Source organism: Candidatus Nitrosotalea sinensis (genome assembly GCF_900143675.1).
GTDB lineage: Archaea > Thermoproteota > Nitrososphaeria > Nitrososphaerales > Nitrosopumilaceae > Nitrosotalea > Nitrosotalea sinensis.
In genome coordinates this window covers 565,351-622,123 of the sequence record NZ_FRFC01000003.1, presented here as the reverse complement: position 1 = coordinate 622,123, position 56,773 = coordinate 565,351, and the positions used below count along the sequence as shown (strand labels likewise).

The 56,773-nt window shown below is 38.8% G+C and carries 67 protein-coding genes and 2 rRNA genes (1 of these 69 cut by a window edge); 28 read left to right on the top strand and 41 right to left on the bottom strand.

Annotated elements, in window-relative coordinates:
* A protein-coding gene (locus tag NSIN_RS05240; RefSeq protein WP_101009722.1) for a PAS domain-containing sensor histidine kinase crosses the window boundary here: on the bottom strand, nt 1–1,537 show its 5' portion. 470 nt of this gene lie to the left of the window's left edge; the window shows 1,537 of its 2,007 coding nt (coding positions 1–1,537); its start codon is at nt 1,535–1,537; its stop codon lies beyond the left edge, outside the window.
* Between the two features lie 308 nt (nt 1,538–1,845).
* Between NSIN_RS05240 and NSIN_RS05235 the strand changes: the two genes are divergently transcribed.
* Nucleotides 1,846–3,372, top strand: a complete 1,527-nt coding sequence (locus tag NSIN_RS05235) for an ArnT family glycosyltransferase (protein WP_101009720.1) — start codon at nt 1,846–1,848, stop codon at nt 3,370–3,372.
* Here NSIN_RS05235 and NSIN_RS05230 read toward each other — a convergent pair.
* Complete coding sequence (locus tag NSIN_RS05230; protein WP_101009718.1) at nt 3,369–3,632, bottom strand: hypothetical protein; 264 nt, start codon at nt 3,630–3,632, stop codon at nt 3,369–3,371. The two genes, NSIN_RS05235 and NSIN_RS05230, sit on opposite strands and share 4 nt — an antisense overlap.
* A 90-nt stretch (nt 3,633–3,722) precedes the next feature.
* On the opposite strand from NSIN_RS05230, the gene NSIN_RS05225 reads away from it, so the two are divergent.
* Complete coding sequence (locus NSIN_RS05225) at nt 3,723–4,121, top strand: hypothetical protein (RefSeq protein WP_101009716.1); 399 nt, start codon at nt 3,723–3,725, stop codon at nt 4,119–4,121.
* On the opposite strand, the gene NSIN_RS05220 is transcribed toward NSIN_RS05225, so the two are convergent.
* From NSIN_RS05220 to NSIN_RS05210, 3 genes are all read right to left on the bottom strand, one after another.
* The gene (locus NSIN_RS05220; RefSeq protein WP_101009714.1) at nt 4,122–4,478 is read right to left on the bottom strand and encodes a hypothetical protein; all 357 of its coding nucleotides are present in this window, start codon (nt 4,476–4,478) and stop codon (nt 4,122–4,124) included. It lies immediately after the preceding gene.
* Nucleotides 4,475–4,870, bottom strand: coding sequence for a tetratricopeptide repeat protein (locus NSIN_RS05215; RefSeq protein ID WP_101009712.1), 396 nt, complete (start codon nt 4,868–4,870; stop codon nt 4,475–4,477). The genes NSIN_RS05220 and NSIN_RS05215 overlap by 4 nt, the downstream gene beginning before the upstream one ends.
* Nucleotides 4,871–4,993: 123 nt before the next feature.
* Entirely contained in the window at nt 4,994–5,380 is a 387-nt protein-coding gene (locus NSIN_RS05210) for a hypothetical protein (protein WP_101009710.1), read from the bottom strand.
* 105 nt (nt 5,381–5,485) lie between these two features.
* On the opposite strand from NSIN_RS05210, the gene NSIN_RS05205 reads away from it, so the two are divergent.
* Complete coding sequence (locus NSIN_RS05205; RefSeq protein ID WP_245871909.1) at nt 5,486–6,463, top strand: dienelactone hydrolase family protein; 978 nt, start codon at nt 5,486–5,488, stop codon at nt 6,461–6,463.
* On the opposite strand, the gene NSIN_RS05200 is transcribed toward NSIN_RS05205, so the two are convergent.
* Complete coding sequence (locus tag NSIN_RS05200) at nt 6,456–6,689, bottom strand: hypothetical protein (RefSeq protein WP_101010095.1); 234 nt, start codon at nt 6,687–6,689, stop codon at nt 6,456–6,458. The genes NSIN_RS05205 and NSIN_RS05200 overlap by 8 nt on opposite strands.
* A 19-nt stretch (nt 6,690–6,708) precedes the next feature.
* Nucleotides 6,709–7,245, bottom strand: coding sequence for a hypothetical protein (locus NSIN_RS05195; RefSeq protein ID WP_101009708.1), 537 nt, complete (start codon nt 7,243–7,245; stop codon nt 6,709–6,711).
* Between the two features lie 116 nt (nt 7,246–7,361).
* Between NSIN_RS05195 and NSIN_RS05190 the strand changes: the two genes are divergently transcribed.
* The gene (locus tag NSIN_RS05190; protein WP_101009706.1) at nt 7,362–7,718 is read left to right on the top strand and encodes a hypothetical protein; all 357 of its coding nucleotides are present in this window, start codon (nt 7,362–7,364) and stop codon (nt 7,716–7,718) included.
* Here the strand turns inward: NSIN_RS05190 and NSIN_RS05185 are convergent.
* Nucleotides 7,715–8,071 carry a hypothetical protein gene (locus NSIN_RS05185; RefSeq protein ID WP_101009704.1) on the bottom strand — a complete coding sequence of 119 codons (357 nt, stop codon included), beginning with the start codon at nt 8,069–8,071 and terminating at the stop codon, nt 7,715–7,717. The two genes, NSIN_RS05190 and NSIN_RS05185, sit on opposite strands and share 4 nt — an antisense overlap.
* 290 nt (nt 8,072–8,361) lie before the next feature.
* Between NSIN_RS05185 and NSIN_RS05180 the strand changes: the two genes are divergently transcribed.
* Nucleotides 8,362–8,583, top strand: coding sequence for a hypothetical protein (locus tag NSIN_RS05180; protein ID WP_101009702.1), 222 nt, complete (start codon nt 8,362–8,364; stop codon nt 8,581–8,583).
* A 98-nt stretch (nt 8,584–8,681) separates the two neighbouring features.
* Complete coding sequence (locus NSIN_RS05175) at nt 8,682–9,227, top strand: hypothetical protein (protein WP_101009700.1); 546 nt, start codon at nt 8,682–8,684, stop codon at nt 9,225–9,227.
* Between the two features lie 51 nt (nt 9,228–9,278).
* Here the strand turns inward: NSIN_RS05175 and NSIN_RS05170 are convergent, their stop codons facing one another.
* The 3 genes from NSIN_RS05170 to NSIN_RS05160 are packed head-to-tail and all read right to left on the bottom strand — an operon-like array spanning nt 9,279 to nt 12,082.
* On the bottom strand, nt 9,279–9,791 hold the full coding sequence (locus NSIN_RS05170) for a hypothetical protein (protein ID WP_133124065.1): 513 nt from the start codon (nt 9,789–9,791) through the stop codon (nt 9,279–9,281).
* A 60-nt stretch (nt 9,792–9,851) separates the two neighbouring features.
* Nucleotides 9,852–10,154 (bottom strand): hypothetical protein, encoded by a 303-nt coding sequence (locus NSIN_RS05165; protein ID WP_101009696.1) that lies wholly within the window; start codon nt 10,152–10,154, stop codon nt 9,852–9,854.
* Nucleotides 10,155–10,195: 41 nt separating this feature from the next.
* A complete protein-coding gene (locus tag NSIN_RS05160) occupies nt 10,196–12,082 on the bottom strand; it encodes a DUF192 domain-containing protein (RefSeq protein ID WP_101009695.1) in 1,887 nt (628 codons plus the stop codon).
* Nucleotides 12,083–12,198: 116 nt separating this feature from the next.
* Here NSIN_RS05160 and NSIN_RS05155 point away from each other — a divergent pair, with 116 nt between their 5' ends.
* Genes NSIN_RS05155 through NSIN_RS05145 form a run of 3 tightly spaced genes read left to right on the top strand, consistent with a single transcriptional unit; the run spans nt 12,199 to nt 14,857 of the window.
* Complete coding sequence (locus NSIN_RS05155; protein WP_101009694.1) at nt 12,199–12,738, top strand: hypothetical protein; 540 nt, start codon at nt 12,199–12,201, stop codon at nt 12,736–12,738.
* Between the two features lie 24 nt (nt 12,739–12,762).
* Nucleotides 12,763–13,839 carry an SPFH domain-containing protein gene (locus NSIN_RS05150; protein WP_101009693.1) on the top strand — a complete coding sequence of 359 codons (1,077 nt, stop codon included), beginning with the start codon at nt 12,763–12,765 and terminating at the stop codon, nt 13,837–13,839.
* A 7-nt stretch (nt 13,840–13,846) separates the two neighbouring features.
* Entirely contained in the window at nt 13,847–14,857 is a 1,011-nt protein-coding gene (locus tag NSIN_RS05145; protein WP_101009692.1) for a zinc ribbon domain-containing protein, read from the top strand.
* Between the two features lie 15 nt (nt 14,858–14,872).
* Here NSIN_RS05145 and NSIN_RS05140 read toward each other — a convergent pair whose 3' ends face one another.
* Entirely contained in the window at nt 14,873–15,196 is a 324-nt protein-coding gene (locus NSIN_RS05140; RefSeq protein WP_165775250.1) for a winged helix-turn-helix domain-containing protein, read from the bottom strand.
* A 184-nt stretch (nt 15,197–15,380) separates the two neighbouring features.
* Between NSIN_RS05140 and NSIN_RS05135 the strand changes: the two genes are divergently transcribed.
* Nucleotides 15,381–16,601: a cation:proton antiporter domain-containing protein gene (locus NSIN_RS05135; protein WP_101009690.1), complete on the top strand. Its 1,221-nt coding sequence runs from the start codon at nt 15,381–15,383 to the stop codon at nt 16,599–16,601.
* Between the two features lie 41 nt (nt 16,602–16,642).
* Here the strand turns inward: NSIN_RS05135 and NSIN_RS05130 are convergent, their stop codons facing one another.
* Entirely contained in the window at nt 16,643–17,638 is a 996-nt protein-coding gene (locus NSIN_RS05130; protein ID WP_101009689.1) for a hypothetical protein, read from the bottom strand.
* 178 nt (nt 17,639–17,816) lie between these two features.
* Between NSIN_RS05130 and NSIN_RS05125 the strand changes: the two genes are divergently transcribed.
* Nucleotides 17,817–18,353, top strand: coding sequence for a hypothetical protein (locus NSIN_RS05125; RefSeq protein ID WP_101009688.1), 537 nt, complete (start codon nt 17,817–17,819; stop codon nt 18,351–18,353).
* Nucleotides 18,354–18,425: 72 nt separating this feature from the next.
* A complete protein-coding gene (locus tag NSIN_RS05120; protein WP_101009687.1) occupies nt 18,426–18,767 on the top strand; it encodes a hypothetical protein in 342 nt (113 codons plus the stop codon).
* A 2-nt stretch (nt 18,768–18,769) separates the two neighbouring features.
* Here the strand turns inward: NSIN_RS05120 and NSIN_RS05115 are convergent, their stop codons facing one another.
* The 10 genes from NSIN_RS05115 to NSIN_RS05075 all read right to left on the bottom strand — a co-directional run bounded on the left by NSIN_RS05115 (nt 18,770) and on the right by NSIN_RS05075 (nt 25,578).
* Complete coding sequence (locus tag NSIN_RS05115) at nt 18,770–19,555, bottom strand: DUF72 domain-containing protein (protein WP_101009686.1); 786 nt, start codon at nt 19,553–19,555, stop codon at nt 18,770–18,772.
* Between the two features lie 7 nt (nt 19,556–19,562).
* A complete protein-coding gene (locus NSIN_RS05110) occupies nt 19,563–21,002 on the bottom strand; it encodes an MFS transporter (protein WP_245871908.1) in 1,440 nt (479 codons plus the stop codon).
* Between the two features lie 90 nt (nt 21,003–21,092).
* Complete coding sequence (locus tag NSIN_RS05105) at nt 21,093–21,374, bottom strand: hypothetical protein (RefSeq protein ID WP_101009685.1); 282 nt, start codon at nt 21,372–21,374, stop codon at nt 21,093–21,095.
* 160 nt (nt 21,375–21,534) lie between these two features.
* Nucleotides 21,535–21,675: a hypothetical protein gene (locus NSIN_RS09460; protein ID WP_165775249.1), complete on the bottom strand. Its 141-nt coding sequence runs from the start codon at nt 21,673–21,675 to the stop codon at nt 21,535–21,537.
* 178 nt (nt 21,676–21,853) lie between these two features.
* A complete protein-coding gene (locus NSIN_RS05100; protein WP_101009684.1) occupies nt 21,854–23,197 on the bottom strand; it encodes a cupredoxin domain-containing protein in 1,344 nt (447 codons plus the stop codon).
* A 120-nt stretch (nt 23,198–23,317) separates the two neighbouring features.
* A complete protein-coding gene (locus NSIN_RS05095) occupies nt 23,318–23,671 on the bottom strand; it encodes a hypothetical protein (protein WP_101009683.1) in 354 nt (117 codons plus the stop codon).
* Between the two features lie 18 nt (nt 23,672–23,689).
* Complete coding sequence (locus tag NSIN_RS05090) at nt 23,690–24,016, bottom strand: hypothetical protein (protein ID WP_101009682.1); 327 nt, start codon at nt 24,014–24,016, stop codon at nt 23,690–23,692.
* Nucleotides 24,013–24,291 (bottom strand): hypothetical protein, encoded by a 279-nt coding sequence (locus NSIN_RS05085; protein ID WP_101009681.1) that lies wholly within the window; start codon nt 24,289–24,291, stop codon nt 24,013–24,015. The genes NSIN_RS05090 and NSIN_RS05085 overlap by 4 nt, the downstream gene beginning before the upstream one ends.
* A 264-nt stretch (nt 24,292–24,555) precedes the next feature.
* Nucleotides 24,556–24,855, bottom strand: a complete 300-nt coding sequence (locus tag NSIN_RS05080; RefSeq protein WP_101009680.1) for a hypothetical protein — start codon at nt 24,853–24,855, stop codon at nt 24,556–24,558.
* A gap of 519 nt (nt 24,856–25,374) precedes the next feature.
* A complete protein-coding gene (locus NSIN_RS05075) occupies nt 25,375–25,578 on the bottom strand; it encodes a hypothetical protein (RefSeq protein WP_101010091.1) in 204 nt (67 codons plus the stop codon).
* A gap of 92 nt (nt 25,579–25,670) precedes the next feature.
* Here NSIN_RS05075 and NSIN_RS05070 point away from each other — a divergent pair, with 92 nt between their 5' ends.
* Together NSIN_RS05070 and NSIN_RS05065 are read left to right on the top strand one after the other, a co-directional pair.
* Nucleotides 25,671–25,994, top strand: coding sequence for a DUF7508 domain-containing protein (locus NSIN_RS05070; protein ID WP_133124064.1), 324 nt, complete (start codon nt 25,671–25,673; stop codon nt 25,992–25,994).
* Nucleotides 25,995–26,129: 135 nt separating this feature from the next.
* Complete coding sequence (locus tag NSIN_RS05065) at nt 26,130–26,483, top strand: hypothetical protein (RefSeq protein ID WP_133124063.1); 354 nt, start codon at nt 26,130–26,132, stop codon at nt 26,481–26,483.
* Nucleotides 26,484–26,750: 267 nt separating this feature from the next.
* Here NSIN_RS05065 and NSIN_RS05060 read toward each other — a convergent pair whose 3' ends face one another.
* The gene (locus NSIN_RS05060; protein ID WP_101009677.1) at nt 26,751–27,044 is read right to left on the bottom strand and encodes a hypothetical protein; all 294 of its coding nucleotides are present in this window, start codon (nt 27,042–27,044) and stop codon (nt 26,751–26,753) included.
* 68 nt (nt 27,045–27,112) lie between these two features.
* On the opposite strand from NSIN_RS05060, the gene NSIN_RS09455 reads away from it, so the two are divergent.
* Nucleotides 27,113–27,286 carry a hypothetical protein gene (locus NSIN_RS09455; protein WP_165775248.1) on the top strand — a complete coding sequence of 58 codons (174 nt, stop codon included), beginning with the start codon at nt 27,113–27,115 and terminating at the stop codon, nt 27,284–27,286.
* Between the two features lie 25 nt (nt 27,287–27,311).
* Here the strand turns inward: NSIN_RS09455 and NSIN_RS05055 are convergent, their stop codons facing one another.
* Together NSIN_RS05055 and NSIN_RS05050 are read right to left on the bottom strand one after the other, a co-directional pair.
* A complete protein-coding gene (locus NSIN_RS05055; RefSeq protein ID WP_101009676.1) occupies nt 27,312–27,905 on the bottom strand; it encodes a hypothetical protein in 594 nt (197 codons plus the stop codon).
* A gap of 224 nt (nt 27,906–28,129) precedes the next feature.
* Nucleotides 28,130–29,716: a cupredoxin domain-containing protein gene (locus tag NSIN_RS05050; protein ID WP_165775247.1), complete on the bottom strand. Its 1,587-nt coding sequence runs from the start codon at nt 29,714–29,716 to the stop codon at nt 28,130–28,132.
* Between the two features lie 167 nt (nt 29,717–29,883).
* Here NSIN_RS05050 and NSIN_RS05045 point away from each other — a divergent pair, with 167 nt between their 5' ends.
* Together NSIN_RS05045 and NSIN_RS05040 are read left to right on the top strand one after the other, a co-directional pair.
* Nucleotides 29,884–30,483 (top strand): hypothetical protein, encoded by a 600-nt coding sequence (locus NSIN_RS05045; RefSeq protein WP_101009674.1) that lies wholly within the window; start codon nt 29,884–29,886, stop codon nt 30,481–30,483.
* Between the two features lie 44 nt (nt 30,484–30,527).
* Nucleotides 30,528–31,019, top strand: a complete 492-nt coding sequence (locus NSIN_RS05040) for a hypothetical protein (protein WP_101009673.1) — start codon at nt 30,528–30,530, stop codon at nt 31,017–31,019.
* A gap of 626 nt (nt 31,020–31,645) precedes the next feature.
* Here the strand turns inward: NSIN_RS05040 and NSIN_RS05035 are convergent.
* From NSIN_RS05035 to NSIN_RS05025, 3 genes are all read right to left on the bottom strand, one after another.
* A complete protein-coding gene (locus tag NSIN_RS05035) occupies nt 31,646–31,879 on the bottom strand; it encodes a hypothetical protein (protein WP_101009671.1) in 234 nt (77 codons plus the stop codon).
* Nucleotides 31,880–31,970: 91 nt separating this feature from the next.
* Nucleotides 31,971–32,441, bottom strand: coding sequence for a VOC family protein (locus NSIN_RS05030; RefSeq protein ID WP_101009670.1), 471 nt, complete (start codon nt 32,439–32,441; stop codon nt 31,971–31,973).
* Nucleotides 32,442–32,512: 71 nt separating this feature from the next.
* Entirely contained in the window at nt 32,513–32,947 is a 435-nt protein-coding gene (locus NSIN_RS05025; RefSeq protein WP_133124062.1) for a cupin domain-containing protein, read from the bottom strand.
* Nucleotides 32,948–33,197: 250 nt separating this feature from the next.
* On the opposite strand from NSIN_RS05025, the gene NSIN_RS05020 reads away from it, so the two are divergent.
* The 3 genes from NSIN_RS05020 to NSIN_RS05010 are packed head-to-tail and all read left to right on the top strand — an operon-like array spanning nt 33,198 to nt 36,701.
* Nucleotides 33,198–33,560: a response regulator gene (locus NSIN_RS05020; protein WP_101009668.1), complete on the top strand. Its 363-nt coding sequence runs from the start codon at nt 33,198–33,200 to the stop codon at nt 33,558–33,560.
* An 8-nt stretch (nt 33,561–33,568) separates the two neighbouring features.
* Nucleotides 33,569–34,948, top strand: a complete 1,380-nt coding sequence (locus NSIN_RS05015) for a histidine kinase dimerization/phospho-acceptor domain-containing protein (protein ID WP_101009667.1) — start codon at nt 33,569–33,571, stop codon at nt 34,946–34,948.
* A 28-nt stretch (nt 34,949–34,976) separates the two neighbouring features.
* On the top strand, nt 34,977–36,701 hold the full coding sequence (locus NSIN_RS05010) for a sensor histidine kinase (RefSeq protein ID WP_101009666.1): 1,725 nt from the start codon (nt 34,977–34,979) through the stop codon (nt 36,699–36,701).
* 26 nt (nt 36,702–36,727) lie between these two features.
* Here the strand turns inward: NSIN_RS05010 and NSIN_RS05005 are convergent, their stop codons facing one another.
* Nucleotides 36,728–37,360, bottom strand: coding sequence for an FMN-dependent NADH-azoreductase (locus tag NSIN_RS05005; RefSeq protein WP_101009665.1), 633 nt, complete (start codon nt 37,358–37,360; stop codon nt 36,728–36,730).
* A complete protein-coding gene (locus NSIN_RS05000) occupies nt 37,357–38,100 on the bottom strand; it encodes a pirin family protein (protein ID WP_101009664.1) in 744 nt (247 codons plus the stop codon). Before NSIN_RS05000 ends, NSIN_RS05005 begins: the two co-directional genes overlap by 4 nt.
* Nucleotides 38,101–38,246: 146 nt before the next feature.
* Here NSIN_RS05000 and NSIN_RS04995 point away from each other — a divergent pair, with 146 nt between their 5' ends.
* The gene (locus tag NSIN_RS04995) at nt 38,247–39,050 is read left to right on the top strand and encodes a helix-turn-helix transcriptional regulator (protein ID WP_101009663.1); all 804 of its coding nucleotides are present in this window, start codon (nt 38,247–38,249) and stop codon (nt 39,048–39,050) included.
* A 10-nt stretch (nt 39,051–39,060) separates the two neighbouring features.
* On the opposite strand, the gene NSIN_RS04990 is transcribed toward NSIN_RS04995, so the two are convergent.
* The 3 genes from NSIN_RS04990 to NSIN_RS04980 form a co-directional block, all read right to left on the bottom strand.
* Nucleotides 39,061–39,255: a hypothetical protein gene (locus tag NSIN_RS04990; protein WP_101009662.1), complete on the bottom strand. Its 195-nt coding sequence runs from the start codon at nt 39,253–39,255 to the stop codon at nt 39,061–39,063.
* A 727-nt stretch (nt 39,256–39,982) separates the two neighbouring features.
* Nucleotides 39,983–42,980 (bottom strand): 23S ribosomal RNA (locus NSIN_RS04985).
* Nucleotides 42,981–43,136: 156 nt separating this feature from the next.
* Nucleotides 43,137–44,606, bottom strand: a 16S ribosomal RNA gene (locus NSIN_RS04980).
* The 16S and 23S rRNA genes sit together here, the layout of an rRNA operon.
* 299 nt (nt 44,607–44,905) lie before the next feature.
* Between NSIN_RS04980 and NSIN_RS04975 the strand changes: the two genes are divergently transcribed.
* Together NSIN_RS04975 and NSIN_RS04970 are read left to right on the top strand one after the other, a co-directional pair.
* Nucleotides 44,906–46,213: an aspartate aminotransferase family protein gene (locus tag NSIN_RS04975; protein ID WP_394340808.1), complete on the top strand. Its 1,308-nt coding sequence runs from the start codon at nt 44,906–44,908 to the stop codon at nt 46,211–46,213.
* A gap of 99 nt (nt 46,214–46,312) precedes the next feature.
* The gene (locus NSIN_RS04970; protein WP_101009661.1) at nt 46,313–46,807 is read left to right on the top strand and encodes a hypothetical protein; all 495 of its coding nucleotides are present in this window, start codon (nt 46,313–46,315) and stop codon (nt 46,805–46,807) included.
* 36 nt (nt 46,808–46,843) lie between these two features.
* On the opposite strand, the gene NSIN_RS04965 is transcribed toward NSIN_RS04970, so the two are convergent.
* Nucleotides 46,844–47,557, bottom strand: coding sequence for a PAC2 family protein (locus NSIN_RS04965; RefSeq protein WP_101009660.1), 714 nt, complete (start codon nt 47,555–47,557; stop codon nt 46,844–46,846).
* A gap of 107 nt (nt 47,558–47,664) precedes the next feature.
* Between NSIN_RS04965 and NSIN_RS04955 the strand changes: the two genes are divergently transcribed.
* Entirely contained in the window at nt 47,665–48,342 is a 678-nt protein-coding gene (locus tag NSIN_RS04955) for a hypothetical protein (RefSeq protein ID WP_101009659.1), read from the top strand.
* A 9-nt stretch (nt 48,343–48,351) separates the two neighbouring features.
* Here NSIN_RS04955 and NSIN_RS04950 read toward each other — a convergent pair whose 3' ends face one another.
* The gene (locus NSIN_RS04950; protein WP_101009658.1) at nt 48,352–50,550 is read right to left on the bottom strand and encodes a CDC48 family AAA ATPase; all 2,199 of its coding nucleotides are present in this window, start codon (nt 50,548–50,550) and stop codon (nt 48,352–48,354) included.
* Between the two features lie 65 nt (nt 50,551–50,615).
* Here NSIN_RS04950 and NSIN_RS04945 point away from each other — a divergent pair, with 65 nt between their 5' ends.
* Nucleotides 50,616–50,921, top strand: coding sequence for a hypothetical protein (locus tag NSIN_RS04945; protein ID WP_245871907.1), 306 nt, complete (start codon nt 50,616–50,618; stop codon nt 50,919–50,921).
* A 156-nt stretch (nt 50,922–51,077) separates the two neighbouring features.
* Here the strand turns inward: NSIN_RS04945 and NSIN_RS04940 are convergent, their stop codons facing one another.
* The 3 genes from NSIN_RS04940 to NSIN_RS04935 are packed head-to-tail and all read right to left on the bottom strand — an operon-like array spanning nt 51,078 to nt 52,408.
* The gene (locus NSIN_RS04940; protein ID WP_101009656.1) at nt 51,078–51,722 is read right to left on the bottom strand and encodes a DUF2203 family protein; all 645 of its coding nucleotides are present in this window, start codon (nt 51,720–51,722) and stop codon (nt 51,078–51,080) included.
* A gap of 30 nt (nt 51,723–51,752) precedes the next feature.
* Nucleotides 51,753–51,923 carry a hypothetical protein gene (locus tag NSIN_RS09450; protein WP_165775246.1) on the bottom strand — a complete coding sequence of 57 codons (171 nt, stop codon included), beginning with the start codon at nt 51,921–51,923 and terminating at the stop codon, nt 51,753–51,755.
* Between the two features lie 38 nt (nt 51,924–51,961).
* Complete coding sequence (locus NSIN_RS04935; RefSeq protein ID WP_165775245.1) at nt 51,962–52,408, bottom strand: MarR family winged helix-turn-helix transcriptional regulator; 447 nt, start codon at nt 52,406–52,408, stop codon at nt 51,962–51,964.
* A 94-nt stretch (nt 52,409–52,502) separates the two neighbouring features.
* Here NSIN_RS04935 and NSIN_RS04930 point away from each other — a divergent pair, with 94 nt between their 5' ends.
* The 3 genes from NSIN_RS04930 to NSIN_RS04920 all read left to right on the top strand — a co-directional run bounded on the left by NSIN_RS04930 (nt 52,503) and on the right by NSIN_RS04920 (nt 54,506).
* Nucleotides 52,503–52,799: a winged helix-turn-helix domain-containing protein gene (locus tag NSIN_RS04930; RefSeq protein WP_101009654.1), complete on the top strand. Its 297-nt coding sequence runs from the start codon at nt 52,503–52,505 to the stop codon at nt 52,797–52,799.
* A gap of 76 nt (nt 52,800–52,875) precedes the next feature.
* Nucleotides 52,876–53,625, top strand: coding sequence for a hypothetical protein (locus tag NSIN_RS04925; RefSeq protein WP_101009653.1), 750 nt, complete (start codon nt 52,876–52,878; stop codon nt 53,623–53,625).
* 149 nt (nt 53,626–53,774) lie between these two features.
* Nucleotides 53,775–54,506, top strand: coding sequence for a pentapeptide repeat-containing protein (locus tag NSIN_RS04920; protein WP_101009652.1), 732 nt, complete (start codon nt 53,775–53,777; stop codon nt 54,504–54,506).
* A 36-nt stretch (nt 54,507–54,542) separates the two neighbouring features.
* Here the strand turns inward: NSIN_RS04920 and NSIN_RS04915 are convergent, their stop codons facing one another.
* Nucleotides 54,543–55,763: a S53 family peptidase gene (locus NSIN_RS04915; protein ID WP_449289576.1), complete on the bottom strand. Its 1,221-nt coding sequence runs from the start codon at nt 55,761–55,763 to the stop codon at nt 54,543–54,545.
* 84 nt (nt 55,764–55,847) lie between these two features.
* Nucleotides 55,848–56,489 (bottom strand): hypothetical protein, encoded by a 642-nt coding sequence (locus tag NSIN_RS04910; protein ID WP_101009650.1) that lies wholly within the window; start codon nt 56,487–56,489, stop codon nt 55,848–55,850.
* Nucleotides 56,490–56,773: the final 284 nt, after the last annotated feature.

Below are 56,773 nucleotides of genomic sequence, written 5' to 3'. Positions count from 1 at the left end.
TAAGCTGTCCAAGATCAATTTTTTGCACATCCAGCATGTCAGATATAAGATTAGTCAGATATTGTGAATTTGTTCTTATTAGGCGCAATTTTTTCTTCTGTTCTTCTGTGAGAGTCCCAAAAGATTCGGTAAGAAGCAGATCAACGTATCCAATTATTGGCACTAGAGGAGTTTTTAGTTCATGTGTCATCATTGTAATAAATTCTTCTTTGGATTTTTCAACTTGGCATAATTTTTCATATTGTTCCTTTATATGAGATTGGTTCTCCTCAATTGTTTTTCTGGCTTCATAGAGTTCAGTGATGTCTTTTATCACAGTATTACTTCCGAGTATCTTATCCCCATGACAAAAGGTGGTGGCACTCAAGAGACATGGAAAAATTGTGCCATTTTTTCTTTTAAACCAGATTTCTTTATTCTTGATATCAATGCCTTTTTTCCATGAGTTGAAAATGTCCACAAGTTGCGGGATACTTTGTTCTGCAGAATGTTCGAATATAGATTTGCCAAGTATGTCATTTTTTTCATGACCCAAGTTTGATGCATAAGAGTCATTGCAATCAACAATTAACCCATTCACATCAATCGTACGCATCATGTCAGGCGAAGTATCATACAGGCTGCGGAATTTTTGTTCAGCAACACTTAGGAGTTCATGCGTCTTTTTTAGTTCACTATATTGCTCGTTTATTTTTTCTTGGTCTTGTTCCATTTTCATCTTTGCATCATGAATATCTGTAATATCTCGAAGTGATACGGTTCTACCAATTACATTCCCATTTTCATCATACAGACTGGTTCCAGAGATGAGTGTTGGAAAAATAGTTCCATCTTTGCGTTTAAGCCATATTTCCAAATTAGATATTTTTCCAGTTTTCTTCCATTCTTCAATACCATCTGATAATGTATTACAGCTCTTTTCAGAAATATGATCAGATATGGATTTTCCAATAATTTCTTCTTTAGCATAACCAAGATTTTGTGCATACGATTCGTTACAATCCAGTATTACGCCATCGAGGTTAATTGTTCGTAAAAGATCAGGGGCATGTTCATACAGGTTTCTATATTTTTTTTCTAATGCCAAAAGATCATCATGTGCGCTTTTTAGATCAGCATATCTTTTGTCTGCTTGTTCTTCAGCAATATGTGCCCTTTGGAGTGTTTGTTTCAGTATGGAAATATCTCGGATTGTTATGATATAGCTACGTTTACTTGAGAACTCATTTGGTATGAGAGCGCCTTTGCATAAACCGAAAATGGATTGTTTATTTTTTCTAATTATTTCTATTTCAATTTGTGGCCCTATTCCTTTTTCCATCATTTCTTTAAAGCCATTTAATGCGGTAATTTGTGAATCTCCTACAATAAAATCAAAACAAGACCTGCCTATCACTTCATCTGTCGTGTAACCTAGATGCTCTAGCATGTGTTTATTGATATCAAGAATTATTCCTTTTTCATCTAATATGCATATAAGATCTGGAGATATTTCATAAAAAGTACGATACATGCTGCTAAGTGAATGTGGAATCATTATGATCAAATATATCAGATGGAATAATAAAGCATTATGCTCACATTGTCCGGTTTATAACGTACAAGTATAGAAATATGATAATGTGTATAGTACAATGTCGAAATTTTATCTCGATGATTGTTCCAGTACTGGACAGACGAATATAGTGATTTGTTACTTGAAATACTTTAATATTTGCAAAATATCTCTAGTCTTGTCATTAACATAAAATCTCAATATATTCAAAAATAGCAAGTAATTTCATGACAAACACGAATATCAACATACAATAGATATATCAATCAATTAGAAATGACAAGAAAAAGATGAATCAGTCAAGTCTTGCCAAGACAAGATACACCATTCCAGCAATACTCTTTGCGGTGGCAATTGTTGCGTATTCTTACAATCTTGAAGGCCAGCCAAGACATGGAGATGAGATAAATTATTTGGGATGGGCAGGAAACTATATCCACCTTGTAAACAAGGGAGATCTTGCAAATCCGTGTTTAGTTTCAATTGATAATTGTAGTTTATTGTACCACATACCTGCTCATGGTGCAACATACAGCCCGTTACGTATGATGTTGATTGGACTTCCATTTAGTCTTGCACATCAGGATCCAGGTGACTATTACGATTGGTCGTGTTATTGGTTTTCTTGTTATGATTTTCACAATGCTCCGACAATACAGCAGATGGCTGCAGGGAGGTTGTTGTCCCCAGTCTTTGGGGCACTGACTGTAGTGATAGCATTCCTAGTAGGCAAAATGCTTTTCAATAGAAATACAGGAATTGTGTTTTCGGGTTTCTTTTTGTTCTACAACTTGTGGGTGTGGTATAGCAGGACAATAATGACAGAGGTGCACTACATTTTCTTTAGCATGTTATCATTATTGCTTTTACTTCATGCTTTCAGAGTAAGACATCTTAGGATCAAGTATCTAATTGCAAGCTCCATTGCATTTGGTTGTGCACTTACCTCAAAATTGTTATCAGTAGAGTTTGCAATATTGTTTGGTGCAATCATTTTGTTTTATGGAATACAGCAGACACATGGAAGCAATGGTAGAAAAATCGTTAAAATCGGCATTCTGGTTTCGGTATTTTTCCTGGTTTCAATACTAGGATTTTTGTTGACAGAGCCGGGATTTTACAAAAATCCTGTTTTGCAAATAATTTCCATGAAATATGACATGGACAACTATAATAGAGATGTCTGGTTTATTGCATACCCTACAATACAAGGGCTGCATCCAATCAGGATGGCATTATTGTTCAACTATGCATTGATTCCAAGTCCCGTAGCAAATACAATACCGGGTGCATTCCCGGGCTCCACGTATAACCTGGATTGGAATAATCCGGCTACATACTCTAGTGTTCCAATGACATTATTCTTTTTTGTAGGGATGGCATATGCGATAAATAAAATCCGAAAACAAAAAGAATGTGTTCCTGAGATACTTTTACTAGTTTGGTTTGTAAGCACTTTTTTCACAACATTGATGATTGCAAGAGACCTCTCACTTGAGAGATATCAATTGCCATTTTTGTTATCAATTGTAATGATTTCATCATATGGAGTTTGGAATTTTGTAAGACATGTATCAAAGAAGACCCAAGTATCTTTTATTGCAGTTACAATATTTGTACATGCTATGACTTCATTATATTACTGGCAGAAAATTTACTCATCCCCTGGAACATTCTGGACAAACCCTATACCATATGGAACACTTCAAGAATCTGTTACCAACATGCCCACGCTTGTTGTGAACCTGGTCTTTTTGGCATTTTGCATGTTCATAGTAATGTATAGCATTAAAGAGAGTAGGAAAGTTACAGCCTAGTCTTCAGAATCACAGTCTTCTAGGCGGTTTTTATTATAGTATAATTTGTTTTCATGAATTTTCACCATGGAGCCTATTGAGAAACACATCTCGCTTCTTTTACCATTTGTGTCGATAACCACAATTGATGAGAGATCTTCACATGGTACTGAGACCAGCAAGACTGCATCTTTTTGATCATTTTGAGCTTCAACCCAGCACGCATTAGGCAGAATTGTCTTACATTCAACAAAGTTTGGAAGAGATATGTCTACAGACATGTTAAATTTGGTTTTTTTCCATTTATTATAGATTCGTAGGAATACGTCTATGAAATAATTGAAATATTTAGAATGTAAAATAATTACCAGTTGAAAAGGTCCATCATTACAGTTGCAATTGGAGGAGGATTTGCAGCAGTAGTTGCATTTTTGTTGCTAGTATTTTTGCCAATAATTCCAACTTCAGAAAAATATAGTCTTGCAGTAGATCCAATCATAGTTCAGGATGCAATGGGAACTGAGACTCATGTTGCAATAAAAAATACTGGTTCTAGTTCTCTTACCAATGTAGTGATTAACTATGGAGGAACTGCAAAACCTGACATCATACCAATACTTGAGCCAGGCGAGAAAGTCTCACTTTCACCACCTGAGGGAAGTAAGCTTGATCAAGTGCACATAACAACAAACGAAGGCATCAACATGACAAAAGAGTATAGAACTCCTACAAGTGCAGATTTTGTTGGAAATTCAGGATATGGTGGATGACTAGTCCACAATGTGTTTTTTCAAGATATGTATCAAGTGAGATGCAATTTGTTCAGCGTCAGAATCCGGGTGTACTCCACATAGGACTATACCATATCTTCCAAATGGAACTGTAATTCGTTTTGCTTTTTCGTATTTTGCCATTGCATAGAGTGGTTCTCCAAGTGTTCGATGTGATCTTCGCGTGACCCATCTTAGAGATGCATCAGCCAATGCCTTTTCCACATCTTCTTTTGTTTGAAGGCTTTTTACTCCTTCTTTTTCTACATAAAAAAAATCAGTTCTGTGAGATATTGCTACAAGAGTGATGTTCTTGTCAGATTTGATGATTTCATTGCATATTTTTTCGAGAGTCATTTTCTTTTTCCTGAGAGTATATCTCCCTGATCATAACACTTGTCAGCAGAATCAAATAATGCAATAGAGCGGGTTATTGTTTTGGGTGCGTTGGCCCTATCATCTGCCGCAGTATCTACAAGAAACTGTGCAAAATTTCGCAATGCGTTTGCCTTGTTGTACCATGCATTTGCATATGTTGAATCCAATTCTATTGCCATGTCATAGCAGGATATGGCTTCTTCATATCGTTTCAATCTTGACAGTACTATTCCCTTGTTGTTCCAGGCACTAACATGACGAGGGTCAATCTCAAGCGCTTTGTCATACGCAAGCAGTGCATCATCATAATTTCCTTGCTTTGCATTTTCGTTGCCTGAGCTATACCAAGTATTGTGATCCTGTGTCCCCATGTAGAGTAATAGCAATCGAGGAGTATTTTAACAGAAAGATAGTTTTGTCTGGAGGATTAGATCTTTACCATTCAGAATACAGTACAGTCTAGACAGGTACTATGAGTTTGCAGATTTGTGATATCACCAGTCTCGGGTCGGATCACCTGAGAACATGTTCTCAAGATGTTCAATGATTTGAGACGAGCCACCCTCAATTCCCCATGTTACCATTAGGAGATATTTATCTCCAATAGGCATTGTTAGTCTTCGTAGTTTATCATATACTGCCAACACGTATCTTCCCTTGCCAATTTTTGGTTCAAAGGATCTTCTTATCTTCCATGCATTTGCTGCATAGCGCAGTGTTTCTTTTGTATCCAGTTCATCAAGGAATGGTTCCATTCCATCTTGTATTCTTGTTCCTATCTCTTTTCCTTCGTTGTCAAAGATTGTCGCATACCTTATCTGCTTGTCAGTGTGCATGACATTTTCCAGTATCCTGTCCAGATATTGCATACTCTGTGACATGGACTATAATATGCACTTGATTGCATATAAGAATTACAAGAGATAGATTCATTGTAAGTAGAAACGGATTCAAGTTTAAATCATATTTTAGTTACAAAATAGTTTGTGCAGAAAAAAATTCTTGCAGTTTTTTCAACATTCATTTTGATTCTAGCAATACAGGTACCAATTGTTGGTGCACAAAATACACAGATGTTTTCACCAATAAAACAAATGAACATGCATGTTCCAATAAACCAGATTACCTGTGCTGGCAATCTCCAGATAGTAATGAAAAAAAGCGATGGCAGTCCCGCATGTATCAAATCAGGAGATGTTTCAATATTGATAGAGCGCGGATGGGCAGTACATCTTTTACCTGATTATACCAAAAACGGGACAAAGAACTCTGACATGTTTGAGGGAGGACCGATGCAAGTTACTACTAGCCCTGTCACTTATTATGCAAATACCACAGGGTATGTAGCAATGCCATCACAAAAGGGCAATTTTCCAGGAGTCATACTAATCCACGAATGGTGGGGACTAAATGACAACATAAAAAGCATGGCAAGAGGTCTTGCCTCTCATGGTTATGTAGCCATGGCAGTGGACTTGTACGCAGGGCAAGTTGCAACTACAGCAGATGGGGCAAGGCAACTGTTGCTTTCTTTTGATGAGCAAAAAGGAATGGAGAACATCAACGCTGCTGCAAATATCCTCAAAGAAAAATACAATGTTACCAAAATCTCTACAATAGGGTGGTGTTTTGGCGGTAGCCAGTCATTAAATTATGCCCTGAGTGGAAACAAATTAGATGCTACAATAATTTACTATGGTCAACCAGTAACAAATACTACAACATTATCATCAATCAAATGGCCAATCCTTGGATTTTTTGGAGAAAAGGACCAATCAATATCAATTAACAAGGTAAGAGAATTCAAGTCAGATCTTGACAAGATGAGAATTCAAAATGAAATTTACACATATCCAGGATTAGGACATGCATTTGCAAATCCATCAGGTGCAAATTATGCACCAGAGCAGACAAAGGACGCATGGAACAAGACTTTATCATTCATGGATAAATATCTCAAATAGAATTACAATATTTCATCCAGATGGCGTGAGATATTTTTTTGTAGTAATTCATGCATGGTTCACAAAACGAGTCCCACTCTCCAATTTCTAATATATCAAAAAACTCCCTTGTCCACTGATATGGTGGAGATTTTCTATATTGGAACTGTTGTATTGTGTAAATCTCTTTTTCCTTGAACTTTCCAAGACATCTTTTGCATTGGGCATTTTTGGTTTTAGGATTCATTACAGGTACAGACATTTGTTTAACGTATAAAGCTCGTCCTGGAAAAATATACCAGAAATGCCACTCCTGCAACAAGGGCAATGTCTACAGCAGGAAACTCGGGGACTGCTGTGTTGTACACAGGTCTTGAATTGTCACTTGATGAAGCAGTAATTGTCTGACCGTTTGCATATGTGAAAGACACCGTGATTGCATCATTTCCACCTCCTGCGAGAAACCCATCATTTGGACCGCATACAGGAGAACAAGAAGAAGTAGTAGATGAGACAATAACAGAGCCTGCAAAATATCCAGTATCAGGACCAGTCTCAACTAGCCTATATGGAATGCTAGATTCTCTTGTAGAGATTGTGATTGTACTGCCGTCTTCGCCTATTGTATCAATTGCATACGGACTGGAGTTAAAATCAGGTGCGTAAATTACAATATTTACTTGAGGATACGAATCCATCGATATCATAATTGGTGAGCTTGCATGCACAGGCATGTTCAGGTCAGGAACCATACATGATACACATAAAACAGATAATGCAGTTAGAACGAGTTTACTTGACATTATATACAGACTATGAAAAGACTTGAAGATAACACTTGTCAATCATGATTATCATCTTAACCGGGACATGAAATTTGTGATCAGTTTTATTAACAAAGAAAACCAATTGTATACTAATGTCGCAAAACGTCCATGTCAGCAATCTTGAGGATTATTTGGTTCATGGAGTAGAATTTGCAGGGCGCATTACAAAGAATGGTCGTCTGATTGATTACAAGACAAGAAATACTGTAACGCTATCTGATGAACAAAAAGAGATGTTTTTCATGTCAATATCACTGTACGAGTCCATGCAACGTGACTTTGATGAGAATCTAGGTTCTGTAAAATACACCATAACAGAGAGGAAAGATTTTCGCATAATATCAATACCAAAAGGACAGGACATCATAGTTCTAATAATGAAAGGCAGTTTTGCATCAACCATAAAAAGAATCAAAGAAGCCATAAACTATATGAAAACAACAAGCTAGTCTTTCTGAGCTTGGGCGATTTTAACATACGAATCAATAAATGATTTTGCGTACATGTTTGCGTGTTTTTCTGAACCTTTGTGAGTGTCAAGCTTTGAGCGTATATGGTGATAATATTCATGAAGTATTACAAACGGGTTGTAGAATATTTCAGAATTTGACGCATAGATCTTTTTTTCTTGTACTACGTATACTGCATATACAGTTCTTCGTTTTCTCTTTATAGTTCCCACTGTAATTTCAGGTGTTTGAATACCATACAACTTGCTCAAGTATTCTAGTGCTTGTTCTGTTTTTTTATCTAGAATTAATGCAACTGCCTTTGCTTTTGCAATGTCATCTAGTTCAACCATAGTTCCTAGGACGCAGCATGCAAGATATAAGAAATTTTCATCACATTACAGGGCAAACAGGTTCACATGATGGGAGGTGGATTTGGGTTCAACTCCTCACAAGAGATCTTCCCGTTTGCCTAGAGATGCAGTACAACAAATTAGCATTAAAGATAAGCGTAGAAATCCATACTAAAAGATAAATCTACAGCAATTCATCTTTGATACCATAATTTTCAGTGAACCATGTTACAGAACATTGTGTAGTAATTCCTTATAGGAACTAGAGTGTAACTAGAGCTATGATGAGTATGAGCAGCGAGGTATTCCAAGAAATATTGGTCTCAAGTAACTATGAGACGGTATTTTGTACGGAAGAGGAAAAAGAGCAATACATGGGTCTTTTGAGCTCAAAACGAGTCATACCAAGAGGGATGAGTGTAGTATTGGTTAACAGAAAACTTGCCAAGCCTCATACCAGAGAAGAGATAATGAATGCGTCACCTGATGAGCTCAGACAGATGGTCAAATGATCTTTTGAATTTATTGAAAAAACTTTGTCATTTTCTACTAGAATAAATCTATCAGAACCCATTAATACTTGATTTAAAACACCTCACATGTACTAGTAATGAAGGACGCAAAAAAAGACAAGATGCCTGCCAAGCCAACAAAGGGCAAGGGTAAGTTAATTGCATTAGGAGTTGTTGCTGCAATAATTGCCGGAGCAGCCTATGTGATTTACAAATCAGACAATACAGTTGATACTAGTTTTGCTTCAATAGACGGCATACCATGTGAAACTCAAGAATATTCTACGTTTCACATTCATGCTCACATTGATATCTTTTCAAATGGACAACATGTAGGCATTCCAGCACAAATAGGATTAGAAAAGACATGTCTTTACTGGCTTCACACACATACATCGGATGGAATAATACACATCGAGTCTCCAAAACAACAAGACTTTACAGTTGGACAATTCTTGGACATCTGGAAGGCAACAAATACTGGAATTCCATCATCTGGAACACCAGAGGTTTTTGTCAATGGAAATCTTGTAAGTACAAGCTTGGCAAGTACCATAATGCATGCACATGATGAGATTGCTCTAGTCTACGGCGATGTTCCACAAAACATGCCAACATTCTATCAGTTTCCAGAAGGAGACTAGATTTTAGCACACAAACAAGTTTAGCAAGTTAGAAAATTAGTATTTTACTTGTTATTTGCAACCAAGATCATTCATTATCTTTGCAACTATATCAGATGAAGTAGAGTTGCCAAGAGCTGTCTTTACTGCCATACATACTGATGGTGATACTGCAGATGTTGTACTTGTGGAATTTGTTGCTGGTGGTGGATTTGTAACTGGAGGTGGGGTTGTTACAGTTTGATTTGCAGGTACGGTTGTAGTTGTTGAAGTTTTATTTGTAGTTGGGGTTATGGGTGTTGTTGGTGGAATAGTAATTTTCGTATTGTTTGATGGATGAATCTGTGCCTTGTTTAGATTTTCTTGTAGTTTTGCCCATTCCCCTGGTGCACATAGGTGATCACCACATACTTTGTCATTACCATAAAGTGCAGTAAGGTGTTGGTCATCCAAATAATAGTAATTTCTCTTTTCCAAATTCTGTTGCGGTGTTGTTTGAGCCATTGCTGGTGCAAGTGAGCCCAAGATAAGAGACAACACTAGTGCAGATACTGCAGACAAGAGCAGTTTGGAACTAGATTTCAATGAGATCATGATATCATGATTTCTATTTAAGAATAACTGAAAGTTTAGGTTCAGGCAGAGTTAGCCTTTAGTCTTGAACTGGAAGAACACCTCTTTTCTCGTTCCTTCCTGGTCCCATGCAGCAACCTTGTATCTTCCAGGGGTCTTCCAGTGCTTGGTATCAAAACGTAGTACGTTAGAATATGAGCCTTTTTGGGAGTTAAGATACTGATCCTCGCTAAATGCCTCCTTTTCTGATGGATCATACACTACAAGATGCATCGCTTGTTTTGGGGCTAGTGTTTCATAGTCTAGTTTTATCTTGACGTAATCACCTTCGGTGTAGATTGCCTTGTCAAGATTTATCATTATTTTATTTGGCACAGTTTTGATTTTTCTATTTGTATCTTAATAGTCTTGCCAAATCAGGACATAATTTGCAAGACAGAGCCAGAGTTTATCTTAAACTTGTCTACAAAACCGGATGCAACTTCAAGAACGTATTTTGCATTAGATATGTCTTGGCCATATATGGTGCAATTGTCAACACAGGGTTGTGCATTTTTTTCTACATGTAAAATATTTCCAGAGCTGTCAAACCAGATGATATCTATTGGAAATTGCATGTCTTTCATCCATATTGGTATAACTTGTGGTTGTGCAAATGGAAACAGCATTCCTTGACTATATGATAACACAGTATGATATTGTAATCCTTGGACTTGGCGTTGTGGCGTGTCTGCAATATCAACATCAAGAGATATTCCCCCCAACTTTACTTTTCCAGTTGGAAATCCGGATTGAGTAAGATTGCTTTGCGTATGTATTACACCATGTAATACAAGATATTGGATTGCTGATGCAAAATCAGTGTCAGATATGGCACCACCATACCAGAGCTTGGCATCAGTTTTTACCCAGGATGGAATAGAGAATGTTCCTTGAGTAGATGATTTTACAATACCATTTGAGATCAAATATTGCATGAAGGTATCATCGGAAATTGAACCGTCAGACCAAGACTTGGCATTTTGTTTTGCTTCTGTTTGTGGCGTAGTGAAAGCATAATTTGATGCAGATATCTTGTTTGTTCCAATCAACTTGTAAGATTCTTGTGTTACAGAGACAGTGCCATTGGTATTTGTGACACTAGATATTGCAAGATTGGTCAGTATGCCAGTTTCTTTGTCAATTTGTACCAAAATAGAATATGTCTGGTTGGTGTTTTGTGCAGACATGATTGTTCTGTCATAGCTTCCAACCGTGGCATTGCTCTGATGATATGCAGCGTTAAGATTCAACGGGGTTGGAAGTACATACATGAAATTGGCAGTAAGGCCTCCGGGTCTTGTGAATATTGATTTTGACAGGTCTAGTGTGTCATACTCGTATGCATTTGTACCATTTTGGGATACGGTAGTCTTGACTGTAATTTGCTTATTGTCAGTTGGAGTTACAAAGTCAAATCTGACAGTTTGGTTTAGGTTAGGACGAGTTACTTGATAAGATACATAGTCTCCAGGAAGAAGACAGATTTGGTTTGTCTGACATGTGGGATTTGATACCGGAACAATGGTAGAGTTTGTTCCAAGTGTAGATACCTCACTTTGTGGTGCATCTTTTGGTAGAGTCGTTGATGGTCCTTGGCCATATACTTCCATCACTGGAATTTGGTTTCCAGTTGGAGATGTTACAGATGCAGAATACATTGGACATACCTTTCCAAAGTTTCCTTGCTGACAGTCATTTTCAAGCGCCTGGATATAGTGTACCCATGTTATTGATACATTGTCAGGCTCTCCAAAATATCTAAGCGAGAAATGAGATAGCTCGTGAGATAAAATCCATGCCCCTGCCCAACTTTCTACATTTGGATCACATGAGCAAACATAGATTACTTGTTTTCCGGTACCGGTGATTTCATACATTCCATAGTATCCTTGTTGCACTAGTTGTTGTCCTACCTTGTTATCAGATATTACAATTGGAAGCGTAAATGTAGAGAGTCCTGAAAAATATGACTGGTAATTTTTCAATGGTACACAGAGTGATCCTTGCAAGTCGTGGTTTATCCCATACATTGAGAGATATTCATCTGCAATTACCTGGTAGAACTTTAGGCTCTTGTATTCAGAATCAGAGCAGGCATCATTTTCTGTTATATAAAAAACAGCATAAGAAAGCGCAGGGCTGTTCTCATTTTTTTGTTGTTGCATGGTTTTGAAATCTTGTGTGGAATTTGTTTGCGAAAATGATGGTAGAGCATTGCATGACAACAACATAATTACAACAAACAGAAGAGTTTTTTTCATATACTGAAAATAAGACAAATTCAACTATATGACCTTTGCAAGACGGTTTTGTATAAAAAATTAGTTAACAAAGTTCTCGGAATCTTTAAGTTTTGTAACATAGATCAAGAGAGTACATGTCAGACAATCCAGATCTGCGAGAGAAGATAGTTGAAAACAGAGGTACTTGGAAAAAACTGCAGTTAAAGATACCAGGGTTACAAGAGTATCGCAAGCTTGAAGACATTCGTGCTGCAGACCAGCTGCTACGAAAACAAGTATCAGATAACTTGAATGAATCAAGATCATTGCTTGATAGCCTAAGGCAGGCAGTTACTGCAAAGGGCGATTATACGAATTTGACTATGGTAGGAAATACCATATCAAAGATACAGCAAGTTTCAGGTCAAATACAACATGCGCAGCAGGGCTCTGCTGGAATTTCTCCAAACATAAGAATTGATGAAGGAGTATTGAACAAGTTGTATGAATATGATTATAATTTTGTAAATTCAGCAGAGCAGGTGTATCAATCATGCTCTAATTCTGTTACAGAGTACAATTCTGGAAAATCAGTGCAAGAGATTGCATCTGCGATAAATGCAACACTTGACAATCTCAACCATTCATGGAAACAGAGATTAGAATCAGTTGAGAACATATTGGTGACAAAATAATGATATCGATAGGAGTTTTGTAAAATGTTTGGGCACAAAAAAGATCAATTCGATGGCGGAAGTGTAGCTGGTTCTACTACTATCGAGTGGGACACACAGTACAAGCAAGGAAATATCATGTGGAAAGTTCCAAGATTGATTAGACTAAATGACAACATAGTAGTAAGAGAAGACGAGATTGCAGTATTTTTTAGAGACGGTAAAGTTTTGACTTATTTTGACAAGCCAAACAGATACGCACTGACTGACTTTAATGCACCAATTGTAGGTGGCCTATTGAAATTTTTCACAGGAGTCCAGCAAGCAGCTGAAGTGTATTATTTACAAAATAGATACATTGATGGCAAGTTTGGATCACAGGGACCATATCAGTTTGTAGACCCAGTCTTTGGCATTGTGAATTTACGAGTATTTGGTGAGTTTAGGTGGAAGGTATCATCGCCTGAGAATTTCATAAATCAGTTTGTTGGTACATTTGCGGTACAGACATCAGATGAGATAGAGACTCGTTTGAAAGAACAACTTGTGATTTTGCTTTTCAATGCACTAGGAAAAATGAAAGAGAGTGGAATGAAGATAACTGACATTGCAACAAACTTGCAAAATATCGAGCAGATAGTGCTGTCAAATACAGCAACCAGTTTTGGACAATATGGAGTAGAGATAAACAAGATTTCAGGACTTACAATTAGTTTACCAGATGAGGTACAAAAGGCAATCAACACAAGGTCAGAAATGTCAGTACTTGGTGTCAACTATATGCAGTACCAAGCAGGACAGGCAATGACTGAAGCTGCCAAGAATCCATCAGGCGGGGCAGGCTCGCTTGCAGGCTTGGGCGTAGGGTTTGGCGCAGGCTCTGGCATAGGGTATGCAATGGCAGGACAGATGGGCCAGGGAATGTACCAGCCACCAATGAAGCAATGTCAGAAATGTGGAATGATGATGCCAGTATCAAACAACTTTTGTCCTAGCTGCGGAGAGAGTCAACAACAGGTACAACAAAAACCTCAAGGGATTACATGCCCCAAATGCAACAGCACTGTAGCTGTTGGGTCCAAGTTCTGTTCCCATTGTGGCAGCGAGATAAAATCAGGTTAGATTAGATATGTTTTGTTCAAAATGCGGAATCCAACTTCCAGATGATGCAGTCTTTTGCGTCAAATGTGGTACAAAGCAATCTCAAGCATCCCAGCCTTCTCCACAAAATACACAAAATGTACAGACAACTACAGAGACAAAAGAGGTCAAATGTCCAAGTTGTGGTGCACCGATTGTTCCCAAGTTTGGCGAGATGGTTGTGACATGCGAATATTGTGGAAGCAGTGTGAGCCTTGAGAACAAGGGATGGCAAAATGTTGCCAAGCACTCCATGTTACCGCTCAAGATATCAGACAGAGATCAAATTACTGAAACTTTGCATCACATGATGGACAAAGGACTGTTACACAGACACTTGCAAGAAAACTCCAAGCTTGAAGAGATTGATTTGACAATGGTCCCATACTGGATAATTCCTGTCAGTGCAAGAACAAATCTTGTTGCAACCGACATTGCAGCTGAAGTGGGCGGAATTGCTGCTACTGCTGCAATGGCAGGATTGATGGGCGGTGCAATGAGCGGAGGTTCTAGAAGAGGAGGGGGCGGATTTGGAGGAGGAATGATGGACGGTATGTTGTTTGGAACCATGATGGGTGGAGGAGGCATGATGGGCGGTGCAAATGCAACAAAAGCATACACAGTTGATGAGTCCTATGACTGCCCCGTCGTTGCTGTCAAGTCACTTACCGCATTTCAACCCCATGGATACGAGTTTTCACTTGATGTCAAAGTCGACTTTGATCCAAAAAAGGTTCCAAAAGGTGTCAAGATTCTAAATGGAGACATTAATGATGACGCTGCAAAGAGTTTGGCAAAAAATATTGTAGACCAGATTCAATCTCAAATGATTCATTCCAAATATCACATGATACGACAGATGCAGACAGACTTGGAAGTATCATCAGGGGAACTATTACATGTACCAATTTGGTTTGCACAGTACGATCACAAGGGCAAGAAGATAATTCTCATAATTGATGCAAATTCCGGAAATGCCATCAACAGTATTGGGCTTTAATTTTTCAGGAAATTTCTATTGTGTCATTCGTGTGTTAATTTGAAGTTGGCCTTGATCCCAAGATATGTCTATGCCTGATATTTTGTTTTGAAATGAGAGTAATTTTTTCCCATCTTGTCTTATGGTACAGGATACGTGAAGAAAATGCAGCTTACGTAATAGTTGCAATCGTCTATATACCGTACTTAGAGGAATATTACAGTTCTCACTTATCTTAAGTGCTGTCAGTGCTTCATCTTTTGTTACACTCAATATTGTGCGAGAATGTCTATCAAGCAAGGTATGCAGGATCAACTCTTCTTTTGTTTCAAAGATTTGTGACGGAGGTATGACTTGCACAAGTTTTCTAGTTACATATTGTATTAAAATCAGATAGTACACACTGTAACACAGATCAATTTAGGAGGTTATTTCATCATGCAATACAACAGATGAAGATAAAAGATAATCTCTAATTTTCATTTTTTGATATACAGCTAACTTATTCGACAGGATTTTATCATATTAATTTTTGAGTTTTTTCATGATTAATGAATTACTAGTTTTTTCAGTTGTTGCCGGAATAATTTTTCTAGGGTTTGTAGGTGAGATATTTTTCAAAAAGACTGGAATTTCTTACTATCTTTTTTTGATAATGATAGGGGTCATACTGGGACCAATTTTTGATGTATTTCCACGAGAGCCATTAATTCCAGTATTAGGGATATTTGCTAGTTTTACGCTGATTATGATTTTGTTTTACAGCGGCATGGACATGAAGATTCGTGAGGTAATTAAAGGAAGCCCAAGAACCATGGTCCAAGTTACAATCTATGTAGTATCAAGCATATTTTTGATAGGAATTGCATTACACTTTATTCTAAATTGGGATTTGATTCAATCTCTCATCTTTGGTGCAATAGTAGGTGGTGAAACAGCATCAGTAGTGGTTATACCGTTATCAAGGTCACTTAATTTGGGCCACAACACCATAACATTTCTCACACTAGAATCGATTTTGAATTCAATTTACTCGATTGTATTTTATGAAGCATTTGTGAGTTTGTACAAGACAGGCACAAACAACTGGGCAGTTCCAATCATCACAATTGGGACTAGCTTTTCAATAGGAATTCTGGTTGGAATTGTACTTTCTATATCATGGATGTTCGTACTGAAATTTGCAAGAAACTTCAAGTACACATATGTTCTGACATTAGGACTTTTGTTTACCACATATACGGTAACAGAACTTTTACACGGCAGTGGTCTTGTTGCAGTTCTCATCTTTGGACTATTTTTAGGTAGCTCAAAAGTTGTATTGTCGCGTCTAAGACAAAAGTTTGATCTTGTAGAGATGAATGACCAGTTTTACAAGTTCCAGGGAGAAGTCTCTTTTATCATGGAGACATTCTTTTTTGTATTTTTGGGTCTTGTTTTTGTTATAGTTCCTGATGCCATATTGACAAATGTCGTATTAGGGCTTGTCATACTTGGAATATTGTTGTTGGTCAGATACATTGCAACCAAGGCATCAACTCAGAAGTCTGAATTAAAAAAAGACCAGCTTGCCATAATTTTGATTTGTGCTCAAGGAGTTGTTCCTGCAACTTTGTCCATATCAGCTCTAAATGACGGAATTCCGCTAGCAAATACATTTGTGAGCCTTGCAGTATACGTGATAATACTTACAAACATTGTAACAACTGTAGGTTCTATATTTATCGCAAGAAAAAACAAGTCAGTGCCTGAAGAAACAAAATAATTTTGTATCTAAATTAAATAAAAAGAGAAGAGAGAACAGCCCTAATAGGCTGCCGAGATTGCGCCATACATTGTTGCATGTGCTTGATCTATTGCTTGATCTCTTGTGGCATCAGCTGTTCCAACTGCAGATACATGGTTTGCGTTTGCAGTAGCAATTGCACTATCTTCTGTTTGTACAAGTGGAGCTACAGCATTCCAGTATGATTGTAATGCAGTATTCCATGCTTTGGCATCCTTGGTGTATGCATTGTCAAGTGCTGTCCTGGCAGTGCTTTCTGCACTAATATATGCAGTTTGAGCAGTACCAATTGCTTGGTCTTTTGTGACATCAGCAGTCTCTACTGTAGCAATTCTTGTGGTTCTTGCCTTGAGTATTGCATTATCTTCGTCAACATGAGCCTGACCTATTGTCTGAGATCTTGTTGCGAGTGTTGCATTACCAATTGCAGTGTAGAATGTTGATTGTGCTGTTCCATCTGCACCATCTTTTGTAGCAAGTGCACCGTAGACACTGGTCTCGTGTGTTGACCATGCATCGTTTAATGCCTTGTCACGGATGACTTGGGCTGCTACAATTGCGTTGGTTTTTCCAGTTTGAGCAGTAGATATTGCGGTGTCTCTTGTCGCCAATGCAGTGCCAATTGCGGCAGCGTTGCCTTTGGCTGCACTAACTGCAGTCTTGTATGCTGCTTGTGCATCCTGGACTGCTTTGTTGTATGCAACATTTGCATCCTGGACTGCTTGATTGTATGCCAAGTTAGCAGATTGGGTTGCTTGCTTGTATGCAAGATCAGCAGATTGAGTTGCTTGCTTGTATGTTACTTGGTCCTGCTGCAAGGTCTGTCGCAAAGTCTGTCTTGCTGCTTGATTTGCAGACTTGGCATTTGTACTAGCATTATCACTAGTGCTATTGCCTGGGTCTGCCATTGCCACAGTCATCAAATTTCCTCCAAAAACGGAAACTGCCAATACAGTAATTACTGCAAGTGCAGTTGCCTTTTTTGTAAGAAGTGATTTGAGTTCTTGTGTAGTCATGATTCTTGCCAAGTCTACGATACAGTGGATATAAGCAATTGCGGAACTTTGTAAACTCACAATGATCAGTAACAGTCCTGAGAAATGATTAATAGTTTGATGATGCATTTACGGGGTGCAATCTCCAGTATCAATGATAAGCAAGTCTTAAGTATTTGGCAGATGGGCCAAAGGATAATTGAACAAAGTCTTGTCTGCAACAGTAATGCTAGGCATAGCAGCAACCCTAGTTTGGTCTTTTAATTTACTTAGTACTGAATCTGTATTTGCCCAAGTCAGTGATCCAAGCACAGACCCCAATGCAGGTCCTATACCTGAAGGAAATTACACGGACAACAGTACAGGTCCAATATCAGAAGACAATACAACTAGTACAGGTCCTGATACTGGAGACATGTCAACGCAAGACAATACGGATCTTAGTTCAAACCCGGACAGTGCACTTGCTCCAAGTGACAACCCACTTGCAAACGATACTAATGACACATCAAACAACATGACACAGACTGTAATACCAACACCACAGAATACAACAACTGTATCACATCCAACTGCAGCTACCATCATGCCACCACTGGAACAAGTCAAGGCAGGAACTAGTCCAAAAGATGTCCAGTGCAAGCAAGGATTTTCTTTGATAATCAAGCTGGATGATGGTTCACCAGCATGTGTCAAGCCTGATGTATTACAGATACTCACCCAGCGTGGCTGGTAAACATTACATTGTATTGCACTTGTTTGCAGAGCATACCTGCTGTTTAATATTTTCTAAAACAATGTTTCTTTCATGGCATCCATATTACAAGTAGAGCCAAAAGCAAAAAGAGCATTAGATATGCTCCTAATTGACAGAAGCAACGAGTTCCGGGAATTGGCAAGTGCAATTGGGTACTCGACCAAGTTTGATAACTGGGAGGAGTTTATACTCAGATTCTGTCTAGAGTTTGAAGACTGTTTTAGCATGTGGTCAGAAAAGCAAGAAGATGGGGACCACAACAAGATCCACAAGTGTATGACCATCATGAGTCAGATAGGCCATGGAAAATCAAGCATAGAGCAGATGACAAAACTCCAGAACATGGCATACAGGATTGCCAAAGACTATGGTGTGATATGCCAGAGGCTGTGATATCAGACAAGTGTGGTCTGGGTTTTATCAGACCACGTTACAGGTTTCATGTCAAGTTCCAGTCGTAACTTGTTTGCAGTCTGTGGTGAGAATCCCTCATAGTGATTGTTTGCAAGAATTGCTGCAAATGAGATACTATCCTTGATTTTTGTTAATTTTTCAACCCAGGATTTTATTTGACTCGTCCTGTCTTTGTGGATTTTTCCAAACTGGTTCTCAGGTATGGTCCTGTCGCCAATTAATCTAATGTAGACAAGATCAGTTGTGATGATATCATGTAATGGAACACTTGATACATCATTCCAAACAAGGCAGAGATTATACCGTGAGAGAAATTGTATAGACGGATCAGAGAACCAGGAAGGATGTCTTCCCTCTACGGCGTATCTATAATTTTTTGGAAGATGATTTACCATCTTTTCTAGATTTGTTTTAGATTCATCAAAGGATAACGAGGGAGGAAGCTGGATTACAAGAACTTTCATTTTGGATTGTAACGGAGTTACAGAATCAAGGAATTGGTCCAGGTATGGTCCAGGCCTTAGTCTGTTTTCATGAGTTATGACCTGAGGCAATTTGGCAGTAAATGTAAAATCATCAGGCGTATCTGTGAACCATTTTTGAGTTGTCATTCTAGTTGGAATTTTGTAAAATGTAGAATTTACTTCGGTGATATCAAATGCACTTGAATAGTGTTTTAGATAGTTGGTGTCATCCATGGATTTTGGGTAAAATGGTCCAATCCAGCCTTGGTAACTCCATCCGGTGCAGCCTATTTTGATATTCATTGTACCATCAGTGTGATGTATATTCAGTCATGGGTTTGATCTTTTTTCGTAGCAATACCACAAGTGTAACTGATACTAGCGCCAAGATTCCCGCTGTAGTGAATATCTGGATGTAGGATTGGGCTGACGGGAACTCGCCTGGGATGCCAGGAATTGATTGGCCATACATCTGCTGGAACATGCCAGCAACTGATGGCCCTAGTGATTGCCCTACAAGCATGAGCAGTACTGCCATTCCAAGTGCTATTCCTTCTGCTTTTTGTGGTGATGATACCAGTATGATATTAAATCCGCCAACAAATGCAAATGACAATCCTACAGATAATACTCCAAGCGCTGATGCAATCTCAAGTTCAGTTCCATGAAACAATAACAATGTGAAAAAGCCTATTGTACATACTATCGTACCAATTGCAGTGAGTCTGAAGTTTCCCACCTTTGATACAATAAATCCTGATGCTGCTGATACAACCAGTGAGACTATCATAAATGGCAATTGGACATTTGCTGTAGTTATTGCATCGCCTCCAAATCCAAGTGGTTTCGGGCTCTGTATCAGAATTGGAATTGTCTGGTACACCATAAAGGTTGAAACTCCTACTATCATGACAATGACATTAGTGGACAAGAATATCTTGTCTTTTAGAATGACAAGGTCGACAAGTGGGTGTTTTGCCTTTTTTTCTTCCATGGAAAATATCACAACTAGAACAGCAGCAGATATAAAATAAAATACAGAGTTATAATTTCCAGTGTTAATTTCTTGCAAATATGACACCCCTGTTAGAAATAAAATAATGGTTGCAGAAAGTATGATTGCGCCTTTAACATCAAGATAGTGTTTAGAATTGTTGTTTTGTATCTTGGGGACTGTGATTAGTTTTGCCATCACAGCTGCTAATAGTATTGCAATTGGAAATACCGAGAAAAATGTTGCATGCCAGCCAAATGAGGATATGATTCTTGCCCCAACTACCAGGCCTACTACAGAGCCTCCGAAAAATGTTGAAGTAAATATGCCTTGGGCAATTGCAAGTTTTTGCATTGGAAAGATATCACGTACAATTCCAAATGCGATTGGAAACATGGATATTCCAACCCCTTGTGCTATTCTTGCAAGTATCATGGTTCCAAAGGAGTCTGCAAATCCTCCCCCCAGTATTCCCGTACAGTATACTATCATGACTACAAGTAGGACCTTTTTCTTGCCATAGATATCTGAGAGCTTGCCTGCAATAGGGGTCATTACTGCGCCTGCAATAAGATACGAGGATAAAATCCAGGATGAGACGTTATATGATATTTGAAAATCTTTGATAAAATCAGGAATTGCAGGCAAGACCATTGTTTCACCATACATTGTAACAAGTGCAAGGCTGCTGATTATTGCCAATGCAAGCCAGGCTGATTTTTGTACAGTGTTACTGTTTTCGTCAGTTTGGGTCACGATATCATGTCTTGGCAGTATAGTAATAAGCTGTTAGAATCTTTCATACTAGACCCAGAGTAAAACATACAGTACAGGGGCAATTAGATCTTAGTGATTTAAAACTGTGAGAAATTTTGTGATGGATTGGTTTTTGATTGTTTTTTGCAGTTCATTGGTTATATTGTCAATTACTATATTAGAGGAATTGCCAAAGTATTCGGTTAGGACTTTTTTGAGATATTGCGGGTTTTCATAACAATCAGATATGGTACAATAGTACTTTGATTTCAGAGATGAGACTACGGACTCGTAGACAGGCAGGCTGATGTCAAGAAGTGTTTTTTCTATGATCACTGTTACCATTTCCTTGTACATTTTGTCTTGGCTCAATGTCTAGCGTGATTTGATCTTTGTATTTAGATTTTGTTGAAAATCATTTTTTCCATCACACATATCCATGTAGTATGTCCAACAAGAAGTGCACTATGTCAGTATCCTGACTCTTCTTCTCATTTTTATGATTAAATAATCAATAAAATTATTTTTGAAATCACAGTGACTTGAATTTCTTGATAGCTTCCCTTGTCAGTCTCTCCTTTTCTTCCTCAGATATTGAAGTCGGGTCTTCAGATGCAAGGGCCTTGTTGTATTCATCTTCAGTGTTGGATTTCATTCTCTTTTTTTCTTCCATAATATGATGATGTGGTTTTCAATCATATGTAAAGATGTCTTGGTTAGAATGTGCCGATAAAACCTTAGAGTTTTGACAAATATCAGGAATTTCATATTTTAAATAATATATTATGTTCATAAGATGTAGAAGATTCCAATCATTGACGAGCCCAATATGACGTATAAAAAATAAGAATTTACGATACAATTATGGTTCCATGCATGTGTGTGTGAACACTACAAATGTATTCGTAAGTTCCTGGCTTGTCAAATTTGAAGGAAAACGTGTTTTTCTTGGCAGTGAGCAACCCGCTATCAAAGATTCCATCAGGATCGGTGGTTCCAGGTTTTACGGATGTGACTGTGTGACCTGTGGCATCAGTGTTGACAAATGTGACTGTTGTACCGGTCTTTACATTAAGCACATTGGGAGTAAAAAATGGTGACTCTAGACCTAAGATACTAACGGTATTGACAGGTTGTTCTTGCGTTGTCTCTGCAGATGCATCATTTGATTGTGATACAAATACATCAAACTTGGTAGTTGCATACCCCCAATCATAGTTTGAAAGTGTGCTTGGAGTCAGGTCTATCGATATAGTGTATTTTCCTCCAGTTGGAAATGTGGGACTCCATGTCATCACGCCGGTATGTCCATGTATTGCTCCATTGATTGTGGGGTTTCCTTGTAGTGCAGCTGACTGGGATATTGTGTAATTGGACATCTGTGCAGTGAGTTGTAGATCAGGATGTGTAATCATGGAATTATCACTGCTTTTGGTCAGTGTAATGATAAAGGTGGATGGTTTTCCTGCCACTATGTTTGATTGTGATTGCACCTGCACGTTTACTGAAGTTCCGTTATTTTCACCAGCAATGGTGTGTACACTATCTATTGTAGATGTCTGCACATTTTGATTTCCAGAGGTATTTTCAAGAGGCGACATGTTATTTTGTGTCTCAACGTATACAGGAAATTCAAATGTTCTTGCTCCAAAATTATTTAATGGATCTGTTTTGAATCCTTGAAGCGAGCCTGAGATCATAGTATGTGTTCTTCCTTTAGGAGTGGGTTCTAGTCCCATCATGGCAGTTCCAATAGATGATGTTGTAACAGAAACAGTATTGTTTCCGGCTACTGGGAAGGCAACTTTAAAGTCCATCATGCCAACATGCGAGTGAGCTGTAGTAGTTTTGTAAAAGACATTTCCTTGTGGGTCTTTTACTACAATTGCCCAGTCAACATGGCTTAGTCGTGCATTTGAGTTGGCATCAGTGATGTTCATTTTTACAGTAGCCAATTCATATTGATGAATCATTGGTTGTGCTGCAAATTTCAAGTCTATGCCATCAGAAGTCACAGATATGGGCTTGTTTTCTTGTTCGTCTCCAATCATGAATTCATGTCCAGTTTCAGTCATGGATTCATGTGTTGACATTCCTGGAACAGACCCTTGCCCAGAAAACATCTGAAACAACACAATAGCTAATACCACTGGCACAATTGCAAAAAGCGTTACAAGTTTCCACTGCTTTTTCATGTCGTTCCTCCATAGCTGATTTCATGGTGTTTGGCGGTTTGAATCATGATTGAAAAGAAATGTTGACAATCTCATTATAAGAGAAAATACGAATTCCTTTTCTGAATTCCAGATGTGGAATTAATCTAGAGAAAAAAAAGTTTCCGCTATCTTCTCAACCATGTCAAAACTTTCTTCTGCTTCAATTATGATATTTCCCATGTCATATTTTACAGAAATAGATTTGAAGACACTTCGGAACAGACTGGATTTTTTGCCGTCAGGTGTTATCTCAATCTTGTCTACTACCAGGAGATTCTCACTAAGAAGCCACTTTATTTTCCGATATGCGGTGGTATGAGGAATGTCACATTCTTTTATAATGTCATTTACTGATTTTAAATGAAACAAGGCACAATCCAAGATCTTCATCATTTCTTCATCTGCAAGGGCATTACGGATAGATCTTTTTGCTGCTTGATTTTTTACTATCATGTTATTTGTGTTCCTTTGTTATCCCTCTGTGTCTTCTATCATGGTCTTTCCCTTTCTTTTTGAATAGTACAATCTTAGCCACAACATTACTGTAAGAAATGCCATTGATGATGCATGAATCAAGAGCCCAATTTCAGGCAAAGGAATCAGGCTTGCTATTCTTTTATTTTGTATTACTTCTCCTACTATCCACACTATGATAAATACAGATATCTGGAATTGGAATTTTTTTATGTTTTTAGAGCGATATGCTAACCAGCCAAATATGATTAAAGAACCAAGCAAGAGTCCAAGTGTTACATCATTCATAGAATACACTAAATTATCTGCATCAGTTGGCATCATGTTCTAGTCTCCTTTTTTGTTTGAAATCTTAGATACATTAATCCAAATCCAAGTAAAACCATAGCAGAGAGAGGATCAAGGATTCCCTTGGCTAGAAAAATATTACCTAACGAACCTACAGAGTGATATATTCCATGAATTATTATAAATATGCCAAGTACAAGTGTGAGTTTTTTTAATTTTGGATTTTTTAATTTGAATGTTAGATATAGTGGAACAATAGATGCCACAAAAACTGCAATTGCATTGAAAAAATGAAATTCATTTTGTAGCATTTACTGATTATCTCACTTGATATAACTATACATGTTTTATAAAATAATTTATTTGAAAATTGCATTACATATTTTTGATGAATTCCAATTTTGGAATTTGTATCTTGTTTTATAATCATCAAAAGATGTACATGTACATACCAGAGTCCTAATAAGCATAGAATGTCTAAGATTTGAGTTGTTTTTGATCATATGTAGTACAGGTTGAGATTTCAATATCGTGATAATGTGATTTGTTTGAAGAGTGAAAAAATCTAAATTACATCATTCAATCTTGGATTCATCTACAACATAGTGTTTCATTAGAGATATTATGTATGAAGATGTACGGATGTTTTCATGAGAATAGCTAGTGTGGATAAACCTCATCTTTTCATGCATTGATATTGCCTTGTTCCATATTACTCTCATATCTGATCGTTCAATTGGCCACAGCATTTCACCTGCAGTGACCATTATCCTACCACCAGAATATTTGGCAGAAAATGGTTTGGTTTGGGTTGAAAATTGCTTTGGAGTTACAAGATCAGACGATATCATTCCCCAAAAGTCATCAAATTTCATTACATAGCAAGACACAGAACTAGAATTTAACTAGACTCCATCCTGAAATTACAGCAAAAACAAGTGTACACAGTCTTGGAATCTGTCTTTGACGAGTCCATTGGTGAACCACATCTTGGACATTCCATGACATAGTTTCACTAGAATGTAATAATTAACCGTATTTTCAGGCACATTCAAAATAATCCAAAGACAAACAATAGAAAACTAATTCTCAACAAGAATGGGTTTGTCTTCAGGGATGGAAATTTCTTCAATATCAGATTCCAATTTCTCAAAGCCTTTCCACCATGGATCCAACTTGCCAAGTAATGAACATCATACCTTATAGATCTGCCGGTTGAGTACCTGACTTTCTTTTCTTTTTGCAAGAAGGACAATACGGTCCATAATCTCCAGTCTTGTTGATTATTATCTTCTTACAATCAAGGCAATAATAGATTGGCATCTCATACATACGTCAATTCACCTGAGAAATAAATCGTAACATTTTGGTGGTACAAAAACAACAAAAAAAGGCTAGGCAAAGGTATCGATGGGCACAAGATTTTTTGGATTTTTGTTGAACTTGCCCACAATATATTGCACCTTGTCATCGCCTTCAGGCATTGGATTTGCGCACTTGCCACATTGTGGCAAAAACACAACTGCATCGCAATCAATCTCCCCTATGAACCTGTCACATCTAGAACAGTGAACAGACTTTTTGTCGTAGATGTTCATACCATACAATTACACTCGGTGACTAATAAAACTGACATAACATGGTATGGCAGATATCTTTTCCACAAACCAATGGTTGCAAACCGTTGACCATGGCTGTTAAATCATCAGAATCACACAACAATGCCATGTCATACTCTGACTGGGCTCCATTTAACAAGGACACCATATCAAAGGCACCAGAAAAGGCAGGAGTTTACTTTCTAGGTTCTGAGCATGAGACCACATACATTGGTGCTGCAAACAATATAAAAAAAATACTAGAAGAGCACTTGAACACAAACGATTCTTGCATCAAGGGGGCAGTATCATTTTGTTACCATGAAACACTATTCCCAGAAGCAGAAGAAGAAAAACAGCTCACAGCATTCCAGTACGAACATGGAAGGCTGCCCAAGTGCAACAAGTCAATCTAGTAATCCATTTTTTATCAAGACATATTCAATGATACGATCAAAACTTCAAAAGATATTTTCGTACAACAGTACAATACAAGAAGAAAATCTGGGGCTTTGATCTACTTAAAATACAATTTTGACGTATCTATCCCCATGCAAGGTTCTAGTGCATTAAACAAGTATGATTTACGAAAAGCCCACCAAGCACTCAAGATGCTCCTAATTGACAGAAGCAATGAATTTAGACTGTTTGCACACGGCATAGGATATCCAGTAAACACAGAAAACTGGGAGGTAATCGTACTGAATTTCTGCCTTGATTTTGTAGATTGTTTTGATTCCATGTCAGGCCAGGACCCTCTTGAGCACAACCAGATTCACAAATGCATGACTTTGATACGACAGATTGCAAGAGGAAAATCAAACATGACAGAGATGACGCACATGGAAAATACTGCATATCTTATTGCAGAAGATTTCAAGGCAATTTACAAAAGAATGGAATAAACAAAGATAGCAACAGAACGGGAGTACCAAGTAATCCTCAGACTACCATTTCCACTGATCCGGCATAGGCGCGTCAATGTATCTCCCATTGATTGCTATCCGGGCTATAATACACATCCACGAAATAAAAAGATGATCATGAGAGGCATTGGGTAAACTATGAGAGGTAGTGTGTAAATAATGAGAGGCATTTCATAGTTTTAGAAAAACAACAATCATGATTTCCACTAGAGATCTATACCTCAAATGCTCCGAACTTGCCTGGAGTTATGGTATTGTGCTATATCGTATCCCTGATGCTCCGCATCCCACAGCCAACGCAATTATTCCTCCCACTATGACTGCAGCATACATTTGCGCAGAATTTAGTGGAAGACATCCAACGTTGTACACATAGGGCTGCTCCCCACAGGGTTGTTGTTGTGCAAAAGCCGAGTTTGTACATATCATGGCAATCATGACACTTGTCACCACGATGCCAGCCAGTTCTGCCTTGCTCAAGCTAACCATAGCACCATATACAGCATCATAATATTTACGGATATTTACAAATCCAGACATCAGGTACAAAACAAAAATACAATTTTCTGTAAAATGTTCATCATACCATCAAAGAAACTTTTTCGATCATGAAAGTAAATTATATCATATTGAGAATTGAATTAATATCAAATGAAACCTTACTTGAAGATTGCATCAACAAATCAATATCTGACAAAAAAGTCATTGACATAAAATTTACATATTTTGTAGGACATGACAATGTAGGCGTATTTCCAGCACTTGTGATATATGATGAATGATACCACAACAAAAAATTAAGAGAACCTATGTTGCAGGCATAGATTCTGATTCGAGTTCATACAAGCTCTTCTTTCTTGCTCCCTTGTAGTCTTCTTGGAGTATCATTCCAGAGAAAAACCCCATTACTACACCATAGATTACATGCAGTACCAGAGCACCCCAAATTATCACACCAAGATGCGCTTTGAGTGTGGAGACTGCAAGTAGTTCCTGTGACGATGCAGTAGAGCCTGTTGCGACGCCAAGTGTAGGAATCATAAGATACAAGGCGATAGGCATGAAAAATATTGCATACACCTCAAGCCCAGTGATTCCTCCTGCAAATACTCCCTTCCAGATGTTGCGCAGATACAGTGCAGGATGTAGTGCAGAGCACATGCAAAATACTGCCCCTATGAGAGCAGCGGTTCCCATGTGTACAATGCTTCCAAAAACAATTGCAGGAATTCCATGTAGTCCTACTGCTAGTCCTATCATCATGTAAAAACTTCCAGACGGCAGATTCAGACTAGAATCTATTCCAAAAAAGGATGCAAGTAATGCAATCCCGCCTGCAATTCCTGCTACAGAGCCTGCTTTGGCCTTACCATACATCTCGTGCCGAGATATTGGCAACATACAATATAATGCACTTTGAAATATTTGAACTTGTACCAGAGTGTTAGATTTTCATCATGCGCGAATGTTTTGGCCTTGCAAAATAATCCCTGATACAATCATCATGCGTATACTTGAATGGATTGCATGATGTTTGGCAGAACCAGCATGTTCCTTTGCAGAACATATGCATTTTTTGCATGATATTACTACGTCATCGTCCGTATTATTGATGATTCCACAAATTATACTAATTTAGTCCTGTACGATACTGCAATAATTCCTGCTACAGATAATGCCAAAATTACAGGTGCAAGCCCAAACTCTGGCACTGCCTGGACTTGTACAGGAGGTTCTGCAGCATCAGAGCCCACCAACTCAATGGTATGCACACTATGATGATAGTTTATCTCAAATCCAGTCTCAGATGCAGTATCAGATGTAACAATCACACCATCAGAATTAAACGGCTGTGCAATCCCGTCAATTAAAACTTGAATCTGTCCACCAAGAACATATTTTGGTACTATAACATCAGTTGTTCCACGAGTGCCGCTTTCTCCCTGGACATTAAATGAGATCTTTTTCTGTGCAAGATCTGCTGTAAAACCAGTTACAGTAGAGTTGCTTGATATCTCAACATCATACTTGCCCAAGTTTGTCGATACCGGAAATGCATCAGGTGTGATAACTAGAAAGTTTGTAGAAGAGCCAAGTTTTGATATGACATCACCACCCAGAGTTTGCACCAATCCATCTTTTGTCTTGAGTTGTGCTTGTACATGATACAATCCATCAGAGTCTATTGGAATTTTCATTTGGGCGACATAGCTTCCATCACTTGAGACTTGAACTTGTTTTGATGATACCGTATTTCCATTCATGTCTGTCATAGTGACATCAACAAGCTCTGCCACAGTGTTTCCTGTGGTATCACTTATTGGAACTGTTGCCAGGTATGCACCTCCACCAACTTGGGCAAACACACCATCCCAGATAGAGCCGTATACAATAACAGGAGAATCCGAAGTGTATACATGACGCCCTGTCTGAACTGTCACATATCCATTAGAGTCAGGAATTGCTTTTTTGTATGATGACATGTATGTGTCCTTGGAAGGTGTGACATCACTTGTCGTATCTTGAACAGTATTGTTGTTAGAACTTGGCTCGTATTGGACCAGTGCTGTTGCAACAGAGCTTGCAGGACCATATTGTGCGTATATTGTATAGTTATTGCCAGGAATCCAGGTGGCTGCAGTTACAGGTATGTCAACTCCAAAGTCCCTTCCAGTCCTGGTTTCTGTATGAACTATTGATACTCCAGTGCCTTTAGAGTCTGTGACCCAGACTGTAACCTGCTTGTTTGCAATAAATTGCGACACCTGACCTGATACATGTATGGCATCACCCTTTGAATACACAGACTTGTCAGTTGACACCAGTATTCCAATTGGCATGTCAGGAGTGCTTGTTCCGACATTTACAAATCCAGTCATCCATGGATGAAACAGACAATAGTATTGGTACAGGCCAGTCTTGGTAAAAGTGTACGAAAATGTACCGCCTGGTGGTATAATTCCACTATCAATTCTTCCATCAAATCCAAGTCCTGGCTTGCCGGTAGTTACAGTATGTGCTGCAGTGTCCTGGTTTTTCCATGTGACTGTATCATTTACTTGAACTTCAAGTGTAGAAGGGGACAAGGAAAACGGATTGTTTTGATTTGCGGCACCAAGTGGAATGACAACAGGAATTTCTGCAAATGATAAAGAAAATGTCACGGCTGAGACTAGACAAATTGCAACAAGATAGTATCTAGAATATCCCAATATACCGTTTGAGCATTTTTTTTATTTTAGAGTTTCTCATAATTTCTACTAGTCCCAAATTTTTGAATAAAAAATTATTTTTACATGCTGAAAATATTCCAAGATAAAACACTTGCGCCTTTTTCCTCAGTAATTGATTTAGATATCAACGTGCAATCTGCCATCAAATGAAAGCAATAATGGTTGCAACAATTACAAGCATACTATCACTTGCAGTGTTGGCTCCAGTTGCATATGCACTAACACCAAGATCAGATTTTGGAGATAACATCAGTACATACAGTTTTCTTGGAGGAACCAAAGTATGTGGTGATCATGTTTGCAAGCTAGGAGAGTGGAACAAGTGGGTAAGTAACATGTTTTTCAGCCAGATTCAGAAATTTACAAATTCATTTGGAAATACCGCACAAGACAAGTACATCAAGAGTGCCTCATATGATACCAGCAGTCTGATTGACGGTACCTCAAATGGAAAGATTACCAAAGTTAGCACATTTGCAATGAATGATGGAAAATACACTACATTTGTTACCATAACAGATACGGGATTTGCAAATGCAAACTATATCGCACTAACACAGCTAAACCCAGATGTCAAGATAATCAAGGCGTGGATTAGCCCACAATGGGATTCAAACACCACACTCTACAAGACTGTTTTCAACACATCAAAGACAGCCCTTGTTCAAGGAGACACACTTAACATCATTTTTGTCACAGACGGCAAGCCTGCATTTAGCCTTGACGCGCTAGGGTCAAGCAGATGAGGCATTCCAAAGAGAGATTAATCCATAAACAAGGGTGAAATTTTATGAAACTAGCAACAATTCTGATAATTTCTGTCTTGATTTTATCTCCTGCAATACTTGCTGAAAAGGCATTTGCACAATACAATACAACAACCAAAGAGTATTCTTGCAATGGTTCAGATATTCAAGCATCAAGATCAGATTATTCATATTTCGTATACCAAGTAAACAAGTACTGGTCAGGGGAAAGACCAGAAGACATTGCTGCAACTCTTTTAAAATCAACTTATCCCAGTCCGATGTTGACTAATTTAGGAATATCATACCAGTGTCTTAAGAGTATCAACATAGATCCAGATTCAGTTGCCAAGATACAACCAGAAGTATTGCAGGGATTATACGTGGCAAAACAACAAGATCCTGTAAAATTTGCACAGATTGCGCCAGACTTTGATGCAAATGTACCAATTCCAGAGTTTGGTCCACTTGCAGGATTAATTATTGTAATATCAATAGTAGCGATGATTACAATCTCCAAGAGATCAAAGATCTAATCGTATGCACGCTAGATCTATGTTGGAATCATAGTGGTATAATCATCATGTGTTGTTAAACTATAGTTGATCAAACGCTAGAAAAAATTGGATTTAATCTTTAAAACAGACTGTAACGTACACGAAAACCAAGTGTCAGAGTTTACTTCCGAGCGATTACAGGCCCTAGCCCAACTTAATCGGCTAAACAATATTATCGCTCACTCTATGCTTATCAATTTCAAATAGGCATAGAGACATCTTTTTTCAACTATTTGCAGGCACGATTTTCTTCACAATTAGAATATGTACCATTTAGGCACAAAATTATGATGTTTGTCAAGTATGGGATGTATTTACTGAATATATGAGAACAATGTTTTCTTGTAGAATTATCCAAGATACACCACAGACAAAAAGGAAGAGAAAGATTATGCCACAAGTGGTCGCCCACATTTGGCGCAAACTACATGAAACATTTCCATGTACACTTGTTGTTTTGTGTCAGCTTCAACACATTGCCTACCACCTTCTTTACATATATGGCAAAATTGTTGTTTCATGATATAATATGGCGTTTCAAAGATATAAGACTAGACGAAAATATTTTAGTACTTGTGGTTTTTGGCGTCATGATTGTGTCAGATTTATTTTGAATATTTTTCTAAAACTGCTTTTTCTCCGGTTGTTTTTATTTCAAGCAAGAGTTCATCTAATATCTTGAGTCCCTCTACAAGATGTTCTCGCTTTGCCTTGCCTTGGTCTAGTTTGTTCTTTAGTACAAGTTTTTCATTATATACAAAACTTGACAGACTAATGCTGCTTTGCATGTTCAGCCCCACATAGAACTTGACATAGTCAGACAGAGTCCTAATTCCCATGTACAAGAGAAAAATATGCCAATATTTGTTCTAGATGTTCTTACTTTATTTTTTTAATTAACATCTAACAAGACATATAATCTTCAAAAGATCATTTACACATGTTTTTGAAGAATGCTTCTCCGGCTTTTTTTATCTCTTCATGTGTCATGTCCTTTTTATGAGTCGCAATAGCCCATGCGTGTCCATATGGATCTTCAACAGATGCAAATCTATCTCCCCAGAACATGTCTGTAACTGGCATCTTGGCTTTGGCACCAGCAGAAATAGCCTTGTTAAACACCGCATCCACGTCATCTACATACAGAAAGATTCCACTGCTTGTACTACCTGTTGATTTTGGTGATAACATGCCCATCTGTGGATTTTCTTCACCTAGCATTACAAATGAATCACCTATCTTGATTTCAGCGTGTATTATGGTCTTACCATCAGGTCCCAAGAACCTGGAAACTTCGGTTGCACCAAACGCCTTTTTGTAAAATTCTATAGCACTAGATGTATCCCTAATTGTCAGAGTCGGAGTAATGCTATGATATCCATCAGGAATTGGTTTTGTCATGGTTTTACCATATCTTGTATCATATATAAAATAGACATAAAGAAAATACGGTCCTGTACAATACTCTATGTTCAGGCACTAGTCCAATGATTTGAAGATTCCAAGAAAATTTGTCCATATTTTCCTGCAATTTCAGATTCTACATTCCATTCCACAATCCCGTTGGAGAGTAATTGACTTAGTTCATAGAAATAATTTTCAAGCCCGGGAGGACTGATTACTAGAAACTGTCCACCATCTTTACCAGAATTGAATTTGTGAGACACACCTTTTGGCACTGTTATTGTATCTCCTTTTTTTGCATCAATTGTTTTATCTCCAATTAGAAATTGATATTGTCCATCTAGTATATGAAAACTTTCAGACCCTCTTGGATGCATGTGCAGTGCAGGTCCAACATTTGGAGGATGTTCAAAACACATCACAGAATACATTCCATCAGTTTCATCAGTTATAACATGAATGGTCATCCTTGTACCATGAAAGTTACATGTTTCATTTTTCACAGATTACCAATTCATCACAGCAAGTATAAAAATAGATAAACGGATTTGCATACAAATTGTCAGACTTTATGCTATGTGAAAATCTAAAACAGATCCACTCCCCTTACCCCCCCCCCCAGATCCATTGTATCAAAAATTTCACAAACATTAGAAAATCATTCCAAATTTCCAACAAATTGTAAATACTTATAAAATATGGAAAATTGAGAATGACCGATCTCCTTAAAAGGAAAAAAATCCTGCATATTCTATGAAGATTCTGATAATAGATGACAACCAGGATATCACAACCGCATTCTCAAAATATTTCAAATTGTGTGGCCATGAAGTATCAACAGCAAATAATGGCCAAAACGGATTACAAATGATTGAAAGTGACAAAAATGATGTCATTTTGCTAGATATTGCGATGCCTGATTTTTCAGGGCGCGATATTATTGATCATCTTCACAAAAATAACAAGATCTATTTGCACACCATAGTGGTACTAACAGCATCTTCAGTATCTGACGACGATAAAAACGAATTAAAGAAAAAAGGAGTTCATTCAGTACTTAGAAAACCAATAGATCCTGACGAGCTCATCACATACCTTGGAAATATCAAACCATAATTGTAAACATGGATGATGATAATCTTGCTGACGAATTACTGAAAATATCAGAGATTCAAAAGATACTAAACAAGGTATCTACCAATCCTCCCAAAAGTAACAACCCTCTTGACATGATAGAAAATATTGAAGCAATAGAAGGGTTTGCCACAAAATTTGTAGACGGTATTTCATCTGGAAAGGTCAAGATAACAGAAGAAGTAATGACAATACTAAATCATGAATTACGAACACCAATTGTACCAATACTTGCTTATGGCGAGATGTTACTAGACGGACATTTTGGTACTCTAAATTCAGAACAAGAAGAGAGGATGAAATTGATGGTTTCAAGCATAAAACAATTGCAACAAAAAATCGAATCATTGCTTGACAGAAGATCATATCAAATCAATACGAACAACCCGGAAACAGATCACAAGACAAGAGAATGGCAACAAGAAAAAAAGATACTGGAAAAGATCAATGATTTACTAAATAAAAAAATTGATGAAGAAAATTCAGAGATAACCAAGCTCAAAGACAACTTGACAAATCTAGATCATCAAAAAACAGAAGCAGAACAAGAAAAAAAGATACTAAACAGAATGATAATAACAGAAGAGAAAAAAATCTCTCATCTTGGCAAGAAAAATATCTCTATAATAGCCATATCAGCAGTTGTTGCAAGCATAGGATTTGTCACATATTCCATGTATGTAGAAGAACTAATGGGTCAGCAATACAGAGTCCCCAACCAAGACAATACACCATCAAACTATGTAATTCAAAACCTGCAAGGAGACACTGTCAACACATGGGTAGCATGGAACATAGAAAACGGCAGGATCATCCATGTGCACGTCACAAATACCGCAAACCTTCCACAAAATATGATTGATGCCATAAAAGATGCAATACTATCTACAAAAACTGTTTCAATAGACGATTCGCTAACAGGTGAAGGTCCAAAAGGTACTGCCTCTACATATTATGTAGGCTGGGAAGGAGCTACAGAAGATGCATACAAGCCACCCACTCAGAGATACGTTCCCCAAAAGTTTGATGTCAGTGGTTCTCCAGATAGCCTAGGCGATATCGAAGTTATACTTACAAATGATGTAAGTCCTGACGGATATTCAGGATATACAAAATCACTTGCAGATGGAAATGAGATTTTAAAATCAAAGATAATAATTTACAAAGCAGACAAACTTACTCCAGAAAGACTTGAAGCTATAATGAGACATGAATTTGGACATGCCTTGGGTCTTGCACATTCTACTGCAACAGAAGATCTGATGAGTCCAATGCTTCCTGATTATCCATACATTTCAGGTTGCGACATTGACGCAATAAAGGGCCTATACGATGGAGACAAAGATAGCAAGGTGGTGTGTAAGAAATGAGTTACTGTTACACAATCAGGAGATATAGTTGAACAAACCCTCTCTTGTTCCAATTGTTCTAATCTCTTCTACCCTTGTAATATCAGTCGCACTTGCTCTCATTATCCAGCAACATGTAATGGAAGTAACAAGAGAACAGGGCATAGAAAAACAGAATCAGCTCAAACTATTATCTGACAGAATTAATTTAAGATTAAGTAATGCAATTAGTGCAATAAATATCACAAGCAGAAACCCAATAATGCAGAGCACTCCATATTCAAGTTTTATTTCATCAGATCTAAAAGGAATACCTTCTGACATGGACATGCCAAAGAGAATAATTGCAACAAATGTAATGGACGTGTTCAAAGGTTTTGAGTATGTTTTTTATGCAATGCCAAATGGAGACTTGTACATAACAGAACCGTATACCATCCAAGTAAATAATTCACAACTGAATTTTGCATTTCGAGATTGGTACAAGGGTTCAATTAAAAATCATGACGTGTATGTAAGCGAAGTATATGTATCTGCCACCACAAAACACAATGTAATAGCAATATCCTCGCCAATATATCAAAAAGAAAATGGAACACTTGTAGGTATGTGGGTTGGAGTATTGAATTTGAACATAATATCACATCAGCTTGATGAGACAAATTTAGGTGGAAATGAAAAAATTGCAATATTTGATCAACATGGAACCATAATAGCATCAAATGATCCAAGTGATTTTGGCAAATTCCAATCAGCATATGCAGATGAGATCAACCAAGCAATAGCAGGAAAAAATAGTCTTTCTACAAAATCAGTTGACGGAGTATCATATGTTGTTGCATATTCCAGCATACCATTGTATGATCATAACTGGGCAGTGGTATCGGTTCAACCATACGATGATGCATACAAACAAGCAGATGTGGTTGTGTATACATCGAAAATAATACTTACAATAATCATAATAATTTCAGTCATATCAGGCATCATGATATACCGCTCCTCACATAAAGACAAGGTACTTCGAAGAAATCTTGAAACGTTAAACCAAGAGCTTGAAGACAAGTCAAAGAAACTGCAAGAAAAAGACAAGGCAAAAGAAGAATTTTCCGCAATGATAACACATGAGCTAAAAACTCCACTTGTTCCAATAGCAGTTTACTGTAAGATGTTGAAAAAACAATTGTTGGGAAGCATGAACAAGGAACAAATGGAAGCAATAGAGACAATTGAAAAAAACACCAAGAGACTTGAAACTTTGATTAGTGACATCATGGATGCAAGAAAACTTGATCTTGACAAAATGAAATTTTATCCGGAGGAAGTAACATTGGATGAATTATTTAACAACATGAATTCAGATTATGCCGAATCATTACAGCAAAACGGGAAACAATTTGTTACAAACGTACCAACAAGTGGACTTGTAATTGAAACTGACAAATCTAGATTGCGTCAAGTATTTGATAATTTGATTTCAAATGCCATAAAATTCACAGGAGAAAAAGATGGAAAAATAGAAGTCGGATTCAAAAAAGAAGATAGTAAAATCATTTTTTATGTTAAAGACAATGGAATGGGCATACCCAAAGAGCATCAAAAGGAATTATTCAAGAAATTCTATCAAATAGACACTACAGAGAGACGCAAAGCAGGAGGTACAGGCTTGGGTCTTGCCATATCAAAAGGCATCATAGAAAAAATGGGTGGCAAAATTTGGGTGGAAAGTGATGGTACTAGTGGTTCCACATTTTATTTTGAACTCAATACCTAGTGTTCTAGGTAACCAGTTTGCGCAAATCATGCTTCAGAGTACCACTGCTGCGCAATTTGTCTTACCTGTGAGATAGACTGTTTCAGGTTTGTATTTTTTGTGTCTTCCCCTGCATTCATTCCACCTGCTAAAATTCCACGAATGTCAGAATATCCCATAAACTGGAACTCTACTTTTGTCAAAGACAATGCATGCTCCCATGATGTCATTGGGCCCTGATCATACATTCCGCCAGCAGATACAAGTGCAAGAGCCTTTTTTCCCCCCATCAATCCGAGATATTTTCCATCCTTGACAGCCCATGTCTCCCCTTTGAGCATTACCGAATCAAACCAGGCCTTGACAGGAGCAGGCATTGAAAAATTATTCATAGGATATGCCACTACAACAACATCCGCAGATTTTAGTTGTTTAGTCATCCTATCCATTTTGCTTAGAATTTTCTTTTGTTCATCGTCAAGTTCTTCTCCAAGATAGTTTCGATGTATGTATGCTGCAAGATTTTTCTCTAGAAATAAATCTGGAACATCTTTTGTAAGATCAATTTCTTCAATCTCAGAATTTTTTATCCCAGAGACAAATGCGTCAAGCATTTTTTTGGTGCTTGAGCGTTCATTTCTTGGAGTGTACTTTACAATCAATGTTTTTGTCATCTTCATGCAGCCTCCGCAGGCATGGAGTTCTTCTTGAATTGCACTGGAAGATCAATCAATATGATTTCACTTTCTTTCTGTCCTTGTATTGAGATTTTGGATTCATCTTGAATCTTTGCTGCATCTCTTGTATCAAGTGTTTTTCCATTGACTGAAACTTTTCCCTCAATTACAAACAAGTATGCAATTCTTCCCTTTATGATATTGTGCTGTATCTCAGAACCAGTCCTGAGATTTGATACATAAAATGAAGCATCTTGATGTATTCCAAGACTGTCTTGTTTAGATGCATCTTTTTGTCCAATCACTTGCAAGAGATTGTTTGTTCTATCATCTTTTGAGTATTGTTTTTGTTCCCATGATGGCTTTAATCCCTTAGTATCTGAGAAGACCCACATCTGCAAGAGCCTGAGCGGTTTGGTATCAGAATGATTAAACTCTGAATGAAAAACTCCAGTTCCAGCAGACATTCTCTGTATCTCACCTGGCTGAATCAGCCCATGATTTCCAAGACTGTCCTTATGTTCAAGGGTTCCATCTATCACATATGTTACAATCTCCATGTCTTGGTGTTGATGAAAATCAAATCCCGTTCCAGGTTTAATGACATCATCATTGAAGACGCGTAACGGTCCAAAGTTGACTTTACTTGGATCGAAATATTCAGCAAAGGAAAAGTGGTGGTACGTTTCAAGCCATTCACTTTCTCCCTTGTAATGTTGGTTTTCTTTTGTGATTTTTATCATGATATACAATATCCAAAAAGTTACTTAACATGTCGTAAACTTGATTATTTAATATTAAACAAGATTGTTTACAATATGCCTGTTTTATTACAGTCTAATAATTTAGATTCGAGAACTTTTTAGTATAGAATATTTTTCTAGAATCTATGGGCAAATCTGATTCTGATTTACCAGATGAGCTCTTCCTGGAGCTTGCAAGTAAGACTCGCTGCCAGATACTTTTGATACTAAAAGACAAGCCTACACGCACAAACAAGATTTCACAAGCACTAGGGCTTTCAGTACAAGAGACGCACAGAAACACATCAAGACTTGTAGATGCAGGCATCATAGCAAAAGACTCTGAAGGGTTGTTTTCCCTTACAGAGTATGGAAAACTGGTTGTTGAGCAGATAAGATACTATCAATTTCTAAACAGATATCACAAGTTCTTTGAAGACCACAGATGTGATTTACCTAACAAGTTCAAACAAAGGCTAGGAGTCTTTGATAACTGTGATCTTGTATCTAAAGTCACAAATGTTCAACAGAGATTAAAAAAGATGGAATCAGAGGCAAAAGAGCACATCAAGCTTGTAGTTTCTCAAGCATGGGAAGATGAAGGCAAGGTTTTGCTTGACAGGGCAAAAAATGGAACCAAGATATCTACAATATTCAAATTTGACGCAGTCATGCCAGACGAGATTGCAGAGAACATACAAAAGAAATTAACAAATTTTATTCAAAAAGGAATTTTAGAGCAAAAAATACTTGATGATGACTCTAACATTTCACTATACATTGCAGACAAGCAAGCAGCAATTATGTTTCCAAACCAAAAAGGAGAAGCAGACATGAACACACTATTTGTAGGAAAAGACGAAGAATTCTACGAGTGGTGCCTTGATTATTTTAATTACTTGTGGAATATTGCAAAACCAATAGTAAAGGGCAAGACCAAGTTCTATTAAACTACGGAATTTAACAGATTCTTTCAAGGAGAGACTTGTCGGTCTCATGATATATGCGCAAAACAGGATCAACACTCAATAGTTTGAGAAGATACAAAGTTCCTCCCCTGCTGTATTTTTTGATGCCTTTGATAACATAGACATCAGACTTGCGTTTCCTTGATTCCACAATGCGTACCCGTTCTCCTTTTGCAAATGCAGACATGAGTCATAACAAAAAATATTGATAGATTAAGATTGCGTATAATTTCCCAGTATCATCCATATCCATACATAAAACAAATAGAAAAATACATTGTACGGGTTAGACCGGACATGAAAAATTAATTACACGTTTGCTTTTTGAAGATTAGAAGGCATTCGGCTTAGTAGATCAAGGCAGCGTCTACACAATTGACTTTTGAACAAATGGTGTATAGTAGTTATTTGGATCTTTCTCATGTCATGTACAGTAAACTTGTGCAACCCACACAATGTATGCAGCGTATTTGGCTGCATAAAATGACTCTTTGTAGTAAGATGTTTTTGTCTTCCATAGTATGTCCAGCCCGAGTCTGATACATCCAACAAGCAAAAAAGTACTTTAAAGATAAAATATCTTTCGTAGAAATTATATCAAACAAAATATAGAAAGAAAAAACTATTTCTTTCCGTGCTGATTTGATTTTGGCCCTGACCTTACATGAAAGTTAAGGCAGCATTTACATTCTTTTTGGACACATTCTTTTTCTGTAAAATGTCCACAGATTCCACAATCGCAGTGAATCTGAACTCGTTCTACGCTACTCAATTCTTAGTATACCACACAGATCTGACATAAAAATGATCGCTCTATAGTTTACACTAGAAACATGATTTACAAATAAAGTGTATAAAATTTAAAAAAGAAATGACGTATGATTGTGTCGCGTATAGTCTCTATGTATTATGACTGACTGATGTATTGGGTTGTTAGTAACAGCCAGCTCGCCCCTCGGCGAACCTTGGAGCATACACTGCTGTTCTATCAAAGCAGTCTTCTGCTGCCACCCTTTGTCTTACGACCGGATACCTTTTCTCAGGATAGGTTTCCTCCTTAGATGCTTTCAGGAGTTAGCCTAAATGGCTTAGCTGCACGGCCTGCCTTATCAGACAACCGTTAAACCAGAGGCCACGCTGCTCTGTTCCTCTCGTACTCGGAGCAACTTCCCCTCAAGTATCCACGCTTCCATCAGGCAGAGTCCGACCTGTCTCACGACGGTCTAAACCCAGCTCATGTTCCCCTTTAATAGGCGAGCAGCCTCACCCTTGGCCCCTGCTGCAGGGCCAGGATGGGAAAAGCCGACATCGAGGTACCAAACCGCGGGGTCGATAGGAGCTCTCGCCCGCGACGAGCCTGTTATCCCTGGGGTAATTTTTCTGTCACCACGAGCCCCCAATAGTGGGGACGTCATGGATCGCTAGGCCCGAATTTCTTCTCTGAATCCCGTGCGTTTGGAGATCCAGTCAGTCCAGTTTGTGGCCTTGCCCTCTTCAACGGATTTCTGACCCGTTTGAACCGAACTTTGGGCCCCTTTGATATCTTTTCAAAGGGGTGCCGCCCCAGCCGAACTGCCCACCTGCACCTGTCCCCCAAATTAATGGGGTAAGCAGTACGAAGGAAAATGACTGGTGTTACACTTTTGCTTCCAATGTCCCCGAAAGAACATTAGCATGGCTACCAGTTACTCTATGCAATTTCCACCATACCGCAAGCACAAGCTGCAGTAAAACTCCACGGGGTCTTCTCTCCCCGATGGAAGATGCTGGACTGTTCGTCCAGCTTATGTGGCTTCACCGGGTTGTAGGCGGGGACAGCGGGGCCCTCGTTGTTCCATTCATGCACGTCGGAACTTACCCGACAAGGCATTTGGCTACCTTAAGAGAGTCAGAGTTACTCCCGGCGTTTACAGGCCCTTAGCTCAGTTGAACCCAAGTTTTAGGTACCTGCACTGGCCAGGATTCAGTGACTATACGCATCCTTTCGGACTAGCAGTCACCTGTGTTTTTATTAAACAGTCGGGACCCCCTTGTCACTGCGACCTGCGATGGCAATTCTACATTACCGCTGCAGGCATCCCTTATACCAAAGGTACAGGACTATTTTGCCGAGTTCCCTCGCCTACGGTATACCCGATACATCTTAGACTTCTCATCCAGCGCACCTGTGTCGGATCTCGGTACGATCATTACAGGCCACTCACTACGCATTTTTTCATGGTCTCTTGGACTTGAGCAAACTCAGCTAACGCCAAGCCATTCGCATCTCGAGTTGGTTCTCGTCATTGCGACACTCCCCAACTCTTGAATACTTAGACAGAACGATGGTTCTGCTTGCCCTATCCGAAAGCGAATGCTAGATTATAACGCACCTATAAGGTACTTGAATATTAACAAGTTTCCCGTTCGATCAACTCTGTTGAGGTTGATCTTAGGATCGACTAACTCCCGGCTGACGACGCATTGCCGGGAAACCCTTACGCTTACGATGGTGGAGATTCTCACTCCACTATGCTGTTACTGCCGCCAGGATCTGCAATAGGAATCGGTCCACAGGATCTCACGACCCTGCTTCGACCCAATCCCTACGCCTAACTACCATGTGTTACCTATGGTAACAATCTGAAGTATCGGTGCTTTGCTTTAGCCCCGTCCATTTTTGGGGCATCCAAGCTCGGCAGGTAAGCTGTTACGCACTTTTTAAAGGATAGCTGCTTCTGAGCTTACCTCCCTGCTGTCTTGGCTTAAATACGCCCTTCAGTTTGACACTTAGCAAAAACTTGGGGACCTTAACTTCAGTCTGGGTTGTCCCCCTCTTGATTACGAGCCTTACGCCACGTAAATCCGTCTCTTTACTTCTTAGACGCACATCTCTTCGGAGTTTGAATAGGCAGCGAAAGATTTCTCTCCCGACATGCCCTATCGGTGCTCTACAAGACACGCTGTCTCCATAAAGGCTGTACTGCGATACACTTCGTTAGGAACTAGCGATCACCAGACTAGATTGGTTTTTGACCCCTATCCCCAAATCAGACAAACAAATTGCACGTTAGAACTGCTTCAGACCTCCATCAGGCTTTCGCCCAACTTCGTCTTGTTCAGGGATAGATCGTCTGGTTTCTAGCCTTACCGCTATGACTCTACGCACTTTCACACGCTTCCCCTCGTTATTCACTGCGGGAACTTGGTTTCCCTTCGCCTCCATCTTTTGCAGATTTAGGCTCGCCATAACAGTAAGCTCCCTGGCCCGTGTTTCTAGACGGAACGCATGACACTGGAGCTATGAACGCCAGACCTTCAGCCCTATTGCTAGAACCTCCAATCTGACAAAAACCCCTTTCATGCCATGCACGTCTGTAACCAATAGATTTCAGGCACTTTTCACCCCCCTTCCGGGGTACTTTTCAGCTTTCCCTCGCGGTACTACTCCGCTATCGGTCTTGAGAAATATTTAGCCTTAGATGCTACTTTCACCTAAATTCATTGCCCACTACCAAGGACAACTACTCACGTTATAGTAAGATCCTCTCTTCCTTCGCTCACGGGGGTATCACCTTCTTCGCCAGGCCTTTCCAGGCCACTTAAGCTCTGATTTGAGGATCGTAATACCATAACAACACCACATCTCTACCATGTTACCATGGCAGATTCAGTTTGGGCTATTTCCTTTTCGCTCGCCGCTACTTGGGAAATCTCTGTTGATTTCTTTTCCACGTGGTACTCAGATGCTTCACTTCCCACGGTTCGATCTCAACTACCATTGTAATTGAGTATGCTTACGCATAGGATTCCAATTCGGACATCTCAGGATCATAGGTCGCCTGCACCTACCCTAAGCTTATCGCAGCTTGCCACGTCCTTCATCTCTTCTCAAGCCAAGCCATCCCTCTATTGGCGTCGGCACATCAGCATATTCAGTCATAATATTACACGACTATACACGACGATCATTGCTAGCCCCTGGTTAGAGGTACCAGCTACGTCCTTCACTAAGCAATTTCTTGCCTAGTTGCATCTTTTTTTGTTGAAGAAAGTGTGTGTCAATCCACACAACCCAATTATGTTTTAAGGAGGTGATCCGACCGCAGGTTCCCCTACGGTCACCTTGTTACGACTTCTCCCTTGTTGCTAAACTCGTGTTCGATGACGTCAATTAGGCGTCACCTCGCACAAACCCAACTTCAATGAAGCGACGGGCGGTGTGTGCAAGGAGCAGGGACGTATTCACTGCGCGGTTATGACGCGCGGTTACTAGGGATTCCATATTCATGAGGGCGAGTTGCAGCCCTCAATCATAACTGAGATAGAGTTTAAGGATTGCCTCCCTCTTTCGAGTTCGGGACCCGTTGTCTCTATCATTGCAGCCCGCGTGTAGCCCCAGGGTTTCGGGGCATACTGACCTGCCGTGGCCCCCTCCTTCCTCCACTTCAGCAGTGGCGGTCCCCTTAGTTAGCCCAGCTACTCCTGAGAGTAACTGCAGCAACTAAGGGCAGGGATCTCGCTCGTTACCTGACTTAACAGGACACCTCACGGCACGAGCTGGCGACGGCCATGCACCTCCTCTCAGCTTGTCTGGTAAAGTCTTCAGCTTGACCTTCATTCTGCTGTCTCCCCGGGTAAGATTCCTGGCGTTGACTCCAATTGAACCGCAGGCTTCACCCCTTGTGGTGCTCCCCCGCCAATTCCTTTAAGTTTCAGACTTGCGTCCGTACTTCCCAGGCGGCAAACTTAACGGCTTCCCTGCGGCACTGCATTGGCCATAAGCCAATGCATCACCGAGTTTGCATCGTTTACAGCTGGGACTACCCGGGTATCTAATCCGGTTTGCTCCCCCAGCTTTCATCCCTCACCGTCGAACGTGTTCTGGCAGACCGCCTTCGCCACTGGTGGTCCTCAATGGATCAGAGGATTTTACCCCTACCCACTGAATACCGTCTGCCTCTCCCACTCCCTAGCGCTGTAGTATCTCCAGCGGCCCATCTGTTAAGCAGATGGATTTAACCGAAGACTTGCAGCGCCGGCTACGGATGCTTTAGGCCCAATAAACGTCCTGACCACTCGAGGTGCTGGTATTACCGCGGCGGCTGACACCAGACTTGCCCACCCCTTATTCACCTGTGCTTTTAGGACAAGCAAAAGACTCCTTCATCAGGAATCACTCGGACTGACCCAGTCGTGCTTTCGCACATTGCTAAGGTTTCTCGCCTGCTGCGCCCCATAGGGCCTGGGTCCGTGTCTCAGTACCCATCTCCGGGCTTCTCCTCTCAGAGCCCGTACCTGTAATCGCCTTGGTGGGCCATTACCTCACCAACAAGCTGATAGGCCGCAGTCCCATCCCATGGCAGTAAACTGTTTTGATCATAGGCCATTCCAGGCACTATGGTCTATCGCGGTTTATTCTCAGTTTCCCGAGGTTATCCACGTCCACGAGTTAGGTTGACTACGTGTTACTGAGCCGTCCGCCTTGTATTGCTACAATGACTCGCATGGCTTAGTACCAATCCGATAGCAGTCAGGTCCGGCAGGATCAACCGGATTCTGTTTTTGTTCGTACATATTTCAGTACGCGTCGAAGTAAGACGTAATATTTATTGGAAATTGGTGGATTGCACACACTTTCTTCAAACTTCGGATAAGATCTTTTGATCAAACCCACATGTTGTATGCGTAACTGGAGGCCTGTGAATCACAAACTGGTACACTACCAAACATCATCACAAGCGCCGCCTTGCTGTTACGTATGCAAAGTGGGGATCAAAAGGAAATAATATAAACCATACACAAAACCCGATTTTTTTCCGATCACTAATATTAAACAAAGTACCAAGAATTGCTACTTGCAGTCTTCCTTAGATATCTACAAGAAGCATACTAAAAAATCCGCAAAGATGTTTGAGAGATCAAAAAAATACCACATAAGCGGAGTCTCACATAACATTCGATTCTTTGAACCATATCCGTTTGTTACAAAGTCTGCAAAAGGCAAGTATCTAATCGATGTAGACGGTAACAAGTATACAGATTATTGGATGGGTCACTGGAGTCTCATATTGGGACATGTCGCACCAAAGATTACAGGCGAAGTCAAAAAACAGATAAACAATTGTTGGATGCATGGAACTGTAAATGCAAATACCATAGAATTTTCAGAAGTCATACAAAAGGCAGTCCCTGTTGCAGAAAAGATTCGATACGTCTCAACAGGTACAGAGGCAACAATGTATGCAACAAGAATTGCAAGAGCAAAGACAGGAAGAAAAATAATTGCAAAAATTGACGGAGGCTGGCATGGTTATACAACTGACCTTCTCAAGTCAGTCAACTATCCATTTGATCAAACAGAGAGTGCAGGCCTCACAGATGAAGCACACATAGTTTCAATCCCGTACAATAACTTGGAAAAATCATTATCAATCCTGGAATCAGTCAAAGATGATCTTGCAGGTGTAATAATAGAGCCAGTCCTGGGAGGTGCAGGGTGCATACCTGCAACAAAAGAATATCTCACAGGAGTCCAGGAGTTTATCCACAAAAATAATTCAATATTTATTCTAGATGAAATTGTAACCGGATTTAGATTCCGATTTGGATGCTTGTACAATACCATGAATCTTGATCCAGATATTGTAACACTTGGAAAAATAACGGGAGGCGGATTCCCAATAGGAGTAATTTGTGGAAAAGACGAGATAATGAAAATTACAGATATTAATTCAAACAAGAGACTGGATAGATCATATATCGGAGGAGGCACCTTTTCTGCCAACCCGATGACAATGACATCAGGAAAGGCAATGTTGGAATTTTTAAAGAAAAACTCGGGACCACTATACAAAAAGATTGGAAAGTTTGGAGAGCAAACAAGAAAGGAATTGACAAAAATATTTCAAGACAAGGTAACAGTGACTGGAATGGGCTCTCTTTTCATGCCCCACTTTTTGCAAAATGGCGTAACAGATATCACAAATGCAGAAGACGCTGCAAGATGCAACACATCAATTCTCAAAAAGTATCATTTTGAGATGATTGCAAGAGACGGAATATTTTTCCTTCCTGGAAAACTTGGGGCCATATCAAACGCACATACAGAAGCAGACATCAAGAAATTGCTAGAGGCCTCAGAAAGATTTGCAGAATCAATGTAGGTCTAGGTAACATAACTCTCTCCCCTGCATAGATTTCGAACCCGTTGGTAAAAAAAATTAGCCAAGCTCATTAACTAGTCAAACATTAAGATTTCAAGTATGCTCAAAATAGCAATAGTTGCAGTAGTCATAATTTTGCTTGCTCCAATGGCATCATCATCCTTTGCCCAAGAATACAAGACAATATCAAACGTAGGAAAAGATGCAGGAGACGGAGCCACAACATATGACGTGCAGTATTCATCTGTCAAGGATATAGTAAGTACATCAGTATCTACAAAGGACAAATCCATAGACTTTGTACTTGTAGGTAAGACAGACACTAACAGTACCCTGATTCTAAAACTACCAACAGGACTCATCGGAGGCCCGTTTATTGCAGTTTTTGAAGACGGTCAAATAATTACAAACTATACCACTACAAATGAAACTGGAGATACGATGGTGTCAATACCAATTGGACCTCTTACAGAGAACATCTCAATTGTAGGTACAACAATAGTACCAGAATTTGGACCAGTAGCTGCAATAGTTCTAGCAATATCAATTGTTGCTCTAGTTACAGTAACTAGACTAAGACCAATCCATCTGTAACAATACAGAGATTGGAATACATCTTGTTTTATTATATTACATCGAATAGCTCTGATCAGAATCAAAATTTTTGCCATGACTGTGCTCTTCCACATCTTTTGCCATGGAATCAAGCTCAGAAGTATCTCCAAATTTACGGTAAGTTAATTTTTCAAGTGTCTTGATTATACTCTTTGCAGAACGATATTGCGGAAGTTTTGGTTGGTTAAGTTCAGCATACAACCCTATTCCCTGTATTCCATTCATCTTTGCAAATCCAAGTATCAATCCATTAAACCCAGTGATGATAGAAGCTTCAGGTGTTGTCAGTATTCCAAGTTTTTTTACTTGATCAGTTAGTTCCTTTGATGTTGTAGTGACAAATGTCTTTGGCTCTCCTTGTATTGGGCTTTTTGTGTGAAATCCACCAAGGGTGTAAATAAATCTCACAGAATATTTTTTTGCAACATTTATGACATCTTGACAGAGAACATTTAGTTCTTCAGTAGATGAAGGCTGCCCTGAGCCTCCGCCAAAAACAACGATATCTTTTGCATACCTATAATCCCACTTTTCTTCTGGAATGTCAATATACCCACCATTATCAATCACATATGCAGGATACGAGGGATGTACCTCACGAAATACAGATGTACTTAGATTTGAATTTATGAAATCAATTACAATGCTTCCAACATCTCCCATGTCTTGCATTGCTGCAATCAACAGAGGTTTAGAGATGTCTGGATCACCTTTTTGGATAAAATCCACACATGACCATGCGGTCTTTTATGATTAATACCTTGTCTAAAACACATGTTTCCAGAACCATACCACGTGTGAGAGCGATTATTTACGGGGGATACAAGTGATGCTTCATGAGCGAAGTAAGAGATCCCTTTAGCACATGGCAAGAAAACAAGACCTTACTTAATGCAATTTTCATGAAAGACAAGATTTCCAAATACCCAAAACATACAGTTGATGATTATTTTGCTTCATTGCAAAAGGCCCAAAAGAAGATAGAGTTTACAAGAGACCCATTTGAGATAGACATGATTACAGACATTGTTTCAGAGTACCTGATGGACATGCAGTGGAATGTAAAACAAGATATGCCAGACAATGATTTTGACGCACAATACAGATTTGATTTGGTTGCAAGAAAAGAAAAAAGAACAATCTGCGTTCTGGTCCAGCCAGAGATTACAAGAGATGTATTGTTAGACATTAAAAAAGACATTTTTGATAGAAAAAAAGAGATACCCAGTACCAGAATACTTGTGGCCACTGACATCATGGAACTGCCATATGTTTTGCAAAAAGGATCACTGTCTGATTTAATTTCAGACATGGCACTAAAATACAAACTCGGTATGCTGTTTGTTGAGAAAAATCGAGACTATCAGGAGACATGGCTTGTGCCATCAGAATTTTTTAATTTGCCAAAACCCACCCCGGAAAGCGACAGAACATATCATAACAAAAAATACCAGAAAAAAGAATTTCAGAAAAGAGAACCTAGATCAAATAACTTTAGAAGATATAGAAACTAGATTGGAAACTTACCTAAAGTGAGATACTGTTACCTTTTGTCCAATCTTTAGTTCTTTTTGTATCTTGACTTTCTTGACTGCTTCTTCAAAGTCTCTCATCTTGACTTTGGCAACATCTACTTGTTTTTCTGCATCCTTTGGATCTGGATACTGGTCAACAAAGTGATGCAATACAATGGATGCTGCAGTATTTGCAATAGATGCAACATCAGCACCACTCATTCCTTCTGTCATCTCCGCAATCTTTGCCAAGTCAACATAATCAGGATTTAGTCCGTTTGGCGTTCCCATCTCTTTTTCCATCGGGATGTCCTTGGAACTGATTTCAAGTATCTTCAATCTTCCTTCCTTGTCTGGAATTGGAACTACAATTATTTTGTCAAATCTGCCAGGTCTGAGAAGTGCAGGGTCAATCATGTCTGCTCTGTTTGTTGCAGCAATTACTACAACTCCATTTAGTGTTGTAATTCCATCCATCTCAGTCAATAACTGACTGACAACTTTTTCAGTTGTAGAGCTTTCACCCATTCCCCTAATTGGAGTAATGGAATCAATTTCATCAAAGAATATGACACATGGTGAAGATTGTCTTGCCCTTCGAAATATCTCTCGAATTCCACGCTCTGATTCTCCAATCCATTTAGATAGCAATTCAGGTCCCTTGACAGAGATGAAATTTGCCTCACTCTCAGTAGCTACAGCTTTTGCAAGAAGTGTTTTACCTGTACCACTTGGACCATGCAATAAGATGCCACGCGGCATGCGATATCCAAGTTGTGAATAAAGGCCAGGATATTTCATTGGCCACTCTACTGCTTCCTGGAGTTCTCTTTTTACATTTTCCAGTCCTCCAATTTCATCCCATTTAATGTCAGGTGTCTCAATGTACACTTCACGCATTCCTGCTGGTGTAACATCACGAAATGCAAGTTGGAAGTCATCAGAGTTTACAATTAGTTTGTCAAGTGTCTCCGGAGGAATCTTTTCTTCAGAGAGATTAATTTCAGGCAACAGTCTTCTCAAGCATTTCATTGCAGCCTCTTTGCACAAATATTCAAGATCAGCGCCCACATATCCATGACTTGAACCGGCAATTTTTTCCAAGTTAATGTCATCACTCAAGGGCATATTTCGTGTGTGTATAAGCAATATCTCTTGTCTTCCTTTTTTATCCGGTACTTTGATCTCAATTTCTCTGTCAAATCTTCCAGGCCTTCTAAGAGCCGGGTCTAATGCATTTGGTCTGTTTGTAGCAGCAATGACAATTACTTTGCCTCTACCTTCAAGACCGTCCATTAATGACAACATTTGTGAAACAACTCTACGTTCCACCTCTCCTGTTACTTCTTCTCTTTTTGGTGCAATAGAATCAATTTCATCTACAAATATGATTGAAGGCGCCTTTTCTTTTGCCTCCTTGAAAATTTCCCTCAATCTTGCTTCACTTTCACCATAGAACTTGCTCATTATCTCAGGCCCGGATATGCTGATAAAGTGAGCATTAGTTTCATTTGCAACTGCTTTAGCAAGAAGTGTCTTTCCAGTTCCAGGAACACCATATAACAATACACCTTTTGGTGCTTCAACTCCTAGTTTTTCAAATATTTCAGGATGTCTCATAGGAAGTTCAATCATCTCCCTAACTTTTTTTATCTCATCTGACATTCCACCAATGTCTTCATACGATACTTGTGGTACACCTCTTACACTCTCACCTTTTTCAGCAATGTGGAATTCGGTCTTGGGTGTAACAAGTACAGCATCAGAAGAAGGCGTTATGCCAATTACCTGAAATGTCAGTCTGCCACCAAAGTAAGGCACCATGATATTATCACCTTTTACTAAAGGAATATTTTCAAGAGAATCAGTAAGATATCTTTCATCTATTGGAGGTATAGAATCAAGTGGTGCTACTGTTACCTTTTCTGCAGGTACTGCCTTGATTTTTCTAACAGTTACAGTATCACCAATTCCTACTCCAGTATTGTTTCGTCCAAGTCCGTCAATTCTCAGAATTCCTTTTCCCTCATCAGACGGATACAATGGCAAGCACCGTGCTACAGATCTTCGCTTTCCGGTGATCTCTAATATATCACCAGTTGCTGCCCCAAGTGCATCCATTGATTCATAATCAATGCGTGTTACTCCTCGGCCAACATCCCTAGTGTATGCTTCCAATATTTTTAGTTGAATTGAATTTTGGGCTATGATTATCTTGAATATGCATGTCTTGTTATACCTTTTGGATGATTCGTACTTGATGCAAGCATACCATGCTCACAATATCACCTGGACTTTTATACAGTAAACAATATCGCAAGTATAGATTGGATGCATATCTTGAAGAAGAATTGTATGATCTAATAACATACTGTATTCAAAATTCAGATGCCTCAGACTATACCACAAAAGAAGAAAGAATCAAGCAGATAGGACAAGAGTTGTTTGCAGACGGCGGTGTTGATACACTTGAGAACATGTATTTTTCAATAGAACATAGAGTCAAAGACGAGATCTCTGCAGATGCAAAACCCTTCCGCTCTTTATGGAACGGAATTAGCAACGAGTGGAATTATTAAGCAACCGCAGTTTGAAGTTTCTCTTCTTGTATAGGTTGCTGCATTGCCTTTCGTGCTCTGCTAAGAGCCATTCTCATGTACTCGACTTCAATTTCATCAAGCATTTCGCACATGATGTATGATACAAAATAATAGTACTTAAAAAATGCGTTTCTTTTATACAAAAGATCTCTTTGTATCAGGATTGTTCAGATGTTTTAGATTTGTGCAATATTCAATCCAGTTGTGGGTAAATGATATTTCCTTGTCGCCATAAAGATAGCATCCCAGCACATTTTTGCCATCAAGTTTTAGCGGAAAATCAATTACAAATTGTTCCGTGTCACCTATTTTTCTAAAATAAGTAGGCCTGAGCCCCATGAGATATAACTCAATTATATATTCAAACGGATTTACTCCTCCTAATTTTTCCTTGACAGATTCAAAAACTGCATATCTTGCTGCATATTTTGCAGCATCATGAGCAGCATCTTTTACAGTCTCACCTGAAACAAACTCGTTTCCATACCAACCAAAATTGGTACGTGCTGCATAGCTTGCTTCCTTCCATGCAAAATTCCATGCTGCATCCCATGTGTTTTGCTTGCCAGATTTTATTGCCGCTATTCGTGCCAAGTCCCAAAGCAAGTCAGATGCATGCTGGATTGTATCATTTTCTTTTTTCCAGGTCAGTAAAGTTTTTTGATATTTTTCTACAAGATCTGCTACCTTTGGAATTAGAGAATTTGCTTCTTGAACAGATCGGGATGGATTGAAATATTTTATTGATTGTAACTTGGAATCAGCCTGTGTTTGCGACATGAGCAATATGAAAAATTTTTAAGTTTAATATTAATCTGTTTTTTTACGCTCGTAGAGTTTTTCAGGAGGTTTGTGTTTGTCTTTTTTCCTTCCAGGCAGATACAGCTTTGCAACAGCACCAATCATGAATCCGCCAACTACCACTATGGCAATTCCACTTGCAACCAATACCAAAACTCTTCCGATAGACCGTATTGCCATCATATCATAATTGGTACTACTGCTAAATATGGATTTGATTATTCTCCCAGATATTCAGAGAGATTTTTAGATATTTTGCGTATAGTCCTTATTGCAGACTGGACCTCTTGCTCTGAAAGACTTGTGGTTGATACCTTGCGAACCTGAGATGCACAATCCATCATAGAATCCCATAGTCTGTCAGCCTTGGGTGTTGTGAATATTCTCTTTATCCTCCTATCTTTTGAATCAGGTTTTCTTTTCACATACCCATCTTCTTCCATTTTATCAATAACAGGAACAAGTGTAGGGCTTTCAACACCTATCTTATCTGCAAGTTCTCTCAATGTGGAACCAGACTGGGCATACAATGCAAAAATTATCTTTGCCTGGGTGATGGTAATACCTGCTTTATTTCGTAATTCAACATCATATGCTTTCTGTATCACTTTTGATGCAGCATATACCACAAAACCTACACTGTTTTCATAGTCAAAGGTTTTCATTTGATTTCTAATCATTAGATTCCTAATGATTATATAGACCTTGTTCTACAACTTTGATATGAAAAGAAAAACAAACTCAACGGAGTTAATTTAGATGGCAGTAAGTCTAAAACAACAATATCGCTCTGAAGTTGGAATAATTGCAGAAGTATTGCAAATCACTATGGAGTACGGCATGGAAGGTACAATAATCTCAACAATAGCTCGTAGAGCAAACCTTTCACACTATACAGCCATGGAGAAATGTCAAAAGTTGATAGATTTTGGATTGATGGAATCAAGAGAGGACAAGAAGAGTCGTTATTTTGTCATCACTGAAAAAGGAATCAAGTTCTACCAAGAAATGCAAAAGTTTCTCCAGGTTGTTCAAGAGATCAAAATAAGATACTAGAACAACCAATTCAAATCATTTTTTTGTCAACATAACATCACTTGCTTTAAATTAAGAGCACCTAGTCTTGCAATGAATGCCAGAAGATCTAATTGCAATCATAGAGGAATTGATTAAAGCCCAGAAAGGCGATATTACAAGATTACAAAATATCCTGTCAGCAATAAAAAATGAAGAACCAGTCTCTTTTGAAGATCATCAATACGTAGAAAGCCTTGCTCCAAATCCAGATACCATAGTAGACGAGACCAAAACTAACACCACCACTGAGACTCCAGAATCAGTTCCAAGCGTTTCAACTAGTGATGATACAACCAAGCCTGTAAGATCACCTGCAAAAAAATACGCCACTGTTGGAATCATAATTGCAATTGTTCTTGTTGCATATGTAGGACTAGACATCTATGCTGTAAACAGTCTCCAATTTCGTCCTCATCATGGTCAACAGGTAGTAATTTCAGACACTCAGCTTGGCATTCAATCTGATGCATGCAATCCATCGTATTTTCCAGCAACATTTGCCAACTATAAGATAATAGCCATGTACGAATCAAAAGAGATAGAAAATGCTACGATGCAAGGGGTTACTCTATCACCAAAATCAGCAGCAATTCTAAACGGAATCTTTTCCATAAACAAAGAAGCCGCAACCCAGATTGCAAACGAGAGCCTTCCGTTTGATCCTTCCAAGGCAACTATAACAACATTAGTCGATGCCCCCATCTTCGGCGTGATACCATATTCAGTTGACACAAAATATGCCGCACAAGATTTCCAGGATAGAATGAAAAATCCTCCCCCTGGAACATTTGACTGTTACCCGTAAAACAAGGACGGAGATTTTTTACAACAATAATTTCCAACGAAATCTCTGATGAAATTAAAACATCATTCCACATTGTTAGAATTAAAATATGTTTTCAGAAAATATTTCTCTCAGACAAATTAAATATTATCAATTAGCTTGCCCTAACAATGCAAGCAAACTACAAAATAATTTTATTTTTAGCAATTGCACTTGCCCTACCAACAAGTCAAATGACAGTATTTGCTGCAGATTATACCCCATACAATAGTTCTACAATGAGAACATCCACCCATACACAGACAAAGTTCTGCCCATACAATTTTTCAGTCAATTCAGATTTGACAAACTGTACAACATATGGACTTGTAATCCATGACAAGAGTCTCAAAGGTGCAAACCTGTCAGGTAGTATCTTTACAAGTGCAGACATTTACAATGTCAATCTATCCCATGCTAACTTGCAGAATGCAACTCTGAGAGGTTCAGTCATTGCAAGTGCTGACTTGTCATATGCAGACCTTCGAGGTGCAGACCTTCGAGGAATCAACTTTTATCATTCAAATCTAGAAGGTGCAGACCTTCGCGGTGCCAAGATAACTGGATCTATATTTCCAAGCGTCAACTTTGAAGATGCAAACTTGCAAGGAGTAGTCTTTTCACAAACAAAATCAGAGCTTGCTAATTTTCTAGACGCAAATTTGCAGGACGTGGACATGTCACAAGCAGAACTTTTGGGAGCAGACTTTACAGGAGCAAACTTGCAAGATGCAGATCTTCACAACTCCGACCTTGCAGGAGGTAGCCTGGCACAGGCAAATCTAAGTGGAGCCAATGTAGGTGGACTTGATACAGCTGGAGCAGACCTTTCATGCCATGGTCACCAGATATGCATCGGTTAAAGAAATACAACTAGTGCAGATATCCAACTCAAGAATTTAATGAGTCAGCATATATGACACTAGGCCATTTGAAAGTGGACTACCTACTCCAGTCACAAGATCATATCCAGTACCTGCAACAAACCCTCCGTTACTTCCAGATACTATATCTCTAAAGTCGCTTGGATAGTTTATTCCAGTTGCACCACCATATACTAGAGTGTTGGTGCCATACGATATAGAGGACATCGGACTTGGTCGCTGACTGTTTACAATTGCAGACAAGGCAGCCCATTGTGGAGCACCAGCACTAGTACCACCCACTTGGAACCACCCTTTTGTTCCCTGATAACCAAGACTGTCATATACCGGAACACCAGTACTTGGGTCTCCATCATATGATACATCAGGTATTGCGCGTTTATTGTCACTTAGAATACCATAATTGATCTGATATGGTTGCTCTGCTTCATAGATACTTGTTCCTCCTCCGCTTCCGCTCCATCCAGTCTCACTTGATACATTTCCAAGATTATCTACATTGAGCGTAGTTCCTCCAACGGCTATGACATAAGGAGATACTGCAGGATACATGGTACCATTACCACTATCGCCAGATGATGCAAAGAAGCTTATGTTATTTTTGTTAAAATGAGAATCATAACTTAACTCGGATGAAAATTCCGAACCACCCCAACTCATGGAGACTTGATTTGCTCCCTTCCCTACAGCATAATCTACAGCATTCATCAAATCAGGAAAGTTAGCAGACTTGGATTCCACCAAAATTATCTTTGCACCAGGAGCTATTGCATGTGCCCATTGTACATCAAGTGATTCTTCTAATGCCCAACCATGATCAGACTTTGTAGGACCATTAGACATTACTTTAGTAAAACATCCATTTAGGTTAGTGCAAGCAGGTAATCCAAATTTTGTACTAAAGGTTGTAAGGTCTTTTTGAGCATTAGGATCATCATAAGCATCTACAATTGCTATTGTCTGACCATATCCACACAGATTGGAACTACCAAAAGTTCCAGTGTATGAACAAGTCAATTTCTCAAATCCATATGCATATCTAATTTGAGCAGGTGTAATGCCAGTAGGAGATGCAGCTGCTTCTCTCTTTACATGAATAGGCGGATGTCCTTCCCATGTATCAGGTGGTCCTTTTACAGTATTTTTTTCAGCATATGCCATATCAGATGAGCTTGAAAATGAGAATGAAATCAAAGACAAAAACAACATCATACTAAGAAGACTTGTTTTTGCAATATCACGGTACACATGCAAAATCTTTTTGCATGATTATTAAGAATTACTACCAGTTACAACAAGACACTCAAGTGCCTATATAGATTACCCGTGTTTTCCGTGCATCTCAGATTCATCAGTAGCGTTGGACATGTGTCTTTCCTCTCCAACACCCATCTTACCATGTTCTTTGAGCCCTTTTGCCAAACCAGTCATGTTAAGATCATGTATCTTGTGTTTGGCAGCATCATCGTTTATTCCCTTTATTGCGTTATTTCTGTCATCGTCAGATATCTTAGAGCCTTCAGCATCATGTTTGAGAGTCATCAAATTTTTTCCAAATTGTTTGAACAGATTATTGAATTGAGTTCTCAGATCTTGATATTTTTCTTGAATGGTCTTAAGAGTAGCATGGCATTGGTCAATTATCTGAGTCCTATTTTCAGGTGCAGCAGTCTTCATCTGTTCATGACAATCCTTTATCGCTTGAATATTTTCAACCTTTTGTTGTTGGAATATGGTAGTAGCATTATGAACAAAATCAGAGATTTCTTGACCAACGTTTGTTCCATTTAGATTTGGCATTGTTGCCATCCCAGTATCATTTTCACCAGATCTTGTCTGGTTTTCATCAGGTGATTTTGTTTGATTATCATTTCCCTCATTTTCTGCATATACACCAGAAAATCCAATTGGTAGTACAAGTGAAAGTGTCAAAGCCAAAAGTAAGATTGAAGTTATTTTCATGTAATCGTTTTCCAGTACTGTATATTTAAAGATCAAGTCGTAATAGTATGATTTCTCTGCAAAGCCTAAATATTTTGAAGCGTTACTTGGAGCAATGGGACTAATAGACAAAGCCAAAGGCGTTGCCAAAGAGGTTGCCAAGAAGGGAGCCGAAAAGGGAATAGACCTTGGAAAAAAAAGGCATTGAAAAAGGCACCGAGTTGGGAGTTCGAGGATACGAAGGTGCAAAAGAATCCGCAAAGAAAGGCTATGAGAATGCCAAGAAGAAACAATCTTCTTAAAAA

Bases quoted from the DNA above. Each gene is read 5' to 3' on its own strand.
- NSIN_RS05235 (WP_101009720.1), top strand. From the start codon at position 1,846: ATGAATCAGTCAAGTCTTGCCAAGACAAGATACACCATTCCAGCAATA.
- NSIN_RS05230 (WP_101009718.1), bottom strand. From the start codon at position 3,632: ATGTCTGTAGACATATCTCTTCCAAACTTTGTTGAATGTAAGACAATT.
- NSIN_RS05220 (WP_101009714.1), bottom strand. From the start codon at position 4,478: ATGACTCTCGAAAAAATATGCAATGAAATCATCAAATCTGACAAGAAC.
- NSIN_RS05215 (WP_101009712.1), bottom strand. From the start codon at position 4,870: ATGGGGACACAGGATCACAATACTTGGTATAGCTCAGGCAACGAAAAT.
- NSIN_RS05210 (WP_101009710.1), bottom strand. From the start codon at position 5,380: ATGTCACAGAGTATGCAATATCTGGACAGGATACTGGAAAATGTCATG.
- NSIN_RS05200 (WP_101010095.1), bottom strand. From the start codon at position 6,689: ATGAATCCTAAAACCAAAAATGCCCAATGCAAAAGATGTCTTGGAAAG.
- NSIN_RS05195 (WP_101009708.1), bottom strand. From the start codon at position 7,245: ATGTCAAGTAAACTCGTTCTAACTGCATTATCTGTTTTATGTGTATCA.
- NSIN_RS05190 (WP_101009706.1), top strand. From the start codon at position 7,362: ATGTCGCAAAACGTCCATGTCAGCAATCTTGAGGATTATTTGGTTCAT.
- NSIN_RS05185 (WP_101009704.1), bottom strand. From the start codon at position 8,071: ATGGTTGAACTAGATGACATTGCAAAAGCAAAGGCAGTTGCATTAATT.
- NSIN_RS05180 (WP_101009702.1), top strand. From the start codon at position 8,362: ATGAGCAGCGAGGTATTCCAAGAAATATTGGTCTCAAGTAACTATGAG.
- NSIN_RS05175 (WP_101009700.1), top strand. From the start codon at position 8,682: ATGAAGGACGCAAAAAAAGACAAGATGCCTGCCAAGCCAACAAAGGGC.
- NSIN_RS05160 (WP_101009695.1), bottom strand. From the start codon at position 12,082: ATGAAAAAAACTCTTCTGTTTGTTGTAATTATGTTGTTGTCATGCAAT.
- NSIN_RS05155 (WP_101009694.1), top strand. From the start codon at position 12,199: ATGTCAGACAATCCAGATCTGCGAGAGAAGATAGTTGAAAACAGAGGT.
- NSIN_RS05150 (WP_101009693.1), top strand. From the start codon at position 12,763: ATGTTTGGGCACAAAAAAGATCAATTCGATGGCGGAAGTGTAGCTGGT.
- NSIN_RS05145 (WP_101009692.1), top strand. From the start codon at position 13,847: ATGTTTTGTTCAAAATGCGGAATCCAACTTCCAGATGATGCAGTCTTT.
- NSIN_RS05135 (WP_101009690.1), top strand. From the start codon at position 15,381: ATGATTAATGAATTACTAGTTTTTTCAGTTGTTGCCGGAATAATTTTT.
- NSIN_RS05130 (WP_101009689.1), bottom strand. From the start codon at position 17,638: ATGACTACACAAGAACTCAAATCACTTCTTACAAAAAAGGCAACTGCA.
- NSIN_RS05120 (WP_101009687.1), top strand. From the start codon at position 18,426: ATGGCATCCATATTACAAGTAGAGCCAAAAGCAAAAAGAGCATTAGAT.
- NSIN_RS05115 (WP_101009686.1), bottom strand. From the start codon at position 19,555: ATGAATATCAAAATAGGCTGCACCGGATGGAGTTACCAAGGCTGGATT.
- NSIN_RS09460 (WP_165775249.1), bottom strand. From the start codon at position 21,675: ATGGAAGAAAAAAAGAGAATGAAATCCAACACTGAAGATGAATACAAC.
- NSIN_RS05100 (WP_101009684.1), bottom strand. From the start codon at position 23,197: ATGAAAAAGCAGTGGAAACTTGTAACGCTTTTTGCAATTGTGCCAGTG.
- NSIN_RS05095 (WP_101009683.1), bottom strand. From the start codon at position 23,671: ATGATAGTAAAAAATCAAGCAGCAAAAAGATCTATCCGTAATGCCCTT.
- NSIN_RS05090 (WP_101009682.1), bottom strand. From the start codon at position 24,016: ATGATGCCAACTGATGCAGATAATTTAGTGTATTCTATGAATGATGTA.
- NSIN_RS05085 (WP_101009681.1), bottom strand. From the start codon at position 24,291: ATGCTACAAAATGAATTTCATTTTTTCAATGCAATTGCAGTTTTTGTG.
- NSIN_RS05080 (WP_101009680.1), bottom strand. From the start codon at position 24,855: ATGAAATTTGATGACTTTTGGGGAATGATATCGTCTGATCTTGTAACT.
- NSIN_RS05075 (WP_101010091.1), bottom strand. From the start codon at position 25,578: ATGAACATCTACGACAAAAAGTCTGTTCACTGTTCTAGATGTGACAGG.
- NSIN_RS05070 (WP_133124064.1), top strand. From the start codon at position 25,671: ATGGCTGTTAAATCATCAGAATCACACAACAATGCCATGTCATACTCT.
- NSIN_RS05065 (WP_133124063.1), top strand. From the start codon at position 26,130: ATGCAAGGTTCTAGTGCATTAAACAAGTATGATTTACGAAAAGCCCAC.
- NSIN_RS05060 (WP_101009677.1), bottom strand. From the start codon at position 27,044: ATGTCTGGATTTGTAAATATCCGTAAATATTATGATGCTGTATATGGT.
- NSIN_RS09455 (WP_165775248.1), top strand. From the start codon at position 27,113: ATGAAAGTAAATTATATCATATTGAGAATTGAATTAATATCAAATGAA.
- NSIN_RS05055 (WP_101009676.1), bottom strand. From the start codon at position 27,905: ATGTTGCCAATATCTCGGCACGAGATGTATGGTAAGGCCAAAGCAGGC.
- NSIN_RS05045 (WP_101009674.1), top strand. From the start codon at position 29,884: ATGAAAGCAATAATGGTTGCAACAATTACAAGCATACTATCACTTGCA.
- NSIN_RS05040 (WP_101009673.1), top strand. From the start codon at position 30,528: ATGAAACTAGCAACAATTCTGATAATTTCTGTCTTGATTTTATCTCCT.
- NSIN_RS05035 (WP_101009671.1), bottom strand. From the start codon at position 31,879: ATGGGAATTAGGACTCTGTCTGACTATGTCAAGTTCTATGTGGGGCTG.
- NSIN_RS05030 (WP_101009670.1), bottom strand. From the start codon at position 32,441: ATGACAAAACCAATTCCTGATGGATATCATAGCATTACTCCGACTCTG.
- NSIN_RS05020 (WP_101009668.1), top strand. From the start codon at position 33,198: ATGAAGATTCTGATAATAGATGACAACCAGGATATCACAACCGCATTC.
- NSIN_RS05015 (WP_101009667.1), top strand. From the start codon at position 33,569: ATGGATGATGATAATCTTGCTGACGAATTACTGAAAATATCAGAGATT.
- NSIN_RS05005 (WP_101009665.1), bottom strand. From the start codon at position 37,360: ATGAAGATGACAAAAACATTGATTGTAAAGTACACTCCAAGAAATGAA.
- NSIN_RS05000 (WP_101009664.1), bottom strand. From the start codon at position 38,100: ATGATAAAAATCACAAAAGAAAACCAACATTACAAGGGAGAAAGTGAA.
- NSIN_RS04995 (WP_101009663.1), top strand. From the start codon at position 38,247: ATGGGCAAATCTGATTCTGATTTACCAGATGAGCTCTTCCTGGAGCTT.
- NSIN_RS04990 (WP_101009662.1), bottom strand. From the start codon at position 39,255: ATGTCTGCATTTGCAAAAGGAGAACGGGTACGCATTGTGGAATCAAGG.
- NSIN_RS04970 (WP_101009661.1), top strand. From the start codon at position 46,313: ATGCTCAAAATAGCAATAGTTGCAGTAGTCATAATTTTGCTTGCTCCA.
- NSIN_RS04955 (WP_101009659.1), top strand. From the start codon at position 47,665: ATGAGCGAAGTAAGAGATCCCTTTAGCACATGGCAAGAAAACAAGACC.
- NSIN_RS04945 (WP_245871907.1), top strand. From the start codon at position 50,616: ATGCTCACAATATCACCTGGACTTTTATACAGTAAACAATATCGCAAG.
- NSIN_RS04940 (WP_101009656.1), bottom strand. From the start codon at position 51,722: ATGTCGCAAACACAGGCTGATTCCAAGTTACAATCAATAAAATATTTC.
- NSIN_RS09450 (WP_165775246.1), bottom strand. From the start codon at position 51,923: ATGGCAATACGGTCTATCGGAAGAGTTTTGGTATTGGTTGCAAGTGGA.
- NSIN_RS04935 (WP_165775245.1), bottom strand. From the start codon at position 52,408: ATGAAAACCTTTGACTATGAAAACAGTGTAGGTTTTGTGGTATATGCT.
- NSIN_RS04930 (WP_101009654.1), top strand. From the start codon at position 52,503: ATGGCAGTAAGTCTAAAACAACAATATCGCTCTGAAGTTGGAATAATT.
- NSIN_RS04925 (WP_101009653.1), top strand. From the start codon at position 52,876: ATGCCAGAAGATCTAATTGCAATCATAGAGGAATTGATTAAAGCCCAG.
- NSIN_RS04920 (WP_101009652.1), top strand. From the start codon at position 53,775: ATGCAAGCAAACTACAAAATAATTTTATTTTTAGCAATTGCACTTGCC.
- NSIN_RS04910 (WP_101009650.1), bottom strand. From the start codon at position 56,489: ATGAAAATAACTTCAATCTTACTTTTGGCTTTGACACTTTCACTTGTA.